This is a genomic window from Buttiauxella sp. WJP83 (genome assembly GCF_027594725.1).
GTDB classification, from domain to species: domain Bacteria; phylum Pseudomonadota; class Gammaproteobacteria; order Enterobacterales; family Enterobacteriaceae; genus Buttiauxella; species Buttiauxella selenatireducens.
Window position 1 is genome coordinate 1,728,528 of record NZ_CP110080.1, and the last position, 57,671, is coordinate 1,786,198.

Below are 57,671 nucleotides of genomic sequence, written 5' to 3' on the forward strand. Positions count from 1 at the left end.
CGGATTGATTATTTAAAGAACTTTGGCTTTGCCGATGAAACCGTTGTAATGGCGCCTGGTATCAATGCCAAAATGAATGAGGTACAGGCTTCATTCGGGATGCTGCAATTACAATATATTGATAAAGCTCTGAACGATCGCGCTGAGATCTATCGTTATTATGCAGAGCTGATTAAAACGGAATTACCCGAAGTAGAATTCTTGCAACCACCCGAAAACGTGGAATGGAATTATGCCTATTTCCCGGTCATGATTCGCCTTGGGCTTGCTGCAACCAGAGATGAAGTTTATCAAGCGCTGCGTAAGCAGAACATTTATACGCGTCGTTATTTCTTCCCGCTTATCAGTTCATTTTCGATGTATCGGCATTTGCCATCAGCTAAAGATGACAGTTTACAAGCGGCTGATGCTGTCTCGCAGGCGGTGCTGTGTTTGCCTATTTACCCAGGATTAAGCCGGGCAGATCAAGAACGGATTATCACGATTATGGCGGTCGCGTTACGCGAAAATGAGCTGGCTGAGTTACCCTGCGAACATCATCTGCTAAGTGCATAAAGGGATTCAGAGAAGAAGTTTGTCATTACGCCTTGGTTTTGTCATATCTCTTCGATAAAAGCGGCAGGCCTATTGAATCATCACCTGCCGCTTTTCAACTTACCGAACTTACCCACTCATTGTTTTTTACTCATGATATTTTTTTCTGGCAATCAAGCTGTAATGAATGGGCATTAAGAATCTGTCCGCATCTTCCAGAGCATTCAACTCCTGGATATCAAATTGAGCAAATAAGGCTCTCAATCCATCTTCTGTAAACCGCCAGCAATCAGGGCGGGGGCCATGAATTCTGAAGTTAAACGGTGTTGTGACAAAGGCTACGCCGCCAGGTTTAAGGATTCTTTTAATTTCCTGGACTGCTGCAAATGGGTTGAGCGTGTGTTCCAAAACTTCAGTACATATCACGACGTCAAATTCATTAGCAGGGATAATTTTAGAATTATCACCACAGATATCAGCAATGTAACTGGCACCTGATTTTGGATTTATATCCAGAGTTTTTATCGTGGCTCCAGGAAAGTGTGGGGCTGCACCTTCATGATCTTGTGGAGCAATATCCAATAAAATCAGACCTTCTTTATTTGTCTCTTTTCCGGCTCTTTTGATGAAGTTAAAAATGTTTTCGCGGACCATCTTGAAATGTATTTTGTCAATTTCTGCTATTTCACGCTCAATATTTTGCATATGACTCAATCTTCTCTTTATTAACGTTTGATAATATAAGCATGACCATTCAGGTTACAGATGAAAATTTTATCTGCATCGTTTTTTATTTCATTGACAAATTTATAAACACCAGAGCATGCTGTGACAAATCCGTAATCATCAAATGCTATTATACCGCCGGGAACCACGTTCTCCCATATAAAATCAAATGTTTCTTTAGCGGATCTGTATACATCAACATCTATATGGACAAAAGAAAATCTCTTGCCCTTAACTATATGCCCAGTATTCTCAGGAAATACTCCTTGAAGAATTTTATAGTTTGACACACCCAAATCTTGTTCAAGGAACTTAACAACAAGCTCTTTACTCGTGTCCGAGTGAGCCTTGTCTTTATAATGCTCCCACTCCGAGGATTTAACGACGCCTGCAAATGTATCAGCCAGATATACTGTTTTGTTTGGTGCAAGTTGTGTGAAAATCCCCGCTGTTCCGCCTCGCCATGTGCCGATTTCCAGAATGTCTCCGGGGAGTTTTGCTATTTGTTCCATCAATAAATAATGGGAATAACAACGTATTCTATCAACGAGAGTGTGTTCACGGATGCTGTCATAAATTTTGTTAAAAACTTCGTCTGTAAGCCAGGGGGCATCGTACGGATAGCTATGCAGCGGGTGTTGATCATATTGAATCACTGCGAAACCTTGATCTTTTAGTTCGGCTCTTAACCTGTAAATTTCTTTTGTCATTAGTATGTTACCTAAAATTTTTCCATTAAAGACTCAATCATATGTGAGTCAAAGACGGGGATCTGACAGTTATCATGGACCGCCTTGCGTTCAGCGAATGAGTCATCTATAAAAATAGCATCGTTCTGCTTGATATAGTTGTGCTTAGCATCGTCCTTGTTTAAGCAGATAATATTGTCGAATACGCTTTCAAGACGATATTTCTTCAGTGAGGCGTCTAAATTTCCCTGGTGCTTTGTGAGTAAGTGAATCTGTATGTTTTTATTAATACATTGATAAACAAACGCCATAATGACCGGATTGACTTTATTCTCGAAAATCACAAGATCATCGAAATCTAAATATACATGACGGTAATTAATATTGTGTTTGTACTTATTCTCCAGTGCCCGGTCAATTATTACCGTTTGGTTATTTTCAAAGATATCGATATCGTAGTCCATCGCATCAAAGAGACTAAGAAGCACCAGATTCACACCTTTACAACGTGCCAGCCCCATGGTTCCGGCAATTCTCGTTGCGATTTCCATGAGAACCAATTCGTTTTCGGCATTTTCTTTTACCTGAAAGAACCATGCTCCCCGTAGGCTGATCATACGGTTTATTGTTTTTGCCAGCTGAGCAAACCTGATGTCGTGTACTACTACGGAGCTAACACTGATGCCATTTGAAATTCTGACTCGCTCACGGGCTTCAGAGAAAAGCAGTGTACCATTTCTGTCAGTGAAGCAATCGATGGTGAACTCTTTCCCCGGCAGATATTCAATCACCATAAGAGTCGGGTCTTTATGGAGATAGAAATCAATATCCGCAAGACTGTTAGCGAGATGAGTCCCCTTTGACCCTTGGCCAATATCCGGTTTCAGAAAAACAGGTAACGCATAATGATCTGGCAGTTGGCCGACCTTATATACATGTGGTGTCGGTATCGAATCTTTGAAAAAATCGTACGTTTTCCGTTTAGAACGTGTAATTTCACAAGCACTTAGACTTGATGTAACGACTTTACATTGTAGTCTGCCAGCTGCACTTTCTTGGGAAAGTCTGAGCACCACGCTATCATGGGCAGGAATAATGAAATCTATCTTTTTCTCTTCAATAATTCTGTTCAGCTTTTCGATAAACCCCGGGTCGTCAACAAATGGTATGGTATCAATGTAATTTTTGTAAACGAATGCTCCGTGATCCGATACCGATGAGCCGCCAAACAGCATAAAGTGCGTGGAGAAATTTAAAGATTTGTGGATTTCCAATCCAACTTCCGAACCACAAGGAAAGACCAAAATGTTTTTTCTCATACTAGACTCTTGTAAAGCTCGATTTGAATAAATTCTGTGTGTTTGAAGAACGCAAAGTGATGATGATATTGAGGAATAATGTCGATTTATTTCTGTTTTTACTGACATTTGTTTAGATATTTTGTCGAGAATATTATGATAATCCGTTATTTTTCGGGTGGTTTTTCGCGTACAAAATCTCTTACTGCTTGTCACTTGTGGCTCATGTGAAATCTGTTCGACATAGACTTTGCTACGCAGAGTTTCCGCATAATAATCTCGTTGGGTAATACATTAAAAAAGATTAAAGCATAACTGTCGCCCATAATTTAATAATTATAACCCCCAAATAACCCCTCATTTCACCCACTATTCTTGCGATTAAAAACCCTCCAGAAACGGATAATCATGCCGATAACTCAACTAACGCAGGGCTGTTTATCGTGAATTCACTGTATACCGCTGAAGGTGTAATGGATAAACACTCGCTGTGGCAGCGTTATGTACCATTGGTGCGTCACGAAGCATTGCGCCTGCAGGTACGCCTGCCCGCGAGTGTGGAGCTTGACGACCTGCTACAGGCGGGCGGCATCGGGTTGTTGAACGCAGTGGACCGTTATGATGCCCTGCAAGGAACGGCATTTACTACCTACGCGGTGCAGCGCATCCGTGGGGCGATGCTTGATGAGTTGCGCAGCCGTGACTGGGTGCCGCGCAGCGTCAGGCGTAACGCCCGTGGTGTTGCGCAGGCAATTGGTCAACTGGAGCAAGAGCTGGGCCGTAATGCTACCGAAACAGAAGTGGCAGACCGGTTGGATATCCCGCTCAACGAATACCGCCAGATGTTGCTCGACACGAACAATAGCCAACTCTTCTCTTATGATGAGTGGCGTGAAGAGCATGGTGACAGTATCGAACTGATTACTGAAGAGCATCAGCAGGCGAACCCATTACAACAATTGTTGGAGGGGAATCTTCGCCAACGCGTGATGGATGCGATAGATGCGCTACCGGATCGTGAAAAGATGGTGCTGACTCTCTATTACCAGGAAGAGCTGAATCTCAAAGAGATTGGCGCGGTACTGGAAGTGGGGGAGTCGCGCGTCAGTCAGTTGCACAGCCAGGCGATTAAACGCTTACGCACAAAGCTCGGTAAGTTGTAGGGAGTGCCGCATATTATAAGACGACCGGGATAACATCATGACGGTACAGCAATCCAAAAAGCGTCCATTGAGCCGCTATTTAAAAGACTTTAAACACACGCAAACTCATTGTGCCCATTGCGCAAAAGTACTCGACAGGATCACGCTGACGCGTTGTGGTGAGATTGTCAGCAAAACCGCCATTGCACAGCTTGATTCGCTCATTGATGAAAACAGTTGGCAGACCGAGCGCCAGTCCTGGGCGGCGTTGTGCCGTTTCTGCGGCGATTTGTATTCCAAAGAGCAGCAGCACTATTTCGATATCATCGGCTTTAAAGAGTACCTGTTCGAACAAACTGAGATGAGCCATGGCACCATCCGTGAGTATGTGGTGCGCTTGCGTCGACTCGGTAACCATTTGTCTTCACAGAATATTCCTCTTCCTTCTTCCCCTGTCGCGTACCTCGACGATTCATTTGACGCGTGGTTGCCGCCAACCAGTACCAATAATTACCGTATTGCTCTGCGCAAGTACGGGCAATTTCAAACCCTGAATCAAAATATGGATGCCCATTTCCAGGAAAATAAATCAACTTCTGATATATATTAAAATGGCATAAGTTGTAACGCAGTGATTTTGATTGATTATATTAAGTCGTTACAATACAACCAAAATATAAACATTCGGGGTAACTATGAAATTAGCAATGGTGGGGCGTCAGGCGCTGATGGGCGTACTGGCTGTGGCATTGGTAGCGGGCGCGAGTGTTAAGACGTTTGCTGCGGAAGGTTTATTGGCGAAAGTAAAAGAGCGCGGTACGCTGCTGGTTGGGCTGGAAGGGACTTATCCTCCGTTTAGCTTCCAGGGTGATGACGGCAAACTGACCGGTTTTGAAGTGGAATTTGCAGAGCAGCTGGCGCAGCATTTAGGCGTAAAAGCGGAGCTCAAACCCACCAAATGGGATGGTATGCTGGCGTCGCTGGACTCTAAACGTATCGATGTGGTGATTAACCAGGTGACCATTTCTGATGAGCGTAAGAAGAAATACGATTTCTCCACTCCTTATACCGTTTCTGGTATCCAGGCGTTGGTGAAGAAAGGCAACGAAGGCAGCATTACCGGGCCGGACTCCCTGAAAGGCAAAAAAGTCGGTGTGGGTCTTGGGACTAACTACGAAGAGTGGTTACGTGCCAATGTGCAGGGCGTTGATATCCGCACTTATGACGATGACCCAACGAAGTATCAGGATCTGCGCGTAGGTCGTATTGATGCGATTCTGGTTGACCGTCTGGCGGCATTGGATCTGGTGAAGAAAACCAAAGATACCCTGGCGGTAGCCGGTAACGCATTCTCACGTCAGGAAGCGGGTGTAGCCGTTCGTAAAGGTAACGAAGACCTGGTTGAAGCGATTAACAAAGGCATCGCTGATATGCAGAAAGATGGCTCTCTGGCGAAGCTTTCTGAGAAGTGGTTTGGTGCTGACGTAACAAAATAGTTGCTCAAAACCTGAATAAAGGTGCTGATTCCAGCACCTTTTTTATTTGTATCTGCGGGCAAACCGCCAGGCTGGTGCATAATAAATAAATCTGGAATTTTTATTAGTGTAACGGAGTCGCTCATGTCACTACATAATCTGACGCGTTTTCCGCGTCTGGAATTCATCGGCGCACCGACGCCTCTCGAATATCTGCCGCGTTTTTCCGATTATCTCGGCCGCGAAATCTACATTAAACGTGATGACACCACGCCAATGGCGATGGGCGGTAATAAGCTGCGTAAGCTTGAGTTTCTGGCCGCTGATGCGTTGCGTGAAGGGGCTGATACGTTGGTGACGGCGGGGGCGATTCAGTCAAACCACGTGCGCCAGACCGCGGCGGTTGCCGCCAAACTCGGCCTGAAGTGCGTAGCTCTACTGGAAAATCCCATTGGTACGCAGGCTGAAAACTATCTCACCAACGGCAATCGTTTGATGCTCGACCTGTTCGATGCTGAAATCGAAATGTGTGACGCGCTGCATTCGCCTGACCAGCAACTGGAAGAGATTGCCGTTCGCCTCGAAGCGCAAGGTTTTCGCCCGTACGTGATCCCCGTTGGCGGTTCGAATGCACTGGGCGCGTTGGGTTATGTTGAGAGTGCATTGGAAATCGCCCAACAGTGTGAAGGTGCGGTCAGCGTTTCATCGGTAGTCGTTGCTTCGGGAAGCGCAGGAACGCATGCTGGGCTTGCGGTTGGTCTTGAGCAAGTGATGCCAGATGTCGATTTAATTGGCGTTACGGTTTCGCGCTCCATTGCGTTGCAATTGCCAAAAGTGCAGGCATTGCAGCAGGCGGTCGCACAATCATTAAGTGTCAGCGCATCAAACCCAATCCATTTATGGGATGATTATTTCGCACCGGGGTATGGTCAGCCTAACGAAGAGGGGCTTGAGGCCATTAAATTGTTAGCGCGTCTGGAAGGGATCTTGCTCGATCCGGTTTATACCGGCAAAGCGATGGCGGGATTAATTGATGGTGTGGCGCAGAAGCGTTTTAAAGACGACGGCCCAATTATCTTTATTCATACCGGTGGGGCGCCCGCACTTTTTGCGTATCATCCGCACATTTAAAACATAAGAAAAAACAGGGTAACTATGCAAGAAAGTATTCAACTGGTACTGGATTCGGCACCGTTTCTGCTTAAAGGTGCCGTCTTTACGCTGCAACTCAGCATCGGCGGTATGTTCTTTGGGCTGATACTCGGCTTTTTATTGGCGCTGATGCGTTTGTCCTCGTTTTTGCCGTTTCGCTGGATATCGCGTTTTTACGTGTCGATTTTTCGCGGGACACCGTTAATCGCTCAGCTCTTCATGATCTATTACGGCTTACCGCAGTTTGGCATTGAACTGGATCCTATTCCGGCGGCAATGATTGGTTTGTCGCTTAATACCGCCGCCTATGCATCCGAAACGTTACGTGCGGCGATTTCGTCTATCGAGAAAGGGCAGTGGGAAGCCGCAGCCAGTATCGGGATGACGCCGTGGCAAACGTTGCGTCGGGCGATTTTGCCGCAGGCCGCGCGTGTCGCGTTACCGCCGCTGAGCAACAGTTTTATCAGTCTGGTGAAAGACACGTCACTTGCGGCAACCATTCAGGTTCCGGAACTGTTTCGCCAGGCACAGCTTATTACCTCCCGTACTCTTGAGGTATTTACCATGTATCTCGCGGCGTCCTTGATTTACTGGGTAATGGCAACGGTGCTCTCGTCGTTGCAAAACTACTTTGAAAATCAGCTAAACCGCCAGGACAGGGATCCAAAATGAGCGCAATCGACGTAAAACAACTGGTCAAAAAATTCCACGGGCAGACCGTGCTGCATGGTATCGATCTGGAAGTGAAAGCGGGCGAAGTCGTGGCGATCATCGGGCCAAGTGGTTCCGGTAAAACCACCTTGCTGCGTTGCATTAATTTACTGGAAGAGCCTGAATCAGGGACCATCAAGGTCGGTGAAATTTCCATTGATGCGGCGGAGTCACTCAGTAAACAGAAAAATCGCGTGCGGGAATTGCGCCAGCACGTGGGATTCGTGTTTCAAAGCTTCAACCTTTTCCCCCATCGAACGGTGATTGAGAACATCATCGAAGGGCCGGTTATCGTGAAAGGTGAACCGAAGGACGAAGCTATTGCGCGGGCACGTGAATTGTTGGCAAAAGTCGGCCTGAGCGGTAAAGAAACCAGCTATCCGCGTCGTCTTTCCGGTGGCCAGCAACAACGTGTGGCAATTGCGCGTGCGTTGGCGATGCGACCAGAAGTGATTTTGTTTGATGAGCCAACGTCAGCACTCGATCCTGAGCTGGTGGGCGAAGTGTTGAGCACTATCCGCCAACTCGCGGAAGAAAAACGCACGATGGTCATCGTGACGCATGAAATGAGCTTTGCGCGTGATGTTGCTGACCGTGCCATTTTTATGGATCAAGGCCGCATTGTTGAGCAGGGGCCTGCACGTGAATTGTTTGCCAATCCTAAACAACCGCGCACGCAACAGTTCCTGGAAAAATTCCTCACCCAATGATCGGTATGGCCCCATTTGGGGCCATTAACCGTTGCGTGTGATGGATAAATCATAAGCTAAATTAATGAGGTAATGACCATTTAGCACGATTTTCCAATATTCTGCGCCAATGGCCGTTTTATCATATAAATAATACTGATAAATGTGATAGCGTTAGGCATTACATTTGTAAATGATTTCCGTGTCAGGAGAATCGCCAGACATAATGGACGATCGCAACTTTTTTATCTGGCGGCAGGATGCGCTGAATATCTTCCAGTCTGTGACTCAGGCTGACGAAATAACGAAAATACTTCATCAGCAAACGGCATTGCTGGAATTTGACTATTACTCCTTGTGCATTCGTCACCCGGTGCCCTTTACGCGCCCGAAGACGTCGTTAAAGTCGACATATCCCCAGCGTTGGCTCGACCATTATCATGCAGAAAATTATTTCGCTATTGATCCGGTTTTACGCCCTGAAAATTTCATGCGCGGGAATCTGCAATGGAATGACGAGCTTTTTAGTGACACGCAGGATTTCTGGGATGCGGCAAGAGATCACGGCCTACGGCGCGGCATAACCCAGTGCGTGATGGCACCTAATCGTGCGTTGGGCTTTTATTCGGTCTCGCGCACGGTGGGGAAAGGCAAAGTTTTGCCTGAGGATGAATTGCAAATGCGCCTGCAATATTTGGCCGAACTGAGCTTAATGACGTTAATGCGTCTTAATGACCCATCAATGGCAGCGATGGCATTAAAACTGAGCAAACGTGAGCGAGAAATATTGCAATGGACTGGCGAGGGGAAAACATCAGCTGAGATCGCAATTATTTTGTCGATTTCAGAAAATACAGTGAATTTTCACCAGAAAAATATGCAAAAGAAATTTAATGCACCTAATAAAACACAAATTGCCTGTTATGCAGCAGCGATAGGGATTATTTAATATTCCCGCCTACCTGCATCTTGAAATTCTGGGGCATATAAAGAAGTTCTTGTAGGGCTTGTGCAACGAAACGGCTGGAGAACCTGAGCTCATCCAGCCGTCGCGATTCGATTACTGACGGTAAGCCTGTTTAATTTGCTTAACAGTATTACCAAAAACGTCTGCGTGGGCCGAGTCTTCCATTTGAGCGATTTGCTTTTCCATTTTGATAATAACCTTGCCTGCATCGGCTTGGCCCATGGCTTTCAGCATCTGAGTTAGCATTGCCTTCAGACAGGTGACTTCAATAGCCAATTCACTACTGTTGTCTGCGGTGGAAAAATCAGGAGTGCTCATTCGTGTTCCTCGGTCTCGGTTGGTACACCGTTGTTTCGTGTAACGGTTTCGTAAGGCGGCGGAGTATAGCACAGTCGTAAACCATTTTATTAGTGGTTACGTGAAGGTGCCAGCGTGGTCACTGTACAATGCGAGTGATTGTTTTGAATTTGTTTATTTATAGTTAAAAAAACGTAACGGCGCGATCATTATTTAATATTTCTATTATAAGTGGATTTTGGTTTTTTTTAATATGAAAAGCATTTTTACTATTTATATCGATGAATCAATCTGTTTTCTGTCTCAGCCTCCCGTGTACATTTAAATTTCCAAACAGGTGTAAGTTCTGAAAATCTGTTTTTATATTTTAAAGTTGCCTGAAAACCCGTTAATATGGTTTAGTAATTTTCAGCAGCGTTATCCCTATTCTGGAGAGGTCCCCTTGATCAACGTACTTCTTGTTGATGACCACGAACTGGTGCGCGCAGGGATACGACGCATTCTTGAAGATATCAAAGGGATCAAGATATCAGGTGAAGCAAATTGCGGTGAGGATGCCGTAAAGTGGTGCCGTAGTCATCCGGTTGATGTTGTCCTGATGGACATGAACATGCCGGGAATTGGTGGCCTTGAAGCAACGCGCAAAATCGTGCGGTATTCAACCGATATCAAAGTGATTATGCTGACGATTCACACCGAGAATCCGTTGCCTGCGAAAGTTATGCAAGCGGGTGCCTCTGGTTATTTAAGTAAAGGTGCCGCGCCACAAGATGTGGTCAATGCGATTCGTTCGGTCAATGCGGGGCAGCGCTACATAGCGTCCGATATTGCCCAACAAATGGCATTAAGTCAGATTGAACCGGAAAAAACAGACACGCCGTTTGCGAGTTTGTCTGAGCGCGAATTACAGATTATGCTGATGATCACCAAAGGCCAGAAGGTCAATGAGATCTCAGAGCAGCTTAATCTCAGCCCGAAAACGGTCAACAGTTACCGTTACCGCATGTTTAGTAAACTGAATATCAGTGGCGATGTTGAGCTGACACACCTGGCCATTCGTCATGGTTTATTTAGTGCGGAGACGTTAATCAGTAGTGAGTGAAATCTTTGACCCGCAGGCTTTTCTTAAAACCGTAACCAGTAAACCTGGCGTCTATCGTATGTATGACGCCAGTGAAACGGTCATTTACGTTGGTAAAGCAAAAGACTTGAAGAAGCGTTTGTCGAGCTACTTCAGGAGTCATCTTGCGAGCCGTAAAACAGAAGCTCTGGTTGCCTTAATCCAGCATATTGACGTGACGGTCACTCACACCGAAACCGAAGCGTTGTTGCTGGAACACAACTACATCAAACTGTATCAGCCGCGTTACAACGTGCTGCTGCGTGATGACAAATCCTATCCCTTTATTTTCCTCAGTAGCGACACTCACCCGCGACTTGCAATGCATCGTGGGGCGAAACACGCGAAAGGGGAATATTTCGGGCCATTCCCGAATGGCTACGCAGTGCGCGAAACTCTGGCGTTATTGCAGAAAATTTTCCCGATTCGCCAGTGCGAAAATAATGTCTATCGCAATCGCTCACGCCCTTGTTTGCAATATCAAATTGGGCGGTGCCTGGGGCCATGCGTGGCGGGTTTAGTCAGTGAAGATGACTATGCTCAGCAAGTGGAATATGTCCGTTTGTTCCTGTCCGGTAAAGACGATCAGGTGCTGAATCAACTGATTGCCAGGATGGAAGAGGCGAGCAAAAATCTGGCGTTTGAAGAAGCCGCGAGAATTCGCGATCAAATTCAGGCGGTGCGTCGCGTAACTGAGAAACAGTTTGTTTCCAATACTGGCGATGATTTGGACGTGATCGGCGTGTCGTTTGATGCGGGTATGGCATGCGTGCATGTGCTTTTTATTCGTCAGGGCAAAGTACTAGGCAGCCGAAGTTATTTCCCCAAAGTGCCAAACGGCACCGAACTCTCAGAAGTGGTCGAAACATTTGTCGGTCAGTTCTATTTGCAAGGCAGTCAGATGCGCACCTTGCCTTCTGAAATCCTGCTTGATTTCAATCTGCCTGATAAAACCTTGCTGTCAGACTCTTTGACTGAGCTGGCTGGTCGGCGAATCAACGTGCAGACCAAGCCTCGCGGCGACCGTGCGCGTTACCTCAAACTGGCCCGAACCAATGCGGCAACGGCGCTAGTGACGCGTCTTGCGCAGCAATCAACCATCCATCAGCGATTGACCGCACTCGCCAACGTGCTTGAATTGCCTGAAATCAAACGAATGGAGTGCTTTGACATCAGCCACACCATGGGCGAGCAAACCGTGGCCTCCTGTGTCGTTTTTGATGCCAATGGCCCGCTTCGCGCTGAATATCGCCGCTACAACATCGAAGGCATTACGCCGGGTGATGATTATGCCGCGATGAATCAGGTGCTACGTCGTCGCTATGGTAAGGCGATAGATGAGAGCAAAGTGCCCGATGTGATTCTCATTGACGGCGGGAAAGGGCAACTCGGTCAGGCGAAAGCGGTATTTGCGGAGCTTGATGTTCCCTGGGACAAACATCATCCTCTGTTGCTGGGTGTGGCAAAAGGGGCTGACCGTAAAGCAGGGCTGGAGACATTGTTCTTCGAACCAGAAGGTGAGGGGTTCTCACTGCCGCCAGATTCCCCTGCGCTGCATGTTATTCAGCATATCCGTGATGAATCCCACGACCATGCGATATCTGGCCATCGCAAAAAACGTGCAAAAGTAAAAAATACCAGTGCGCTGGAGACAATCGAAGGCGTTGGGCCAAAACGTCGTCAGATGTTGTTGAAATATATGGGTGGATTGCAACCATTAAAGAATGCATCCGTAGAAGAAATCGCAAAAGTGCCGGGTATCTCGCAAGCGTTGGCAGAAAAGATCTTCTACTCGTTGAAACATTAAGGGCTCTGTAGCAACATAGAGACAATTTCCACTTACGACAGACAGTTAACCAGCACTATGCAATTTAATATCCCAACATTGCTTACTCTGTTTCGTATCATCCTTATCCCATTCTTTGTGCTGGCTTTTTATCTGCCGTTTAGTTGGGCGCCATTCCTATGCGCGTTTATCTTCTGGTTTGCCGCTATCACTGACTGGTTTGATGGTTATCTGGCGCGTCGCTGGAACCAAAGCACGCGTTTTGGCGCCTTCCTTGATCCTGTAGCGGATAAAGTTATGGTCGTCGTCGCACTGGTGCTGGTGGTTGAACACTATCACGCATGGTGGGTGACGTTACCTGCGGCCACCATGATTGCTCGTGAAATTATTATTTCTGCATTGCGCGAGTGGATGGCTGAGATCGGCAAACGCAGCAGTGTTGCTGTCTCCTGGATTGGTAAATCCAAGACCATGGCCCAGATGCTGGCGTTGATTGGTATGCTGTGGCGTCCCAATATGTGGGTTGAATATGCGGGGATTGGTCTGTTCTTTATCGCAGCGGTGTTAACGTTCTGGTCAATGTTCCAGTACCTGAAAGCGGCCAGCAAAGACCTGCTCGACAACTCCGGCGTTTAATCTTTCCCAGAAATCTGCCTCATTTCTTTACTACACGAGAGTTATCTATCCTGACGGTAACTCTCGTACTTCTCTTTAGCGCTTCCCAAAAAGCAAAAAGCCCGCTTAGTTTCCTAAGCAGGCTTCTTAAATTTGGCTCCTCTGACTGGACTCGAACCAGTGACATACGGATTAACAGTCCGCCGTTCTACCGACTGAACTACAGAGGAATCGGTTAACGGGGCGCATAGTAACGAGCACCCACTGGGTTGTCAAAGGCTGTTTATATGAAACGTGTTTGATTGCTGATTTAATCAACAAAAAGAAGAAAAGAGCCGCAAATGCGCGGCTCATAAAGGGTTTTATGCCCGTAGTGCCCTGACCGGTGCAGTCGCTTCAATCAACCACGGACGAGCATCACTTGAGACAAGTGGCGATAATGTTTCGCGCACTTGCTGGTGATAATCATCAAGCCAGGCAATGTCTTGTTCGCTAAGCAGGGATAAATCGACCGCGCTTAAATCGATCGGGATCAGCGTCAGCGAGGCAAATTTACAGAAACCAGGCCGTGAGGCGATAACTTCAACCTGGTTTTCAATGCGAATACCGTGACTTCCGGCGAGGTAATATCCTGGTTCGATGGTCAGAACATTGCCGGGTAACATCGGCCATGGATTCACTTTCTTCGCCATGCGATGCGGGTTTTCATGAATGAGCAAGCAGTGGCCGACACCGTGACCTGTGCCATGGTCATAATCCAGACCCAGTTCCCATAATGGACGACGAGCAAACGCATCGAGTTGATGCCCTTGTGTGCCCTGAGGGAATTGCAGTGAAATTAGTGACAAGAACCCTTTTAACACGGCGGTGTAATGCAGGCGACGTTGACCGTCAAGTTGCCCGAAGTTCAATGTTCGCGTGGCATCGGTGGTGCCGTTGTAATACTGGCCACCTGAATCATTCAGGTAAAACTCTTTACTGGTGATCGCAAAATTGGTTTCTGGTGCGCTGTGGTAGTGGCACATTGCCGCATTACTCGCAGCCGCGGAAATCGTACCAAAACTTTGTTCCCAGAAGTTTTCACACTGCTGGCGGAAAGTCAGCTGCTTTTCCTGGGCCTCGAGTTCTGTAATCGGGTTGCCTGCGGCTTCACGCAAGGGGACTTCATGGCTGAGCCAGGCGAGGAAATTCACCCATGCCGCGCCATCTTCCACGTGGCTTGAACGATACCCTTCCAGCTCAACGCTGTTTTTATTCGCTTTCATCAGCGTAACTGGGTCAGCCAACCATTCGATTTCACCCCCTCCTTGTTCAACGGCAAAGCGCACCGCAACCGGAGTATTATCACCATCAAGTAAGAAGCGTTTTCCCGCCGCAAGCTGCTTACAACGCGGCAGAAACGCATCTGCGCTGTGGATCGTCAGTGAGTCCAGCATTGCATGATCAAGCTGCTGCAGCTTGGCTTCATCGACAAACCACTCTACGGCTCCATCGTTTTTAATCAGGGCGAAAGAGAGTGGCACTGGGCTCATGGCGATATCTGAACCGCGAACATTCAACAGCCAGGCAATGTTGTCAGGCAAGGTGAGGGCAAGGTAGTCCACACCTTCACGCGTCAGGGCTTCCGCGACACGTGCGCATTTAGACTCGGTTGATTCACCGCTAATCTCAACGGGCATAGGATGAATCACACCGCGCGGTGCTGCCGGGCGCTCGGTCCAGATTTTATTAATAGGATCATCGTTGACGGCCACCAGGTCACAGCCGCTGGTGCGTAGTTGTTCATACTGGTTGTTAACGATAAGCATCGGTTCAAACGTGATACGTTTACCCGCAGGCAAGTTTTCGCGCATCCAGAGGTGGATTGGTTCATCGTGCAGGTGATGAATTTCAAACTCGCTGAGGTTAACTTGCTGGTGCGCCTGAACCTGGTAGCGACCGTCAACAAACAGCAGTGCGCGGTCGGCCAAAATCAGAGCCAGCCCCGCTGAGCCATCAAAACCACTGATAAATTCAAGCTTTGCGTCAAAGGGGGCACAGTACTCACTTTGATGCGCATCGGCACGAGGGATAAGCATGCCATCAAGTTCGCCCTCTTTAAGCAGGCTGCGTAACGCAGCCAGAGGTGATGTGTGTTGCATTTTTATTCTCTTATCGGAAAGGTGGCTCGTTAAAGGTACGTAGTTTGCGCGAGTGCAGGCGTTCACCTTCAGCTCGCAGGAGGTCAATGGCGCAAATACCGATTTGCAAATGCTCCGAAATCGCCCCTTCATAGAATCGATTTGCCTGACCTGGCAGTTTTATTTCCCCGTGCAGCGGCTTATCTGAAACGCACAGCAATGTGCCATAAGGGACGCGGAAGCGATAACCTTGCGCGGCGATGGTGGCACTCTCCATATCAATAGCAACCGCACGGCTCAAGTTGAAGCGCAGGGCTGAAGCGGAATAGCGTAGCTCCCAGTTACGATCGTCGGTGGTGACGACTGTGCCTGTACGTAAGCGCTGTTTAACTTCTTCGCCCGGCATTCCACTCACCAGTTTGGTGGCGTCATACAGTGCGCGTTGTACTTCAGCGATGCTTGGAATCGGAATGTCGGGTGGCAACACGGCATCGAGAACATGATCGTCGCGCAAATAGGCGTGAGCTAGCACATAATCGCCAATTGACTGGCTTTCACGCAGGCCGCCGCAGTGGCCAATCATCAGCCAGGCCGCTGGGCGCAATACCGCCAGATGGTCGCAAATATTTTTGGCATTCGATGGCCCAACGCCAATGTTAATCAGCGTGATACCTGTACCGTTGGCATCAATCAAATGCCATGCTGGCATTTGGTGTTTTTTCCAGGCGAGATCAGAAATTGCCTCTTCAGGTGCCTGGCTGTCGGCCGTTAACCACACGCCACCGGCGCATGAAAGCGCAACATATGGGCTTTCCGGATCAAGAATTTGCTGGCAACCCCATCGTACAAATTCATCAACATAGCGGGTGTAGTTGGTGAACAATACGAATGACTGGAAGTGCTCAACCGGTGTGCCGGTGTAGTGACGCAAACGAGCCAGCGAGAAATCGACTCGGCGTGCATCAAAATGCGAAAGCGGATAGTACTCAGTCGGATGGAACAGACCATCTGCCGTTTCATCACCAATTTGCGACAGTTCGGTCGTCGGAAAATGACGAGGCAAACCGGCGCTCATCGAACGGTCTAACGACAAACTTGAACCATCAATTACATACGGATACGGAATTTCGTGCAGCGATAAACCCACTTCAATCTGCGCACCATAATCTTCATACAGTAGGGTTAATTGTTCGGCGAGATAATGGCGAAACAGTGCAGGGCGGGTGACGGTGGTTGTGTAGCTGCCGGAATGGGTGAAGCGGGCATAAGCGCGTGTTTTGTTGGGATGGTGAATAGTGCCATCCCAGCTAACGCGTAATTCCGGGTAGACAAATAATCCTGCGGCACGTTTTTGTATTTCGGGTAAGGTGCCGTTTTCAACGTACTGGGCAATGGCCTCGCGCAATGCGTTGACCGAAGCATCGTACAGCTCCTCTAATTTATCGAGGGCCTGATTCGGGGTAAGGGCAGTGTCGGCTGTCTGATGCGTCATCTTATCTCCTTATCCTGCTGATTATACGCAGGGCTGTTTCGATAGTATGTCATCGACGGGAGGAAACGGAAGGGGGATAAGCCAGTAGTTATCGCGGAAATGTTAGTATTTTGTTATGCACTAACGAAAGGTCTGCGATGTAGGTTGAGATTATCAATAGCAGACAACAGTGAGGCTATGATGATCAACCGACGTAATTTCCTTCTCGGAGGAGGCAGTCTTTCCGAAAAATCGAGATGTGAATAAGTATTGAATACCGACAGTTAAATTTCTGTTGGATAACCATTCGCCGATAAGCAAAGTGGGTCGATAATCGATCTCAACCCACTTTGGGAACTTATCTGGATTGGCTTAGGCGTTGTTTACTTCACTATCAAAGCATTCTGAACAGCCTGCACACCTTTAACTGATTTTGTTACTGTAACGGCTTTATTTGCTTCTGCAGATGAAGAAACAAAACCACTCAATTGCACGCGGCCTTTAAAGGTTTCAACACTGATATCTGTAGATTTGATTGATTTTTCACTCAGCAAAGCAGATTTGACTTTGGTAGTGACAACCGTGTCATCAATATAACCGCCCGTGCTTTCTTTTTTTGCTGATCCCGCACATCCCATTAATGCAACAGTGGTTAAAGCGACAGTACAAAAAATAGAAACACGTTTTTTAATGTTCATCATTAATATCCTTCAAATGAGCCAATGTCACATGCAGCATATTATCTGAATGAAAAGAGAAAACCAGCCAGGCGAATCGATTATATCCGTTCAACTTTTGCCGGAAGCCCCTGCCTTACCGACGCCCCAGAGACCCAATCCAGCCAGGTGTTGGCTACCTTACGCGTAGGGTCGGCAAACCCCAGGTCGTTAAGGTTAATCCCTGCTTTTATCTGTGCATCAAACGGCATGGGTTCTCCGTCCAGATAGTGTTGAGCAGCACCCATCTCCCGGTGTCCATATCCATGCTCAATGGCAATGACACCAGGCATCACGCCGTTAAGCAAACTGATCTGCGCTTCAACCTGCCCACCCGGTGTGGTGATGCGAACGGTGTCGCCATGGGCCAGGCCGTAGCGCTTGCCGTCGTCGGGATTGAGCGCCACCAGGTTAGTGGGTTTGAGATGATGTAACCGTGGGATCACGGTAGAAGCGCTGGCCATGGTATTGGATTTAAAAGAAATTAGCTTCAGCGGCCACTGCTGCACCGGGAAAATCTCCTCCATAGCACGCCCGTCAGAAAGCCGTGAAGGATACCAGGCAGGACATCCACTATAACGTTCACCGGTTATCGCGTGACGATGTGCGGCGACGTCCGAATTCCAGATTTGCAGCGGTTTTTGCCAAATATTGCCGACACTGTTATCCACGCGCCCGCTGCTGTCCGGCGCAAAACGCCCACCTCGGGAATAGATAAAGGCGACGCGACTCACTTCATCCGGTTTTAGCGTCTGCTCAATCACCGGCAGAATACGCTGCACACCTGTCAGCGTTACATCCTCTTGCCCGGCTTGTGCGACGGGCGTTTTGCCCATATACGCGATGTTTGCCGCAATGCGCAGATAGTAATCTTCCGCACGATTGAGCGGGTAACCGTTGCCCTGCGCATCGGTAATCGCATTGTCACCGAAACCTGGCAGTTTCAGGCACTTTGCCACGGCGATGCAGAAGGCTTCCATTGATACTGGCTGTCCATCGGCGGTTTGGCTGGTTGCACTAGCAACGATAGGCCAACGGGCGGTAGTGGCTTTACTGGCGACACCCGCCCAGGGCGCGCTAAATCCCCAGCTTTCAAAATTATGCGTGTCTGGAACGATATAGTCCGCCAGAGCTGTGGTTTCATTCATGAATGCGTCAATGGCGATAAACAGCGGCAGACGTTTGGGATCTTTAAGCTTTTCTTCCGCCACGGCCCGTAACCCAGGAATGCCGTAGAACGGGTTGGTCATATTGGAGATCCACGCTTTTAGCGGGTAAGGATAGCCCTCCAGCGCGGAGGTGAGGAGTTCGGTCAACTGCCCTGCCACGAACGGATACCACGGTGCTTTGGCCGGGAACGGAGAAACCCCAGCAGCCAGTTTATCCTGATACTCTTCGGAGGATTCATAGGCCGTTTTGCTGCGCGCGATACTCAGCCCCTTCGGTTTTACCTTGCCGGGGAAGCTGTCCATGTTGTAGCGCGGGCCATCGGTCGCACCGTTGAATTTACCGCCCCCGACAAAGACACCGCCTTCCAGACTGAGATTACCAATCAGCGCGTTGAGCATCATAACGGCCCAGGCGTTGTAAAACCCGTTGCCAGCCATCATGCCACCATGGGTAATAACGGCCGCTTTACGTCCGTGACGCGTGAAGGCATCTGCCAGCGCCGCTATTTTCCCCTCTGACACGCCGCATTGTTGGCTGTATTGCGCCAGGGTGAGTTTATTGGCCGCCTCTTTGAGCAACTGAAATCCACTTTTTACGGTGACGATTTTGCCGTCAGTCAGCGTGACCTGTTGAGCAATAAACAACTGCGCGCGCGGGCAACGGCTGGCGGAAACTATCTCGTTGTCTTCGTTCAGCACCACAGGTTCGTTTGCGCCATCAGCCGACAGGTGAGCCAGAGTCAAATGCTGCCCGGCAAGTTGTGGGAGTTCATCGGTAATCACCAGATGCGTGGCGTTGGTCCAACTTTTTTCACCGGCCTGCTGCATGCCCGTTGCATCAGGAATGGTGAGGTAATCTGCGTTATAGCGTTGTTTTTCGATGATCCAGCGAATCATCCCCATTGCCAGCGCTGAATCCGTGCCGGGAATAACGGGCAGCCAGTGACCGCGGTCGTCAGCCAATACCGTGGTTAACGGTAAAGCCGGGGCGACGACAACATACTGAAAATTATCGCGTACACGGGCACTGGACAGTTGTCGCGCCTGGCGTTTAAAAGGGTTCCCAGACTGTGCCGGTGAGGTGCCCATAAACAGCGCAAATTCAACGTTGTCCCAGTCCGGTTTCACGTGCGGGTTTTTATCCAGATCCCCCATAAGTGCGCCAGAACCGGCCCGATAAGCCAGGCCGCAATAGGCACCGTGCGCACCGAAGTTTTTGCTGCCGAAACTATTGAGGGCAAAACGGCGAAGGAACGTATCGCGTCCGTCATCACTGGTATTGGTGACTAACAATTGGTTGGTTTTCGGGCCAAATCCAGGGTGTTTTGGGTCTATAGGCGTTGTTGGCGCATACAGAGCCCGTAAGCCTTCTACCGGCCCCTCACCAAACAGATCGCCGCCTTCCACCACCTCCTCAATCAACTGCTCAAAACTGATGCGCTGCCATTTACCTTCCCCACGTTTCCCGACGCGTTTCATCGGTTCCAGTATGCGCAGCGGGCTGTACAGGCCTTCCATCAATGTCGCACCGCGAGCGCAGGCAGTGGAGCGGGCGTCGAGGCCACTTTCTCCCGCAAGCTGTTCCATCGCTTCGGCAAACGGGACGGAGGAGTTAATGTGATGCTCATGGGATAACGGGTGATAAGGATTACCTGCAATGCGCAGTACTTTTCCTTTTTCGCAATCGACCCTGACCCTCACGCCGCACTGCGTCCAGCAGCCAAAGCATTGCGTCATGGAGATAACCTGTTGCGGATTTTGCTGCCACTGGGATTGTGCATGAGCCTCGGGGATCAGCGCATTAGCAAAGATGCGATCGCGAGTTATCTTGCCGGAGGTGCCGTTTCGCAAACCGTCAATGGCACGCTTTGCAACATCTCGATAGCTCAGCCCAAAGGTCACCATTCCGCCCAGAGCAAGGCCGACTTTAAGCCACTGACGACGGGTTAAATTAGCCATGTTGCATTCTCCTTGCGAGTCCGTTCACGGTTTCACGAATAATAATGAGTAGCGCAATCCACAAACCAAAAGTGCCGAGGATGGCGAGCCAGCCGTCGGTGCCCGCGGGCAGTGAATACGGATTAAATTGCGCGTTAAATTTCGGTACGGTCTGTACCTGAATCAGTAAGGTCCAACGCATCAGCCAGCACAACGCCATTGCACTCAATGCCTGCAAAATACGTAATGGCATCGATAACGGCTGGTACAAAGCCACGCAGCCAATCCCCAGTGATATCAACCAAAGTACGGCCCACGCGGCAGCGTAGTATCTGGCTGAGGACGACACGGCAAGCCAGTCGCGGATAGCATCCCCGGACAACGTATCGCCGGTAACCCAAATAGTGACGACAATGGCAAGGAGCCCCAACGTCCAGACCTGCGCCAGAGCCAGTTTTCGCTGTAACGCCCGTTCATCCCGGAGCGAAACGACGAGCAGGGCAAAAAAGGTCTGGAACGCACTGAGGAACATAACAAACGGAAACGCGTAGCTAAACCAGATGGGACGGGCATGCACAACCGAGACTTCACGCCCGGTATACGTTAGCAATCCTACTGCGAGTAAAGCGCTTGCCAGCGCCAGCCATTTCGTCACACGGTAGCTTTTTTGGGTAAAGCGCTTGAGTTGCTGTGCCATAAACCACAGGCCCAGAACCCCGGTGAAGAGTGGCAGAAACAGTGCGCCCCATGGCATCCACGACCAGGGCGTTGGATACGCGTAAAAATGCCAGAAACGGGCGGTTTGATGCAGATCCGCCGTGAGCGCCAGTGGCGCGGTGATGGAACACGTTAAGGCAATCAGCAGTGTCAGGTTTTCAAGCGTTGCCGACTCTTTTTTACGCCAGTGAAGCACGCAGGCAAACAGCGCGGCACAGGTGGCAATGCCGATAAAAAAGAAGTACTGCACCGCCCAGGGAAGCCAGCTTATCTCCTGCGGACGCGTCAGCACTTCCTCGATAATCAGAGAATGAGTCATTTAAACCTCCTGCCAGAGTGCGGATTGCGCGCGTCCCATCAATGGGGTGACGAAGGCCTCATCCAGCCCTAAATAGAAAACATGGGGTGAGGTGCCACTCTCCGGTTTCAACACCTTGATGGCGTCATGGTTTGCGTGAAGCATTTGCGAGATACGACTGTTGGGATCCTTCAGGTCACCGATAATTCGAGCGCCGCCGACGCAGGACTCCACACAGGCGGGGAGTAATCCGGCTTCCAGACGGTGAACGCAGAAAGTGCATTTATCGGCGGTTTGAGTTTCGTGATTGATAAAGCGTGCGTCATAGGGACAGGCCTGCACGCAATATGCGCAGCCGACACAACGCGTGTTGTCGACAACCACAATGCCGTCTTCCCGTTGAAACGTCGCCTGAACCGGGCAAACGGGCACGCAAGGCGGGTTATCACAATGATTGCACAGGCGGGGTAACAGCACGTTGGTGACACTTTGTTCACCTTCAAGCTGCACCTGATATTGATTCACATGGGTGCGAAACTCACCCTGCGGTGTCTGGTTTTCAATGGCGCAACTCACCGTACAGGCCTGACAACCAATACAGCGGCGCAAATCGATGAGCATGGCATAACGATGTTGTGCGGACCCTTCATGTCGCTCAGGAGAGAAGGGGAATTTCGCATGAGCCAGCGGCACCAAAGAGGCACCCGCACTCAGAATGCCCAATTGCTGGAGAAACTGCCGTTTACTGATGTCCATATTTTCCCCCGTCGTGATGCAACAACAAAACATTGGTCACGTCATTGACTGGTCAGTGATGTATAAAAAATGTCTATGATTTACAGTGTAAAAATCAGGGAGGGGCGGCTCTATTGTGGTTAACCACATTTACGGCTTGTTGTTGATCTAACTCAATACATCCCCGTCATACTTCAAGCTGCTTATGCGTTGCCTGCACCCGCGCACCCCAGTCACTGACTTGAGTCAGCTCCTGGGGATTTGCGGGCTTGCCGCCTTTAAGCAACTCGAATTATTTAGGGGCTGGTTAATAAGGGTATTTCGGTGAACGGCATACAGATGAGATGCCTGGCATTATTAATGTCAGCGATCATGATGAGCAGCGTGGCATGGGCGCAGACATGGAGTATTGGCATTCTGGCGATGCGTGGAGAGGTATTAACGCGCAGCCACTGGCAACCGTTAGAAATGCAGCTCAATCAACAGATACCCGGTGAGCAGTTTCAACTTCAGGCGCTGGATCTGCATCAAATGCAGGAAGCCGTTAACCGCAAAACGGTACAGTTCGTGGTGACCAATCCAGCACAGTTTGTGCAACTGAACAGCCATTCACCGCTGCGCTGGCTGGCTTCTTTGCGTTCTGGTCGCGGTGGCCAGGCTGCGAGCAATGTTATCGGCAGTGTTATCCTGACCCGACGCGACGGTGGGATCGAAAGCGTACACGATCTGATTGGCAAAACCGTCGGCGCGATTGATGCGCAGGCTTTTGGTGGCTATTTGCTGGGCTATAAGGCGCTCAGTGATAACGGCATCCGCCCGGAACGGGACTTGAATTTGCGTTTCACGGGTTTCCCGGCCGATGCGCTGCTCTATTTGTTACGCGAAAAAGCTGTTCAGGCGGTGATTGTACCGGTGTGCCTGCTAGAGAATATGGATGAAGAGGGGCTGGTGCATAAAGAGGATTTTGTCGCGGTGTTAAAACAGCCATCCTCCATTCCCTGCTTAACCAGTACGCCGCTATATCCCAACTGGTCATTTGCGGCACTGCCGAGTGTCAGTGATGAACTGGCAGATCGCGTTACGAAAGTATTATTTAATACACCGCAGGGTTCGCCTTTTCGTTGGGGGGCCCCGGCTTCTACAAGCCAGGTCGAAACGCTGTTACACGACGTGCGTCAGCATCCACAGCAGCGGCGTCTGTGGCTGGATATCAAAAGCTGGCTAATACAACATCAATGGGTGATGGGTGGAGTTGCGCTGGTTCTGCTCATGCTCACGCTAAATTATATCTGGGTCATGCTACTGGTACGGCGGCGCGGTCAGCAGATAGAGCGTAATAATGTTCAGCTTCGTCAACAGGAGCAGGCGTTGGAAACGGCAAGACAAATGAGCGTGTTGGGGGAGATGACCTCCGGTTTCGCTCACGAACTGAATCAACCGCTTTCTGCTATTCGCCATTATGCCGAGGGATGCCTGATCCGCCTTGAATCTCAGAATGAACACCACCCGCTACAGACGGCGCTGAAAGAAATTGCCAGTCAGGCCCAGCGAGGTGGGGACACGCTGCGAAATCTGCGCCACTGGGTCAGCCAGGCGCAAGGTAATCCGGTCATGACGGAAGAGTGGGGCACCGTCAACATTCGTGACGCTATTTTGCACGTCTGGCAATTATTGCGCATGGCGCAGCACTTTCCGGCGATCACGCTGGAGCTGGACGTGAATTCAAAGCAGACCCTGTATTTGCCGCCAGTTCTGCTTGAACAGGTGCTGGCGAACCTTATCCTGAATGCAGCGCAGGCAGGTGCAAAAAAGGTGTGGATAGCGGCGGAGAGTCAAGGCGAGGGGACGCGAATCACCTTACAGGATAATGCCGGAGGGATGGATGACGAGTTACTGCATCACGTTTTCCAACCCTTTATGACGACCCGCGATGACGGAATGGGACTAGGGTTGGTGATTTGTCAGCGTCTGGTCCGGTATGGCCATGGAGAGATGACTATCAAGAATCAAAGGGCCGCTGATGGCCAAATGGGCGTGGCGGCAGTGTTAGATTTTACGCGCAGGGAGGAGCAAAAACGCGATGGCGAGAATTCATTTACTGGATGATGATGTGGCGGTCACTCAGGCCTGTGCATTTCTGCTTGAAAGCCTGGAATACGACGTTTGTTGCTGGAATGAAGGGGCGAAGTTTCTCGCTCAGGCTGACCTGTACCAGACGGGGGTATTGTTGTTGGACATGCGTATGCCGGGTATGGATGGTCAGGCTGTGCATGAGGAAATGTTGCAACGCGGCAGCACCCTGGCGGTGGTGTTCCTTACCGGTCATGGTGATGTCCCAATGGCTGTGGATCAGATGAAACGCGGCGCGATAGATTTTCTGCAAAAGCCCGTTTCTGCAAAACCGCTTCAGGTTGCGCTGGAACGCGCGTTGCTCGTTTCTGCGCAGACGTTCGATAGGCAAAAGATTGTCGCTTGTTATCAGCAACTCACACCAAAAGAGCGAGAATTAGCGGGGCTGGTGGCAAATGGGTTGATCAACCGTGAGATTGCCAACGCAATGAACATTGCGGTACGAACGGTGGAGGTGCACCGCGCCAGAGTGATGGAAAAAATGCAGGCGGGAAGCCTCGCTGAACTGGTGAACCGACTTCAACAGGTACGGGAGTCACTTCTTTTGCTGAGTTGAATGACGATAAAACAGTTAAATCCGCGCAAACAAAAAAGCCCGCTTACGTTTCTTTAAGCGGGCTTTCGAATTTGGCTCCTCTGACTGGAATCGCCTTTGCCAGTGGCCTTTGCGTGATAGGTATCGGTTGTTGGGGCACTCACTAAAGCCTGTGACCCCTGCTTATTTTATACCCCAAGACGGTCGCGCAGGCTGTAGTAAGCCGCCCCCATAGCGGTAAACGGAATGCGGAAAGTGCGGCCCCCCGGGAACGGGTAATGCGGCAGATTCGCAAAGGCATTGAAGCGTTCTGCATCACCGCGCAGCAACTCGGCTATCAGTCGACCCGCCAGATGGGTATAGGTGACGCCATGCCCGCTGCAACCCTGACTGTAATAAATATTGTTATCCAGACGCCCAACCTGCGGCAGGCGCGATAGCGTCAGCAGGAAGTTGCCGGTCCAGCTGTAGTCGATTTTCACCCCTTTCAGCTGCGGGAAGGTCTTCAGCAGATTTGGCATCACCAGACGCTCAATGTCTGCCGGATCGCGTGCGCCGTACACCACACCGCCACCGTACAGCAGACGGTTATCTGCGGTCAGACGGTAGTAATCCAGCAGATAGTTACAGTCTTCCACGCAGTAGTTATTCGGGATAAGCGAACGCGCGACCTCTGCGTCCAGCGGCTCAGTGGTCAATACTTGCGTACCACATGGCATGCTGCGTTTCGCCAGTTCCGGCTCCACTTTATCGCCCAGATAGGCGTTCCCCGCCACAATCACATATTTTGCCGTCACTTTGCCTTTAGCGGTATTCACCACCGCCGGGCTGGTGTGCTGAATGTGGGTAACCGGTGATTGCTCAAACACCCGGCCACCGTTCAGACGGATGGCGTTCGCTTCGCCAATCGCCAGATTCAGCGGATGAATATGGCCGCCGCTGTGATCGAGCAGTGCGCCGACGTATCTGTCGCTGTTCACTTCACGCTTCAACTCGTTAGCATCCAGCAGCTCAAGTTGGGTGTTGCCGTAGCGCTCCCAGTTGGCTTTTTGCTCTTCCAGCTTTTCCAGTTGCTTATGGTTCATCGCCACAAACAGGCCGCCCGGGCGATAATCGCACTCTATCTGATAGCGTTTAATGCGTTCGCGGATGATCTGCCCGCCTTCGAACATCATGCTACCGAGCATTTTTGCCGCTTCAGGGCCGTAGGAGCGCTCAATGACATCGATATCGCGGCTATAAGAGTTAACTAACTGGCCGCCGTTGCGCCCGCTGGCACCGAAGCCGATGCGCGAGGCTTCGAGCAGCACCACGTCGTAACCCATTTCTGACAGATGCAGTGCCGAGGAAAGCCCAGTGTAACCGCCGCCGACCACACACACGTCACAGGTGAGGGACTCGTTCAGCTCAGGAAACGGTTCATACTGATTGGCGCTTGCGGCGTAATAGCTGGTGGTATGTTCAGTCATGATTAAGACTCCAGTGAAATCCAGATGGTTTTCAGTTCGCTAAATTTTTCCAGGGCGTGAAGAGATTTATCGCGCCCGTTGCCGCTTTGTTTGTAACCGCCAAACGGCACGGTCATATCGCCATCGTTATAGTTATTGACGAAAACGGAGCCTGCTTTCAGGCGGCGACTCATGCAGTGCGCACGCGAAAGGTCACGGGTCCATACGGCAGCACCGAGGCCATAATCGCTGTTGTTGGCGATTTCCAGCGCTTGTGCTTCCGAAGTGAAACGGGTGATGACCAGAACTGGCCCGAAGATTTCATCGCGGCTCACGCTGGAAGTTGGGTTGGTGTCGAGGAAAATCGTCGGCCCAATAGCGGCAGGATGCTGGCCGTCACGGCCATCCAGCGCCAGTTTCCCTTCCGTTTCGCCGTGACGAATAAAACCGTGTACGGTATCTGCGTGGGCGTTATCAATCAGCGTGCCCATCGTGGTATTCGGGTCGAGCGGGTTGCCTGGCTGCCAGTTTTTTGCCTGCTCTTTCAGGAGTTCGATAAATTCGTCGGCAATGCTGTCTTCCAGCAACAGGCGCGTTCCGGCGATACACACCTGGCCCTGGTTGTAGAAAATCCCCGCAGCTGCCGTGGCGGCGGCTTTTGCTAAATCCGGGCAGTCGGCAAACACGATATTGGCACTTTTACCCCCGGCTTCCAGCCAGACACGCTTCATGTTGCTATCGCCTGCGTCTTTCAGCAGTTGCTTGCCTGTGCGGGTAGAACCTGTAAAGGTGATAACGTCCACATCCGGATGCTGAGACAACGCCTGGCCTGCTTCGTGACCAAAGCCTGGAATGACGTTAAACACGCCGTCGGGTAAACCGGCTTCTTTCGCCAGTTGCGCCAGGCGAATGGCGGTTAAAGGGGATTTTTCGGAAGGTTTGAGGATAACGCTGTTACCCGTAGCCAGCGCTGGGCCGAGCTTCCAGCAGGCCAGCAGTAATGGGAAGTTCCAAGGCACAACGGCCGCAATTACACCCACTGGTTCACGCACGATCAGCGCCAAATCATTCACACCCGTGGTGGCAACTTCACCGTAAACTTTATCAATCGCTTCGGCGTACCAGCGGATGGCGCGGGCACTACCGGGAATATCATCACGCAGGCTATGGCGAATAGGCTTGCCGGTATCCAGTGTCTCCAGCAGCGCCAGTTCCTCGTGATGCTGTTCCATTAAATCTGCCAGCTTATTTAATACGGCTTTACGTTTGGCGGGTGAGGCCTGCGACCAGTCGCCGCGCTCGAAAACATCACGTGCCGCGCGAACGGCAATATCAACGTCGGCTTTTTTACCCCGCGCAACCTGTGCCAGAGTGCGTTGTGCTGCCGGATCGAGAATATCGAAGGTGCTATTATCCTGAGTCGCGCAATATTCACCGTTAATAAACAAACGGGTTTCTATCGCGATATTTTTCGCTTTTTCCTGCCAGTAGTTCAGATTCTGAAAGTCCATGCCAACTCCTTATAACTCAATAAGATAATCGGTTTTCCCAGGTTGCAGTCGTCATAATCTGGCTGCAAGATGCCCCAGGAAATAAATCCTGTAAAAAAGCATCGTATTAGGGTGGCCTGAGTAACTCAGGCCGATTTATTCAGCGTATGGAAATCAGAACGTGGTGGGGGTATGAGCACTGATAATGCGGCAGATGCCTGCCGAGGTGTTGCTGAAGCTGTGAGGTATGCCGGTATTGATGGCATAACTTTGCCCTGCAACGAGGTGATATGTCTGCCCGTTAACGGTCAGTATCACTTCACCTTCCAGTATCGTGCCGATTTCCTCACCCTGGTGTTTGATCCTCTCTCCGGTTGTTGTTCCCGGTGGGTAAGTCTCGAAGATCATGGCCAGTGTACGGTTCGGGTTTCCGTTATGTACTAACTTCATTGACACACCCTGACTGCCGATCTCAATCAGGTCATCCTGATTAATAATCACCTGCGGCTCATCAGGTTTTTCCGGTTCTGCGAAGAACTCGGAGAGCGACAGCCCATAAACTTTCAGCAGCTTTTGCAGCGAACTGATAGCAGGACTGACTTTGTCCTGTTCTATGGTGCTGATGGCGCTATGCGTTAATCCAGACAGTTCGGCGGCACGACGTTGTGAAAGCCCCAATTGTTGGCGGATCTCTGACAAACGTTTACCCGGCGCCAGGCCGTCATCGCTCATAGTTGCTTTTCCTTAACGGTAATGGTCAGAGCCGCTGCTTTTCAGCGAGGTGGTTCTGACAAGCGGTGATAAAACCTTCAAGCAACATACGCGACAGCGCGTATTCGCTACTGTTCCATTCAGGATGCCATTGCACACCCAGAGCGAACGGGTGATCGTGAATACTGGCCGCTTCAACCAGACCATCCTGTGAGCGTGCTTCCACGCGCAGCAATGGGCCCAGTGTTTTCGCGCCTTGTCCATGTAGCGAGTTCACCCAAAACGTGTTGCAACCCGGTATTAGCTTTGAAAGCAATCCTCCTTGCTGAACCTGGACTTCATGAGATGGAGCGTACTGTTGCTCCACCGAAAGCTCTGGATCTTCACGGTGTTCCAAAAACTCTGGTTGATCGCACAGGCGACGATACAGAGTCCCTCCCGTTGCAACAACAAGTTCCTGCAATCCACGACAGATGGCGAAAATGGGGATGCGCCTTTCCAGACCCGCGTTGATTAACGCCAGGCTCAGTTCGTCACGCCCGGGATCGGCGTCAGGCTCATCGCCGTTTTCACCATACAGGTGCGGCTGCACGTTACTGGGGCTGCCTGGCAGGAAGATGCCATCGAGTTTGGGCAGCAAAGCATTCAGGAGTTCCGGCTCCGCCAGCGCATGCGGCAGAGCAATCGGCAAACCGCCCGCATTTAATACGGCATTCAGGTACTTTTCTTGCAATGTTTGGGTCTGGTGACCCTTAAGCCTGTTCCTGCACATCACTACACCGATAACCGGCTTGTCAAATATATTGCCCATGATCGACCTCACATTCTGGACTAAATTATTGCCAAACTAACCCGTATTACTCTTTTTTGCTCAATATCGTTCAATATATTTTCAATCTAGCAGCGTGATAACCTATTTGCAAACTCACGTTAACATTTGACAAACATTTAAAATGGAGCCATTGTCGAAAAGTGGACATTATATTTAACGGTCGAAATCAGCGACTGGCATCCAAAGCAACGGCGGTGAATCATGGAAACCAATATCGTAGAAGTTGAGAGTTTTGTTCAGCATTCCGAAGAGAGACGAAGTAGCGCGTTCGCCCGTGAAGTAAAGACTTACCTCGAACGCTATCCCAATACCCAATATGTCGATGTTTTACTGACTGACCTGAACGGCTGCTTCCGTGGAAAACGCATTCCTGTATCCAGCCTGCGTAAAATAGAGAAGGGCTGCTACTTCCCGGCCTCTGTTTTTGCGATGGATATTCTTGGTAACGTGGTTGAAGAAGCAGGTCTGGGCCAGGAATTAGGTGAACCGGATCACAACTGTGTACCGGTGCTGGGCACCCTAACCCCGTCAGCGGCGGACCCGGAATTTATCGGTCAGGTGCAACTGACGATGCTGGATGAAGATGGCGCTCCCTTTGACGTTGAGCCGCGGAACGTGCTTAACCGACTCTGGCAGCAATTGCGCCAGCGCGGTCTGTTCCCCGTGGTAGCGGTAGAGCTGGAGTTCTATTTACTTGACCGTCAACGTGACACCGAAGGGTATTTGCAGCCGCCGTGTGCGCCGGGCACCAATGACCGTAACACTCAGAGCCAGGTTTACTCTGTTGATAACCTTAACCATTTCGCCGATGTATTGACCGATATCGACGATCTGGCGTGCCTGCAATTGATTCCGGCCGATGGTGCAGTAGCTGAAGCCTCTCCGGGTCAGTTCGAAATAAACCTGCATCACACCGATAACGTGCTTGATGCCTGCGACGATGCGCTGGCGTTAAAACGCCTGGTGCGCACGGTGGCGGAAAAACACAAAATGCACGCCACTTTTATGGCGAAACCGTATGAAGAGCACGCCGGCAGCGGGATGCACATTCATATCAGTATCCTGAATGCGAAAGGTGAGAACGTGCTGGCCGACGCCGATGGCGAAGATTCAGCTCTTCTCAAGAAAATTCTTGCAGGGATGATAGACCTGATGCCTGCATCTATGGCGTTGTTAGCACCAAACGTAAACTCCTACCGTCGTTTCCAGCCTGGTATGTACGTGCCCACTCAGGCTTCATGGGGGCATAACAATCGTACTGTTGCGCTGCGCATCCCTTGTGGCGATCGTGACAATCACCGTGTCGAGTACCGCGTTGCAGGTGCAGATGCCAACCCTTATCTGGTGATGGCATCCATCCTCGCGGGCATTCTGCATGGTCTTAATAACGATTTGCCGCTGCATGAAGAAGTGGAAGGCAATGGGCTTGAGCAGGAAGGGCTGCCGTTCCCGATTCGTCAGAGTGATGCACTGTGGGAGTTCATGCAGAACGATAGCCTGCGCGAACTGATGGGCGAGCGCTTTAGCCATGTTTTCCACGCCTGTAAGAACGACGAGTTGATTCAGTTTGAGCGTTTGATCACAGAAACTGAAATTGAGTGGATGCTGAAAAACGCTTGATACCCCGTTTCTCCGGAAGCTTAAGCTTCCGGGCATTCAGGAAAGAATAAGCGGCTTGAAGTATGAAGGGTATACAGTCTGAGCGGAGTCAGACTGGACATTTGCAGGGCAACCTGCCATTCCCCGTAGCCGCGAAATGGATAACAGGCGGTAACGGGTCTTCAGTTAAACGACAATTTGTATGACGAGGAAATGAGATGATGCAGATGTTCAAATACCCGCACGGCGAAGGCGAATGCCGCTGCCGCATTGATTATGACGGACCCGTTACTGGTCATTGCCCGACGTTATTACCCCGAGATTTATTTTCTACCCCCAGGCTAAGCAGGTTTGCAATCACAACGCTACTATCGCAAAACTGTACACGCATGGGGGGACGTCATCATGGCGACTAACTCACCTGTTGAAGTCTCATCACAAGCGGGTAAACCGCAACTGCGTAAATCTTTAAAACTCTGGCAAGTGGTGGTGATGGGCCTGGCCTATCTCACGCCGATGTCGGTGTTTGACACCTTCGGCATTGTCTCGGGTATCAGCAATGGGCATGTGCCGGCGTCTTATATTCTTGCCCTGGCAGGCGTGTTGTTTACCGCTGTGAGCTACGGCAAACTGGTGCGCCAGTTCCCGCAAGCAGGCTCCGCCTACACCTACGCGCAAAAATCCATTAGCCCACATGTGGGTTTTATGGTGGGTTGGTCGTCGCTACTGGATTATCTTTTCCTGCCGATGATCAATGTGCTACTGGCAAAAATTTACCTGTCCGCACTTTTCCCTGAGGTTCCACCGTGGATTTGGGTCATCGGCTTTGTGGTTATTCTCACGGTTGCAAACTTGAAAAGCGTGAACTTGGTGGCAAACTTCAACACCCTGTTTGTACTGGTTCAGGTCTGTATCATGGTGGTGTTTATCATCCTTGTGGTGCAAGGGCTTCATAAAGGGGAGGGCGTTGGAACCGTCTGGACGTTACAACCTTTTATCAGCCAGAACGCGCACTTGATTCCGATAATCACCGGGGCCACGATTGTCTGCTTCTCGTTCCTGGGTTTTGATGCGGTCACAACACTTTCGGAAGAGACTCCGGATGCGGCTCGCACCATTCCAAAAGCTATCTTCCTGACAGCCGTCTATGGCGGGATCATCTTTATTGCGGCTTCGTTCTTTATGCAGTTGTTCTTCCCGGATATCAGTCGCTTTAAGAATCCTGATGCGGCGCTACCGGAAATTGCATTGTACGTGGGTGGCAAGTTATTCCAGTCAATTTTCCTGTGTACCACCTTCGTCAATACGTTGGCTTCGGGGCTGGCGTCACACGCCAGTGTTTCGCGCCTGTTGTATGTGATGGGGCGTGACAACGTCTTCCCGGAAAAATACTTCGGTTACGTGCACCCGAAATGGCGCACGCCAGCGCTCAATGTGGTGATGGTGGGCATCGTGTCTCTTTCGGCGCTGTTCTTCGACCTGGTGACCGCTACAGCATTAATTAACTTTGGTGCGCTGGTGGCGTTCACGTTTGTAAATCTTTCAGTATTCAACCACTTCTGGCGTCGGGAAGGGCGTAACAAAACCTGGAAAGATAAGCTGAACTATCTGATTATGCCGCTGATTGGCGCGGCGACGGTTGCCGTACTGTGGATCAATCTTGAAGAGACGTCTTTGACGCTGGGTCTGGTCTGGGCGGCGGTCGGTCTTGTGTATCTGGCCTGGCTCACGGGGCGTTTTCGCAAGCCGCCACCGCAGTTTGACGGCGCGAAAGCGGAACGGGCATGGGAGTAATTTTTATCCGGCCAGAAGCTAAAATTTAAAGAGTATTCGCCACCTTTAACGAAGAGGGGTGTACTTAAAAAACAAAAAGCCTGCTCAGGAAACTCAGCAGGCTTTAATTTGATATCTGCTCGATTATTTTCTTCCCTTCACTTTCGTTACTCTCAAGCAGAGCCATAATGGCAACCTTTCTAAGACAGATTGAAAGAAATTTCTGATTCGTGTTCGTCATATAAAATGTATGAGCCGTGTCACATTTAGTTGTGAAGAATTAAATATTCCTATTAATAACTTTATTAATAATTAATTATTCCATCCAAAGGCGCAGCACCGAAACTTTAACGTTGCCATTTGGCACGAAAAAATAGCGAGACAATGATGAAAATCGATTTAACAACCCTGACTACCGAAGGTCGCAATACTCACAGTGAAAACATCGACATGCTGTCTACCGAAGAGATGCTGCGGGTAATCAACCAGGAAGACCAAAAAGTGGCGCTGGCCGTTGAAAAGGTGATCCCGGCTATCACTCAGGCAGTCGATGTTATCGTTGCAGCTTTCCAGGAAGGGGGTCGCTTAATTTACTGCGGTGCGGGCACTTCGGGTCGCCTTGGAATTCTGGATGCCAGCGAATGCCCTCCAACCTACGGCACGCCGCGCGAGCAGGTGGTGGCGCTGATTGCTGGTGGTCACCAGGCCATTCTTCAGGCCGTTGAAAATGCTGAAGATAGCCTGACGATGGGCGTGGACGATCTAAAAAACCTGCAATTCAGTCAAAAAGATGTACTGGTAGGAATTGCCGCAAGCGGTCGTACACCTTACGTCGTCGCAGCACTCAACTATGCCAACAGCCTGGGTGCAACCACCGTTGCGCTGACCTGCAATGCGGGCAGTGAAATCACTCAAATAGCAAAGATTGCCATCATGCCTGTGGTGGGCGCGGAAGTGGTTACCGGGTCTTCACGTATGAAAGCCGGTACGGCACAAAAGCTGGTACTGAACATGCTGACCACCGGAGCGATGATCCGCAGCGGCAAGGTCTACGGCAATCTGATGGTGGATGTAGAAGCGACCAACCAGAAGCTCGTTCAGCGTCAAATCAACATCGTTATGCAGGCTACGGATTGCGACCATCAGACGGCTTCGGATGCGCTGGCTGCCTGTGATGGCCACTGCAAAACCGCCATCGTTATGGTGCTGGGTAAGTTGACCGCCGCGCAAGCTAAACAACTGTTAAATGATAACAATGGCTTTATTCGCAAGGCGTTAGCCAACACGGAGATCTAGCAATGGCGAAGATTACGGAACAATTAATTGCCACGATCCTGCAGTTGGTCGGCAATAAAAATAATATTCAGACCTGTGGGCACTGCATGACTCGCCTGCGTTTGACACTCAATAACGACCAGTTGATTGAGCATGACAAACTCAAGGCGCTGGCTGGGGTGTTGGGAGTGGTTAACGGTGACGATCAGTTGCAAATCATCCTTGGGCCAGGTAAAGCGCAAACCGCTGCTGAAATGATGAACACGATGCTGGCTAACGGAGCGGAGGCAGCCTTTGAGCCGCCGAGTGTGGGTTCCGTTGCCAGTGACACCAAACAGAAGATGAAGGCAAAACAAAACAGCGTAGTGCATCAGTTCCTCGCTAAGTTTGCCACCATCTTTACGCCACTGATCCCGGGCTTTATCGCCGCGGGTATGCTGCTGGGTTTTGCGACGCTTCTCGAACAAAGCCTTCTGGCGGACGCCGCCGTGAAGAATGCAACCATCGTGCATATCGTGGGTTACATGAAGATCTTCGGCAAAGGTTTGTTTACCTTCCTGCCTATTCTGATTGGTTATAACGCACAGAAAGCCTTTGGTGGCTCGGGCGTAAATGGGGCGATTATCGCTTCTTTATTCCTGCTGGGTTACAACCCAGAAGCGACGGTGGGATATTTCTCCGGCATTGATAATTTTTTCGGCATGGGAATTGATCCGCGCGGCAACATTATTGGTGTACTGATCGCGTCTATTCTGGGCGCGTGGATCGAGCGTCAAATCCGTAAAGTTGTCCCTGATAACCTGGATATGATTGTCACTTCACTGCTGGCGCTGTTGATCACCGGAGCGTTGACCTTTACGCTGATTATGCCTTTTGGTGGCGAGCTGTTTAAAGGGATGTCCTGGCTGTTCCTGCACTTGAATGGTAACCCGTTTGGCTGTGCAATTCTTGCTGGGCTGTTCTTGATTGCGGTGGTGTTTGGCGTTCATCAGGGCTTTATTCCGGTCTACTTTGCGCTGATGGACGTGCAGGGCTTTAACTCGCTGTTCCCGATTCTGGCGATGGCTGGCGGTGGGCAGGTTGGTGCAGCACTTGCGCTTTACTATCGCTCAGCTAAGCATTCCATGACACGTACTCAGGTGAAAGGGGCGATCATTCCTGGCCTGCTGGGCGTGGGCGAACCGCTCATCTACGCCGTAACTTTGCCACGCGTTAAGCCATTCGTCACGGCCTGTCTCGGCGGCGCGTGCGGTGGTTTCTTCATCGGCCTGGTGGCATGGCTTGGTCTGCCGATTGGCCTGAACACCGTATTTGGCCCGTCGGGTCTGGTTTCTCTGCCGTTGATGACATCCGCCCAGGGCATCTATGCCGGTATGGGGGTTTACGCAGCGGGAGTGCTTATCTCCTACGCTAGCGGCTTCATCATTACGTGGTTCTTTGGCTACAAAGACGTTGATCTGACATAAGATCGAGGGCAGGTGGCATCCCCCAAAACTCACTTTGCCGCCTGCATCATTACTGGGTTACCCCTGGATGCACGCAAACAAAAAAGCCCGCTTAAGTTTCCTTAAGCGGGCTTTCGAATTTGGCTCCTCTGACTGGACTCGAACCAGTGACATACGGATTAACAGTCCGCCGTTCTACCGACTGAACTACAGAGGAATCGGTTAACGGGGCGCATATTAGCGAGGCGTTTCAGGCTTGTCAAAGCCTCTCATCACGCTGTTGGTTCGTTTGCTGATAAAACAAGCAAACAGCGTCATTTGACGCTACAGACATATCTTTACAGCGCATTAGTTGCCAAACGGAGGTGACGGGCTAAGATATGCGGTTCAAAAGGAGTGAAGAATTCATGTTAAAACAGCAGCAAATCGCAAAGTGGTTTTTGTTCCTGGCTTGTCTGGTGGTGCTCGTGTGCACCGCGCAGCGCATGGCCGGAATGCACGCTTTGCAAATGAAAGCTGCCCAAAGCGTGATGCTGACTCAAAACAGTGTTTCCGATGCTGATGAAGCATCAGCGGTGACACCTTGTGAATTGAGCGCTAAATCGCTCCTTGCCTCGCCGCCGGTGCTGTTTGAAGCTGCGCTGTTTATCTTCAGCCTGATCCTGACGCTGCTTGCGCCATTGTTGTCGAGATCTTCCTCCCTTGTCCCCGTACGAGAATTTTCCTCCCCCACGCTCAGAGTCCATCTAAGATTTTGCGTATTCCGTGAATGAAACCGGCTGTTTAACACAGTTCGATAATTCATTTATGGAGAAAAAATATGTTGAGTCTTTTCAGGCAGACATTGATCTGTCTATTGCTGCTATGGGTGCCAGTCAGTTGGGCTGCACAATCCGGTTGGCTTCATTCTGCCGATAATAATCATGCGAGCGTGCGCCTGCGCGCTGACACTTCACCACAAGGCGAAACGCAGGTTTTGCTGGATGTAAAACTTGAGGATGGCTGGAAAACATACTGGCGTTCACCTGGCGATGGTGGCGTTGCACCCACCATTACCTGGAATGAACCAGTAAAAGCAGCCCAATGGTTTTGGCCAGTACCGCAACGGTTCGATGTGGCGGGGATAACCACTCAGGGTTACCAACACCAGGTCAGTATCCCGATAAAACTGGCAGATAAGCTACCGACAAAAATAGCCGGTGTACTGACGCTTTCGACTTGCAAAGATGTCTGCCTGTTGACCGATTTCCCCTTTGAAATCACACCGACGCAAGGTGATGCGACCTTTGCCCATGACTATGCGCAAGCAATGGGCAAGGTGCCGCTCCCGAATGGGCTGACGGATGTTCTGAAAGCCGGGTATCACAATGCAGAGTTAGTCGTGCAAGCCACTCGCAGCGCAGGCTGGCAAAAGCCTGAGCTGTATCTGGATACGCCGGAAGATGCCAGTTTCGGCAAACCCAAAATCCGTGTAGACGGTGAAACCCTGTGGGCAACGATCCCGGTAAGCGATGGCTGGGACGGTGTTGGCCCCGACCTGCGCGGGCGTCATTTATCACTGGTTATCGCCGATAACGGTGTTGCTCAGCAAAGCAGCGTTACGATAGATGCTACGTCAACAATGCCTGATGCGGGCGATGATTTAGCACTTTGGCAGGTGTTGCTGCTTGCCCTGTTGGGCGGATTTATCCTCAACCTGATGCCGTGTGTTTTGCCGGTGCTGGGCATGAAATTAGGCTCGGTGCTGCTGGTGGAAAAACAAGATCAGCGGCAGATACGCCAGCAGTTCCTCGCCTCGTTTGCCGGGATCCTCACTTCGTTTATGGCGCTGGCATTGTTGATGACCGTACTGCGCTTAACCCATCAGGCGGTGGGGTGGGGTATCCAGTTCCAGAACGTCTGGTTTATCGGCTTTATGGTGTTGGTGATGATGATATTCAGCGCCAATCTGTTCGGATTATTTGAGATCCGTCTGTCATCGAAAGTGACGACGAAACTCGCCACGCAGGGTGGAAGTGGCTTGAGCGGGCATTTTTGGCAGGGTGCGCTGGCGACGCTTTTGGCGACTCCCTGTAGCGCACCGTTTCTTGGAACCGCGGTCGCCATTGCATTGGGTGCCTCATTGCCCACGTTGTGGGGAATTTTCTTCGCCTTAGGCGTGGGAATGAGCTTGCCGTGGCTGTTAATCGCCATGCGCCCGTCACTGGCACTACGCCTTCCGAAACCGGGGCGTTGGATGCTTTGGCTGCGCCGAATACTGGCGGTGATGATGCTGGGATCGGCTTTGTGGTTAGCCAGTCTGCTACCGGTGCATTTTAGCTCAGCATCCAACGGCCCTGCGGATGAGAAAATCGCCTGGCAACCGCTCAGTGAGCAAGCCATTCAGGATGCCCTTTCGCAAAATAAACGCGTGTTTATTGATGTCACTGCCGACTGGTGCATTACCTGCAAAATTAACAAGCTAAATGTCATTGCTCGTGATGATGTGCAGGCCGCATTGCAGGAGCCTGATGTGGTTGCATTGCGTGGCGACTGGACGCTTCCTTCGAAAGAAATCACTGAGTTTCTCAAGCAACGTGGCCAGGCTGGTGTGCCGTTCAATCAAGTCTATGGACCAAACTCTCCCGTTGGGAAGCCGCTCCCGACACTTTTAACGCGTGATGTTGTCCTGAATTCGCTCACTGAAGCAAAAGGAAATAATAATGAAAATGCTTATGACGCTTTTGCTGTTACTGGCGACGACTTTTGGCGCAACCGCTGCGACCCAATCCGAGGAAGATCAGTTACAGGAGATGATTTACCAGGCGTTGTACCACGATCCGGCCAGTCCACGGATTGGCGCGACAAATGCAAAACTCACCATTATTTCCTTTACGGATTACAACTGCCCGTACTGCAAACAGTTTGACCCGATGCTTGAAAAAGTGGTGCACAAATATCCTGATGTGGCGGTGGTATTCAAGCTGCTGCCTTTTCGTGGTGAATCTTCATCGCTTGCCTCTCGCGTGGCGCTCACCACCTGGCGGGAACATCCGCAGGAGTTTCTGGCGCTGCATCAAAGCCTGATGTCGAAAAAGGGCAATCATACCGCGGCCACCATTGATGCTGCGGTTACAAAAAGTGGCTCAACGCGCGTTGAGCCGGATGAACTGAGCAGGGAAACGCTGAGCCTCAATCTGCAACTGGCACGGATTGTCGGCGTGCAAGGAACACCGGCAACCCTGGTTGGCGATACGTTTTTGGCGGGTGCAGTGCCGTGGGAATCTCTCGACGAACTGGTACAAGAGAAACGGGAGCAGGCTAATGACAAGTAAGCTGCGACGTTGGGGGCGAGAAGTGCTGGTCATCGCGCTGATCGTTGTCACAATTGTGGTCCTGATGGATTGGTGGCGTGCGCCAAAAATGCCAGGTTCCTTCGACAGCACCCCGCTGCATACGCTCGATGGTCAAACCATTACTCTGAATGCACTGAGTGAAGAACGCCCGTTGCTACTCTATTTCTGGGCGAGTTGGTGTGGCGTGTGCCGCTATACCACGCCATCCATTGCGCGGCTGGTAGAAGAACAGTTCAACGTGATGTCTATCGCTTTGAGGTCGGGCGAACCGCAGGAAGTAGCGGGTTGGCTTGCGCAGAAGAAGATAACGATTCCGGTGGTCAATGACGCCACGGGCGAGTTATCCCGCAACTGGCAGATTGGCGTTACGCCTACGCTGGTGGTGCTTTATAAAGGAGAGGTTGTCTCCTCTACTACCGGCTGGACCAGCTATTGGGGGATGAAGTTGCGCCTGTGGTGGGCTGGCGTATAAATTAAGTCTGAATGTGCGCACTGTCATGGTGCGCGCATACCTCTTATGGGGCATAAGAGAACCCTCGTTTCAATCTTCATTCCCGCCGTTTAAATCACTTTCGCTTATTATCCAGCTTGTTAGCGCATCTGGTCGGATGTTTCTCAAAAGTGGCAAGTATATTGCAATTCTTAGCGTGACATCACTGCCGAAACTGGCGTTGGCATTCCGTGTAGGAGGCAAAATGAATTTAAGACGACTGAAGTACTTCGTAAAAATCGTCGATATTGGTAGCCTGACTCAGGCCGCAGAAGTGCTGCATATTGCGCAGCCAGCGCTGAGCCAGCAAGTTGCTACCCTTGAAGGTGAAATGGACCAGCAACTGTTAATTCGCACCAAACGCGGCGTAACGCCAACAGAAGCAGGAAAAATCCTTTATACCCATGCGCGAACGATTCTTCGCCAGTGCGAACAGGCACAGTTGGCGGTTTGCAATGTGGGCCAAACCATCGGCGGGCAGGTTTCTATAGGTCTTGCGCCCGGTACAGCGGCTTCATCTATTACCATGCCTTTATTGCAGGCAGTACGTGCGGAGTTACCCGACGTACTGGTCTATCTGCATGAGAACAGTAGTTCTGTCCTGAATGACAAGCTGTTAAGCGGCCAGCTTGACATGGCGGTCTTGTATGACCGTTCTCCAACGGCAGGCATCATTAGCCAACCGTTACTAAAAGAGGAGTTGTTTCTGGTCGGCACCCGCGACTGTCCAGGTCAGACAGTCGATCTCTGTGCGGTGGCCGAAATGAACCTATTCCTGCCGCGTGATTATAGTGCGGTTCGTAAACGTGTGGATGAAGCGTTCTCGTTGCGTCGCCTGACGGCAAAAATCACCGGTGAGATTGATTCTATCTCTACTCTGACGGCCGCAATTGCCAGCGGCATGGGCGTAACCGTGTTGCCAGAATCAGCGGCGCGATCGCTGATGAGTTCAGCAAATGGTTGGATGGCTCGCATTACGAGTCCATCACTGAATCTACCGCTCTCGGTAAATTTGTCGGCGCGTACGGCGTTGACACCACAAGCGCAGGCTGTAAAAGACATTTTAATGTCTTTAGTGGTTCGTCCTGTGCAAGAAAATCGCGAACTGCTGCTGGTGGGCTAAGCCTGTGGGTAAATAGCGCTTATTGCTAAATAGAATAAGTTGCTGGTTTTTATTATTTGGTATCTCGGGGCCGCCACTTTAACAATAGTGTAAAGAACGGTCATGCCCCGGGGGCAATGTGAACTTCCAGCAACTAAAAATTATTCGTGAGGCGGCTCGGCGGGACTACAATCTGACCGAAGTCGCCAACATGCTTTTTACCTCTCAATCTGGCGTCAGCCGTCATATCCGTGAACTGGAAGAAGAGCTCGGTATCGAGATCTTCATTCGCCGTGGAAAGCGATTATTAGGCATGACAGAACCGGGCAAAGCCTTGCTGGTCATTGCCGAACGTATCCTAAATGAAGCCAGTAACGTACGGCGCCTGGCCGATGTATTTACCAATGACGCCAGCGGCGTGCTGACGATTGCGACGACACATACTCAGGCGCGCTACAGTTTGCCATCCGTCATTAAATCCTTCCGTGCGTTGTTTCCTGAAGTCCGTCTTGAATTAATTCAGGGCACGCCTCAAGAAATAGAAACGTTATTGCACAACGGTACGGCGGATATTGGTATCGCCAGTGAACGATTGAGCACCGATCCGTTAGTGGTTGCCTATCCCTGGTTTCGTTGGTTCCACACCTTGCTGGTGCCGCACGGTCACCCATTGATCCATGCCAATCCCCTTACGCTCGACGATATCAGCCGCTGGCCGATTATTACTTATCGGCAGGGCATAACAGGGCGTGCGCGTATTGATGAAGCATTTTTACGTCGTGGGCTAACGCCTGATATTGTCCTGAGCGCGCAAGATTCTGATGTGGTGAAAACCTACGTTGAATTAGGGCTGGGTATTGGCCTGGTTGCGTTTCAGGCCAGCGGCGATGAAGAAGGGGAGTTGGTTCGGCTGGATACGCGTCATTTATTTGACGCCAACACGGTTTGGCTTGGACTCAAACGCGGGCAGCTCCAACGTAATTACGTCTGGCGCTTTATCGAATTATGTAACCCGGAACTCTCTGTCGCGGATATTAAGCGATTAGCACTTGAGCCTGAAGAAACCGTACTGGATTATCAAATTTGATCCTTTTATCCATCTGGTGTGCTAATTTTTAGCCGTTTTGAGGCGCTAATTGCGTGAAGCGTGATCGGTGCGGTGCAAAATTCAGCAAACGAAGCGCGGTGACCGAAAATTTCATTGACTCACCGCGTCAGGTAAGTAGAATGCAACGCATCGAACGGCAGCACAGCTTGCCAGAAGATAGTAAAATCAAATGATTAGCTTTAAGCTTCATTAAAATGATTTTGCGGGAATAGCTCAGTTGGTAGAGCACGACCTTGCCAAGGTCGGGGTCGCGAGTTCGAGTCTCGTTTCCCGCTCCAAATTTATGTAGCAGAATTTCTGTTACAGCCTGCAAAGGTGAAAGGTTTTGGCGCGTTAGCAAAGCGGTTATGTAGCGGATTGCAAATCCGTCTAGTCCGGTTCGACTCCGGAACGCGCCTCCACTTTCTTCCCGAGCCCGGGTGGTGAAATCGGTAGACACAAGGGATTTAAAATCCCTCGGCGTACGCGCTGTGCGGGTTCAAGTCCCGCCCCGGGCACCATGGGAAACATCAGAATAATCAAAGCAATAAGCAGTGTCGTGAAACCACCTACGGGTGGTTTTTTTATGCCTGAAATTCACGTTCTGTGCATATCCTGTGCTCACAGGGTGCAATGAAGTGCAACGTTCTGCCTGCTGATGCAAAAAACCGTTGCGTATTTCCTCTATACCCAGGGGAAAGATTTCCAGTTTTTCCGGTCCTAATCCGGTAAGAGCAGGGTACACCGCTGCTGACCACCGGCTTCCTCGGCTGTAGAGGTTGCCGGAACTCCTGTCCTCATGGGTGCCTTCAAATCAATCCACACCTGGATTGAACTGCATGAAAGGTTGGACATAAAGGTATGCGGATTTTCTGACCAATACCGGATCATCAACATACCAGTAGGGGCATGTTGAATCTGGATGGTCATAGCCGTCACATTCCCTGCCGAAGATAAGCTCAAACTCTTTTTGCCGTGCTTCCAGCGTTATGCCGCTGAGAGCTATTTTGTATTGACCATGTTTTGTTGCTGGTTCAATGTATAGCCGCTGTTTATTCCTGCCCGATTGTGGGTCCACAAAAAGACTCATATTGCCTTTATTGACAGCCTGTTGATGAAACATCACCCGGAATCCCGTTGATTTGAGATGTTCGTTTAATTCAGCAGCAAGTGACTGAGCCACTTTTCTGACTGTTTCTATGTTTGCCATTAGCCACTTCCTTAATTTGTGTTGCGAAAGTAACGATACCGAGAGCCCTAAATTCAACCTTGTAACTCGATAAACCCTTTTTCGATGTCGTATTTCAGATGTTTGGTTAAAGAGAATTGTGGATCATCTTCATGGAATCGCTGTTTGATCATTTGCTGATACTCACGAACCGTCATGCCATCAAAGATATACTTATTGATGTTGAAGCCGGAGCAGTTTTCTTTGCCACCAAAGAGCTGGTTACTTCCACATCGATTAGATGGTCCGGTCAGTCGGAGAACAAAATTTAGGCAATGAAGCAGGTCAGATACATTTACATTGGCTGAGTCAATTTTCATCGTTATATCCAGTATTCAAGGGGGCAGAGATAAGCCAGCTCAGATGTAAGAAGCCACGCGAGGTAGTCAGAAAATCATTGATCAAAGCGTGTTGTCCAGAAAGAATCTTTCCCACAGGTAGTGTCATGGTTATTTATGTCGGTAATGCAGAGCTATCAGTCCGTGAAACAGAACCATCATTGCCGGGAGTCGAACCGAATGAATCGGTAAGGTAGGTTGTGGTCTTTCCATCATGGTCAATAACGCGTGTGGCGCCAAAACTGTCCGTTCGGTAAGTCGTGGCCAGAGCACTCAGGCTGGTCAGAAGGAAAACAGCTAAAAGAGGCATGCTTTCATCATCATGATTTACCGGGTAACAGAACAAAGGCCTTACTACAGTACCCATACGAGCCTTCTGAATCAAAACTCCCTCCTCATTCTCCAGCATTCCCATTGTGATGACATGTGACAACACTCATTTTTGGCATATTAATTAATCACTGTAGTTGTTTGTGGGTAAGATCAATACCATTCTCTCAAACCCGCCAGATAATATGGCAAGATGCTGAATGTAAATTAATTAAAGAATCTTTCAAAAGGGTTACAGTGAAAAATTACAAAGTCATAACCCCGTTGTTTCCGACTTACGCTCAGGCAAGAGCGATGATAAAAGCAGTGAAAGGTTATCCTGTAAAATCAGTACGTAATATGATTACCGCCATCCATGAGCAGACCGGAACACCTCAAAACCCGGTAGACTGGTCTGAACCGCATATCTGGATTGCTGAGAGGCTGACAGGGCTGGATGCTGAAATTGCTCAACAGATTTGGGAAAGTGATGACCATGTACTGAACCCGAGACATAGCTATGGCAGCTATATGTTTATCAATAACTTTGGATTGATGGGCTGTAACGATGAAGGTGACTGGGAGCCTACTGCCAAAGGACAGGGTTTTCTCAATGATGATGATCTCATTATACGAGAGCTGGACGACCAGGAAGGGTTAATACAGCTACTTGAACTCCTCGCCAGGCGTGAACAAGCCAAACGCGGTGAACTTCTTCCTGAATGGCAGGCTTTTTTGCACCAGTATTCGAAGTTTGCGTCCATGAGCTCTGTGAAAACCACGCTCCATGCCAGACTCTATAACCTCGTGGAGCGTGGGCTAGTATCACGAGAAGGTGTCAGTTATCAAATTACTGATGCCGGACGCAAATGGCTGGGAATGGCGCTTCCCGAATGCAAAACCGATCCACGTAAGGAGTTATTGGAGGCGGTGAAACGCTATAATCAGCAACAAAAAGAGCTCTTGCGTGAACAAATTGTCAGTATGAACCCTTATAAGTTTGAGCATTTGATTGCACAGCTACTGGAAGCTATGGGTTATGAACAGGTGGAAGTCACCAAAGCCTCGGGTGATAAAGGCGTGGATGTGGTGGGTAAGGTACAGGTTGGCATCACGACCATTACCGAGGTTGTTCAGGTTAAACGGATGCAAAATAACATTACACGTCCATACATTGATCAGTTACGTGGTGCGCTCCCTTACCATAAAGCTATTCGCGGTACATTAATCACCACCAGTAAATTTGCAGCGAAATGCGCTGAAGCTGCAATGTTTCCCGGCGCTGCACCTATTACATTGATTGATGGCGAGCGTTTGCTGGAGTTACTTATTGAGAACAACGTTGGTATTCGCCGTAGTAATGCGGTGGAGTTACTGGATGTGGATCTGCAACTTTTTGATGAGCTGGAGATGGAGTAAATACATTTCGGTTGGACACAAGGGAATGAATATTAATGACAACCGAAAAACCATAGTGTAATAAAAGATCAATTCATTTACATGTTATTTTCATGATATCAGTAAGATACATGAGGATAACGATGCAAAAACTCTTCCGTTTCACCAACGCCACTATTAAAACCCTTCCCGTCAATACCGATACCCGTTCAACCGAGCTTGAAGTGTCCGATACCGAGGTCATCGAGCTTAAATGCCTCTCAGGAGGCACCGGCAACAAACGCCTCCTGCTGCGCCACACCTTCCATGGCACCAAAAAAAGTATTGGCATCGGTCGCTTCCCCGAGGTCGATGTGGGAACGGCCCGCCAGATAGTGCGTCGGCATAAAGAAGTCATTGCGCTGAGGCAAGATCTGAAAACTGAGCGTGATAACTACCGGTCTGAATCCACTATCAGTGAGTTTTGCCATCCCATCACACTGATATAGAAATGGTTTGTATTATAGGAAGTCATCGTCTATCCAATAGTGGCGTGGTGGTACCGGAAGATCTCCAAAAGGGAATGGTTCGGATTACCGGGATACTGACATCATTATGTTAAAACAGTTGATGTATCAAGACACAAGGAGAATGTGAGTGGGTCGTGTGCTGTAAACTGCCTCCCTAATTTGTTTGTAAAGAGATGTCTGTTTGATAACATGCCAGCGAAAGAAAAAACACGGTCGGCATTTTCGTTAAGGATACTTATGAATAATGAAAACAATGAAAAATGTACCCTCTATGATGAACGAGGTGTACCAGTTGTTTTTGCAACTACCTGCGACACTTTCCCTGAGGACACTCTGTACTCGATTACTAATTCCAATGATCTGAAAAAAGTAAGTTCGTTGGTTGCTCAGACATGCCAAGGGGCTATTAGTACACATGGTCGTACAGTTGAGTTGGTGTTTAAGCCTGAGATTCAGCAGGGTCTCAAAGATGGCTCACTCACCATGATGAAAACAAAGGCAGGTGAAACTCTTGCTGATGCAGTGCATGAAAGTGGCAAGATAGCGGGTAAAGGCCGGATTGTTGAAGCGGGTAAGCTGAAACAGTTAGCTACTGGCTCGTTCCAGTTAATAAGCCTAATGGTTGCTCAAGCTCACCTGGCGGACATAAATAAAAATCTGGCTGACATTAAATCTTCTGTAGATCTACTTCATAAAAAGCTGGAAGCTAATCAATTAGCTAAAATTGAAGGTCGAATCCTATACCTTGAAGGAATTGTAGAAAAGCTTCGAGCTGGTGATTTCGATTATGAGATTTCATTGCAAATCAAAAACAAAATTGAGGACACTGTTGCTGATGCGTATGAATGGCAATCTATTTTGTTTTCTGAACTAAAAATACTCATTATAAATGCAGATGAGTTACAAGACTCTGACCGATTTGGAACTGGTGACACCTATAGTAAACTTAAATCTATTGTAGAGAATACAACTCCATTGATTCAGAGACGAAACTTATTACTGAAAGTTGCATCTCTACTTGCATATATACAAGCGTGTATTGATCCAACAAAAAAAGAATTTAGCATTTTCGATCTTCAGGCGTCGAAGTGGGAAAATCAGCTCACTGAACTAGTTAAAATTGTAAATGTAAAAACAAGTTCATTTCTAACAAACGCCAGATTCAATAGCCAAGAAATTCTCGATCATAGAAAATACTATATAACCAATACTCTTGGAACGATAAAAGGCATATCTGATCTAAATCAGCAATGCTTCGAAAGCAGCCACCTTAAGTTAAGAGATAATCAGCGTAAAATACTATCCTCTAATGGAAAATTACGACTCGCAGTTACTCTGGATGGGCAAGGTAATGCACAGCAGGCCGCTGTTATCGATTGATTTACCAAACTGTAGGTAGTTTCGAGCATTGTCTACAGATTTAACTGGCTTAAAGATGAGGCATATAGAGGCTCAGACGGTGATTTTGTCCGTCTGTGCTCAACGCTATCCCCGACCATATGCTTTCTGCAAACTACTGCAAAGAGGGATAGTCTGCATTAGCAAAGCACTGCTATGAGTTGCTATGTAACACACAGTATCCGCGTAGAATTTAAAATCCCTCGGCGTACGCGCTGTGCGGGTTCAATTCCCGCCCCGGGCACCATGGGAAACATCAGAATAATCAAAGCAATAAGCAGTGTCGTGAAACCACCTACGGGTGGTTTTTTTATGCCTGAAATTCACGCCCTGTGCATATCCTGTGCTCACAGGGTGCAATGAAGTGCTAACTTGAGCCATTCAATGCAAAACTCCCTTCTTTATCTCCAGTATCCCCTGGTAACGTTTTGACGGTTCTCCCGTCTGTGTACGGTATCTTCCGTAACATTTTTCAAAGGTACATTTGAAAATCTGTGCTGATTATTTATCACGCTGTCTTTCAGCACCGACAATAATCATGCGGATGCTATGTTCAAAAACTTCATCCGGGTTCATCTCCTGAAGTAGACGACATCCTTTAACCATCAACGGATAGTGATTTTCATCCGCTTCCGGTTGCGTATCTGGTTCTTCAGTTTGTTGTTCTTCCAGTACCCACCCCACAACAAATCTTCCCAGCATCATCAGCAAAGCGACGGCATCCTGAGGGGAAAAACCTGCATTGCACAGCAGTGTGACCTGGGCCTCAATCGCGCCAAAATGCCCCTGACGTGGACGGGTTCCTGCATGCAGGCGTGCGCCATCACGATAGGCCAGAAGAGCGCGGCGAAAGCTGACCGAGTTTGCGAGTAACCAGTCCTGCCACGGCATTCCATCCACGGGAAGTGAATTCGGATGGCACTCAAACATGATGGTTTCTGCCATCGCCGCCATCAGCTCAGCCTTACTTTTGAAATGCCAGTACAGGGTCGGAGACTGAACACCCAGTTTTTCAGCAAGACGACGAGTGCTAAGGCCGTCAATACCTGCTTCATTCAACATGTCCAACGCACCACGCAACACCGTTTCACGGGTCAGACGGGGGGGCGTCACGGCTTTCTTAGTCATAAATCTATCACCGATAGAGAAGGTGTGAGAGAATCCCATTCTATCACTGATAGAGAGAAGTTATTTTGAATAAATCGTTGAGTGTGATTTTAACGACAGTATTTCTGGATGCGGTCGGAATTGGTCTGGTTATGCCCGTGCTGCCTGAATTATTACGGTCACTGGCCGGAGAGAACGTGGGGAGTATTCACTATGGTGCTCTGCTGGCCACTTACGCCCTGATGCAGTTCCTGTTCGCCCCAATGCTGGGGGCTCTGAGCGACCGCTTCGGGCGTCGGCCTGTATTAATCGTTTCACTTGCCTGCGCGGTGGCAGACTACCTTTTAATGGCTGCCGCTCCATCACTATTGTGGCTGTATATCGGGCGCATTATTGCTGGGGTAACGGGGGCGAACATGGCCGTTGCAACCGCTTATGTCACTGGCATTACCCCAGCTTCGGACCGTGCTAAAAGGTTTGGCCTGCTTGGTGCGGTTTTCGGTGTGGGGTTTATCGCGGGGCCTGTGCTGGGTGGTTTGCTGGGTGAGTGGCACCTGTACGCTCCTTTCCTGGGGGCGGCTGCGATGAACGGGATCAACCTGATAATGGCTGTCATCCTGTTGCAAGAGTCAAAACATCCCGGCAAAACGGCTGAGTCATCTACAGGTCAGCCGATGTTTACTCGATTATCTAATCTAAGCACTCAGCCTGGCATGGCTCCGTTACTTGGGGTGTTTCTGATTGTCACTCTGGTTTCACAGGTTCCGGCCACGCTGTGGGTTCTATACGGACAGGGGCGTTATGGCTGGAGTTTGTTTATTGCAGGTCTGTCTCTGGCTGGCTACGGAGTATGCCATGCGCTCGCACAGGCCTTTGCCATCGCCCCCATGGTGAAATGGCTAGGAGAGCGAAATACCTTGCTGTGCGGGCTGGCTTGCGATGCCCTTGGTTTACTTCTTTTGTCCATCGCAGCGGAGGGATGGATGCCATTTGCTCTGTTGCCACTGTTTGCTCTGGGAGGGGTGGCAGTTCCTGCCCTGCAAGCAATGATGGCCCGGTGTGTAAGCGATGAAAGGCAGGGTGAACTGCAAGGGGTACTTAGTAGCATTAATAGTCTGGGAGCTATAGCGGGGCCGTTATTGGTTACCCGGCTGTACGATATGACTCAGTTAACGGCCCCCGGTAAGGTGTGGGCATTAGCCGCAATGCTTTATGTGTTAGTTCTGCCAATGTTGTTCATACGACGCAAAAGCGGACTATAAATGGCTAGAGGTAATCAAGGCCTTGTTGTAAGCACCAGAACCGGGTAGCTCTCACTACCCGGTTAATGATTACATCGCTGAGGCTTTTTCCTGTAACAGCTCATAGCAGGTTGCATAATGTTTGAGAAACAACGTTTTGCAACTTTCATCCATATTTCCTGTGATTGCATCCGGACAAAGGTATCGACCCTGAGAGCGCATCCGGGCAAAACTTAATGCAATAAAATCTAGATCTTTGGAAGACACAATAGACTTGTTATTTACTAGCTGCATGCATTTCTCCTGTATTGGCCTATGTTGGGCAAACCAGAAAATGAATATGAAGCTGTAGTAAGTATGGTTCAAAAAACACTGAACGATATTATTTCACTCTCAGACAGAGAACCGAAATATCAAAGTGTTGTATCAATAGCCAGGAAGTGGCATCCAAGTCTGGCAGCCAGTGAGGCGGTAGCGACACCTCGTTGTCAATCATTCCGTGCTGAGTTCTACATTATGGATGAATACTATTTGTAGAGGACTGCAGTTCCGTATGTCTGGTCACCAAAGTTACTCTCAGAGATTATTTTATAACCTGTCGCACCTTTATGAGTGGCTTCTCTACCAATGGAAGCCTCTACATCATCAGAGGAATCTCCCCAGGCAGAGATCGTACCGATCTGTTGCTGATGAGTGGTTCCAGGTGCTAACTCTTTGGCTGGCGTAGATGTGGCTGCAGCCATGGTCACTATCGGTAGTGCCATAAGAGCCACTACTACAGAGAAACACAGTAGTCTTTTCATCATTACTTCCTCGTAAGCCTCAAGCTGCTGAGAGCTCAGAATCAATTAGCACTTTAAAGTGTAGATGCTTAGAGGGGATAGTGAAAAAACTATGGAATTGTGCTCACTTTTATACCCATCAGTACCCAGTCGGTGATTTCAAATGTCTTTGCCGTTTCTGTGCTCAATGCAGTAAGCAGTGTCGTGAAACCACCTATGGGTGGTTTTTTTATGCCTGAAATTCACGGTTTCATCAGACGTTGAATCGCTGTCGCGCGGTTACACTCTGCATTTTCCTTTCGCCTTAATCAAAGACTCTAACTCGTAAATTAATCACTAGATGTTCATATTCCCCCGCAGCATCAGGGGCATTACGTGTTTAAGAATCATTAAATCATTTATGGAAACTTATCATTAATAATCGGGCCGTTGTTTCACGCGAGAATAATGTCAAACACTAAATACGTTTTTTGGGAGTTGAGAATAAATTTGTCAGTCATAAATAAACAAATGACGCCTTCGTATTGTTTTTCCGACGACTTATCATAAATCCCTGCACATATCACAACCATAAATATTATGGCATCCACCGTCTGTCTATTTGGCTTGCCATTAAGCCGTTTAATCCTTTTTGTTAAATGAATAACAACCCGTTCATGCAAAAAAATAACGAACTCCAGAAAAGGTTCAATTATGAATAAGTTTCTTTATCGACTGATTTTTAATAAAGCTCGCGGGATGCTGATGGCCGTACCTGAGTATGCGTCCTCCTGCTCATGTCGATCAGACCAAATGACCACTGAAGCCGTTGCGTCGAAAAATGTTCCCGGTACAACATCCTCGCGTTCCCTGAAAAAAACGCTCATTGCCCAGGCTATTGCTGTTGGGTTGCTGGTTCCTTTGCCTACTTACGCGAGCACCTCAGTGTCATTGCTTCCGCTGGCGATTGACCTGGCAGAGGATAACAATCTGGTGGTGGCGCAGGGTGTCACGAAGGACATGAATGATGGCAGCACGCAAACCTACGGTGAAGTGACGGTCGATGGAACTCTCAACATCACCGAGGGTAGCGATTTGGTCAGTGGGGTTGTGGATGGTGCCAAAACATACAACGCCATTATCGGCGATGCGGCAGGAACTTCGGGCACAGTAAACGTCAGCGGCGATGGCTCATCCTGGATACACAATGAAGATTTCATCACCGTCGGGAGCTACGGTTCTGGGCAGTTGAATGTATCAAATGGTGGTTATGTTGAAAGCGGGTATCTCTCTATCGGTAACTACGATGGCTCATCCGGCACGGTAAACGTGAGTGGCAGCGGCTCGGAACTTAAGGTCCTCGACAATATTTATCTGGGAAGGCGCGGTGGTGCCAGCAATAACGGTGAAGGAGGGGAAGGGGTTCTCAATATCACTGAGGGCGCAATCGTTACCGCTGGAGGGACTTATGTTGGGTACGAAGGTACCGGTACGGTCAATATCTCGGGTGGTAGTACCCTCACCAATGGGGATGGGGCTATTGGGCATCAATCCGGTTCATCCGGTACCGTCAACGTTACTGATGGCTCGACCTGGAATAACACGGGTTATCTTCTTATTGGCCACGAAGGCCAGGACGAAACTGCAGGTCTTGACGCTGCGGAAGGTGTGCTCAATGTATCAGGCGGCAGTACGGTTTCCTCTACAAGCCTCTATGTTGGGGATGGGGGAACAGGCGTCGTCAATCTCTCGGATGGCAGCCAACTAATCACGACTAATACTGATCCTAATGGCTTTAGTTCACTGGGTTGGAATGACAGTAATTACACCCAATCAGACGGCTCAGGGACAGTCAATGTTGACGATTCGACCTGGACGAATCAGGGCAACCTTATTGTTGGGCAATCAGGCTACGGGGAGCTCAATATTACCAATAGCGGCCAGGTTTCCGCTGTAAAACTGTCTGTCGGGCACGGGTCCACCAGTACTGGGGTGATTAATATCTCGGGTGGCAGCCAGTTAACGACGGACAGCGCGCAATTGGGGCTTGATCAGGGGGCATCCGGCACCGTAACAGTGAGCGGTGCGGATTCAAGCTGGAATAATGCGAATGAACTCATGATCGGCCGTAATGGGCAGGGAATGCTCAACATCCTTGATGGAGGGGCAGTCACGACAGGCAGTGCCACGGTCGGTAGCAATGGCACGCTGACTATCGACTCTGATTCCTCTCTGGTTGTCGATAACGCCTTCACCATGAATGAGGGGGCGACACTCAACGTCATGCTGGACGCCAACGCCAGCGGGCCGCTTATCACGGCAGATTCAGCAACGCTTGATGGCAACCTGGTGTTTGAAGGTTTTGCCGCAGGTGACACCATCATGACGTCCTCTTCGGCGACAACGCATGAATTTGTGCTGATCGACACCGATAACACCATCAACGGTGATTTCGATAATCAATCGACACCGACGGATGACGGCATTGATTACCTGGTCTCCAAAGGCTATCTCTCTGAAGACGGAACCGACTACAACCTTGGCTTTAAACTGGCCTGGACTGACGGCGGTGCGCAACAGGGCACAGGCACCTTTACCCTGGCAGAAGGTACGGCTTTCGATGTGGATGTGGTACTGGCAGATCAGGATAAGTCTGTCACTTACGCAAGCGGCTGGGATGGCAAGAGCCTGACCAAAGAAGGTGATGGATTACTGGTTCTGTCAGCGGCGAATACTTATACCGGCGGCACGACGGTTAATGGTGGCACGCTGCAATTGAGCGGCGAAGGGACGTTGGGTGATATCAATAACACCACGACTGTCACCAACGGGACGTTGGACCTGGGGGGCACGACTCAAACTCAGGCTACGCTGAACCAGTCCGGCGGCACGGTGCAGAGTGGCACGATGAATGTCGGCACTTATCAGCTTACCGGCGGTACGCTGGCGACAGACGCCACGGTATATGCCAGCACTTACGATTTCCAGTCTGGGACCGTGAACGGGCAGATACAGGGCGGTGATGTAACCAAAACGACCGACGGCACTGTGACGCTCGCCGGATCCGGTTCATCTGTGGATAGCGTGGACGTGCAACAGGGAACGCTGGTGTTCGTGCAAAATGAAAGCGCGGATGCCTCGCAGATCGCCACATTCAGCACGACCGGCAATTACACCACCCAAAGTGGAGCCACTACGGATGTCGGGCAAGGCGGTTCGACTCTGAATGTGGGGGGCGATCTTGTGCAGGAGGAGGGGTCGACCCTGGCCGTTACGTTGAATGACGACGCCCCTGTCGTGAATGTCACGGGTACGGCAACGCTTGATGGTGAAATCGCTATCTCAGGTTTTGCTGTGGAACAGGATGGCGAACTGGTCAGTTCCAGCGAGCTGACCGGTAAGTCATACGGGATAATTCATGCAGATGGGGGCATCACCCCTGGCGCTGAAATTTCGGGTGTTCCGGATTATTTGATAGGGTCCACCGCTTTATCATCGGATAACAAAGATTACAGTGTCAGCTTTGACCTGGCCTGGGACTCCGGCAGCAGTGGCTCGTTCACCGTTGAGGAAGGTACCGGATTTGAAGTCGATACGGTTCTTGCCGATCAGTCCGGCGAGACTTCCGAGAGTTGGGATGGCAAAAGCTTGACCAAGTCGGGGGAGGGAATTTTGGTCCTCTCAGCCGAAAACACTTACACGGGGGCGACCACTGTCACCGGTGGGGTATTGCGTACTGATGTGGAAAACGCGTTTTCCAGCAGCAGCGAAGTCTCTGTGACGGGCGGCGTGCTTGACCTGAATGGTTATGACCAGCAGGTGAATGATATGTCTGTCGCGCAGGATGGCCAGGTGCAGTTGAACGGTGCTGACTTAACGGCAGACACTTTGACGCTGGCGGGTGATATCTCCTTCGGGGCACCTGTCGGGCCTGCTGTGATGACGGATAGTACATTGACGGAAGGGCGCACAATAACCGTCAACAACTGGGTCGGCGAAGGTGGTTCGGTTGAGCTCTACACCGTTTTTGGTGGCGATGATTCAGTGTCCGACAAAATAGTGATTGATGGCGGTACGGCTACCGGGGATACCGGGCTGGTTATTCGTCATGGCGGGGGAGAAGGCGCGCAGACGGACCAGGGGATCCTGGTTGTCGATGCCATTAATGGGGCGACGACGGACGATGCGTTCTATCTGTCCTCGGAATCTGACGGTTATCGTTCAGGTTACGATTCGATTGCTGCCGGAGCCTATGATTATCAACTGGTTCAAGGGGGTAATGGTGGCGAAGCAGATGACTGGTATCTTACCTCATCAGGTTCTGATTCAGGCGATATGACCCATTATCGCCCGGAAGTGGGCGCGTACCTGAATAACAAACATATTGTCTCGAAACTGCAGACCCACACGATGCATGACCGTCAAACCCCAGGCATTGCAGTGGACGCCCCTGAATCAGAAGGCGTATGGGTGCGTATTGCCGGAGGTGGCACTGAGCGTACCGGTGCAGGCGGCCAGGAGCTGTCTGAGTCGTATTCTCTTATTCACGGCGGTGGCGATTTCCTGAGTATCAGCGACGGAGGGGATGGCGTCTTCCGTGCGGGGGCGATGGGGCAGTATGCTTCGTCCCGTAACGACTCGAAAAACCAGGAAGGCATCACGGCAGACGGTGAAGTCAGTGGCTACAGCGTGGGTCTGTATGGTACCTGGTACGGGCAGGCCGATGGCCGGACCGGGCCGTATGTCGACACCTGGCTGATGTATGGTCAGTTCGATAACGAAGTGAAAGGGCAAGGCCTGGACAGTGAGAATTACGACTCGGAAGACCTGTCGGTTTCACTGGAAGCCGGTTACGCATTCCAGGTTGGCGAGCAGACGTTCCTTGAGCCGCAAGCGCAGATTATTCACTCAAATTATCAGTCGGATACTTACACCGAGCATACCGGTACCGTGGTATCGGATATGTCGGATAAAACGACGACGACCCGACTGGGGGTACGTCTAAGTCATGATTTGACGGAAGGTAATATGCAGTTGAAATTGTACAGCGAAGCAAACTGGTGGCATGGCCCTGGTTCGCAAAGCATGACATTCGATGGCGTCACGGTACAAGACGATCTTCCGGATGATCGTTTCGAAGCGAAGTTCGGTGTACAAGGGCAGATTAACAAATCGGTCAGCGTATGGGGGACTGTGGGCTTAGAAGCCGGTTCTGAGGATTACCGTGCGGGCACGGCGTTGGTCGGCGTTCGTTACACCTGGTAAGAGTCGGTACAAAGGGGCGGCAATGCCCCTTAACAGAAAAGAGGATGCGTATTCAGGAATAAAATTGCAGGGCAAAATCTTCCATCGGTACAGGCTTACCGTATAAATATCCTTGCAGAAAGGTGACGTTACGCGCTTTCAGATAGGATGCCTGTTGTTCATTTTCCACCCCTTCCGCTACCGTCTGTAGATGCAAGCGGGCAGCCAAATCGAGAATGTTATCGATAATATGAACGGAGTGTGTATCAACGCCAATTTTACTGACAAAGCTCTTGTCGATCTTGAGGGCATCAACGTTGATATGTTGCAAATACTTCAGGCTGGAATTGCCGGTCCCAAAATCATCGATGGCAATCATAACCCCCAGTTTATGTAGTTCTTTAACTAATCGTTCAGTCACTTCATCAATCACCAGCAGCTCTCGTTCCGTTAATTCCAACACCAGCTTGATAGGGTTTTCACTGAAGGCGTTGATAAAGACCCGACAATCTTCCACCAGATTGAAGTCCCTGAAATGACTGGCGGTAATGTTGAAAGCGAAATGATAGCCCTGCGGTAACAGCGGTGCCATGGGGGAAAATTGCTTGCGGACCTGTGTCATCAACGCCTGAGTCATGGGGATGATGAGATTACAGTTTTCAGCCATCGGGATGAAACTATCCGGGGGGATAATACCCATCGTGGGGTGCTCCCAGCGCATCAACACTTCGCATCCCGTTTCGTTCATCAGTTGTCCCGATACCACCGGTTGGATATAGGGAATGAACTCCTGATTTTCCAGCGCCTGACGTAACTCATACTCGGGCGAGATGGCGCGTCCTGACCAACGAAAAACCGCAAAACCCAGGATGACACTCAGTAATACCCAGGCGAATAAACTGAATCTGGAGAAATACCAGATATAGCTCAGATAATTGGCTGGGGAAATGGCCGCGACAATCTTGAAAGGGTAGTGGGGCGATGGCAGTTCCATATAGCCTGGCATGTCGGGGGAGATGAGCTGGGTAGAGGGCGTCTGTTGGTGCTGCCATTGCTGTTGGCCTACGATCAGGCCCAGGGGTAAATCAATACTCAACACACTGAGTTCAGAGAGAATATGGTCACCGTATAACCTCACCACAATACTGTCTTTACCGACAACCTTCCGGTAGATAATGAGCTTCTGGTCCTTCTTCACCCTGTTGTCGTTCACGAGAAAAAGCGTGCCATCGGTATAGCTATCGAAGTTAATTTCCTCTGCATAATGTCCATAGAGGGATGAACAATAGATTTGATTACCCCGAACCAGATTGACGCTGCGGACAGTCTGGTAATAAGCCACTTGCATTCTGAGTTGCAACAACACAGAGGAGATGCACTCTTTACCCAGGTCTTCTATGACCGCAGTGGCTGCTTGATTGGCGCTGTCCAAAGCGCCTTCTGCCAGACGTTGGGCATGGGCCATGCGCATCATGGTAGTCCGCTTCAGGTTCGATGTCGTCTGCCCGATAGTACTGATAGCCCCTAGCAGAATGCAAAGCGAGCCAACAAGAATGGCGCGAACCAGCCGGTGTTTAAATTGACGCTTTTTTAACATACCAAACGGCATGAAATTCCCTCTACATCACAGTTTGAACGTTCAACACGGGTTGTAACACCACAGATCCCCCAATAGATCTTATGAATTGATTTCGTTATGAAACTATTCACATTTGCCACAGTAACCCATACAAAAAGACATGTCATATTGAAATGGTAAACGGGTAAAAATTGTATAAAAAAGGCGCGTAATGCTTACCCGTCCCGCTTATTTTTAGAATGTGAGTTACTTCTCATTATTCACATTTTGCACGCCAGGGTGATTCTCAACATTATAATGTTACCCGTATCATGTGTATGGGCACTTAATCACAATTATAACTACCGACTAAACTGAAAAGTTTCGAAGGTGACCAGTATTGGTGCTGTTAATACGAAAAATTCCCAATTGGGAAAAATTAAACTGTCATTCAAAAATGACGTTACCCATAACAAATACAGGTCAGGTTATTCATGCCATTAGTCATTGTTGCTATCGGTGTTATCTTGTTGCTGCTCTTGATGATCCGCTTCAAATTGAACGGATTTATCGCATTGGTGCTGGTGGCGCTTGCGGTCGGTTTAATGCAAGGCATGCCGTTAATTAAAGTTATCGCTTCCATCAAAGCGGGTGTGGGTGGAACCCTGGGCAGCCTGGCGCTGATCATGGGCTTCGGTGCCATGCTCGGCAAAATGTTGGCAGACTGCGGCGGCGCGCAACGTATCGCGACCACGCTGATTGCCAAATTTGGTAAACAACACATTCAGTGGGCGGTGGTTTTAACCGGTTTTACCGTCGGTTTCGCGCTGTTCTATGAAGTCGGCTTCGTGCTGATGCTGCCGCTGGTCTTCACCATCGCTGCAGCGGCAAACATCCCGCTGCTGTTCGTCGGTGTGCCGATGGCCGCTGCGCTGTCCGTGACCCATGGCTTCCTGCCGCCAC

General features: G+C 49.9%; 49 protein-coding genes, 5 tRNA genes and 1 pseudogene (2 of these 55 cut by a window edge). 32 read left to right on the plus strand and 23 right to left on the minus strand.

Annotation, left to right across the window (positions count from 1 at the left end):
• Nucleotides 1–555, plus strand: partial view of a DegT/DnrJ/EryC1/StrS family aminotransferase gene (locus OH773_RS08030; RefSeq protein WP_270144645.1) — the 3' end only. The gene continues 609 nt to the left of window position 1, outside the view; 555 of the gene's 1,164 nt are visible here — the last part of the coding sequence; its start codon lies off the left edge, out of view; the stop codon is at nucleotides 553–555.
• A 126-nt stretch (nucleotides 556–681) separates the two neighbouring features.
• On the opposite strand, the gene OH773_RS08035 is transcribed toward OH773_RS08030, so the two are convergent.
• The 3 genes from OH773_RS08035 to OH773_RS08045 are packed head-to-tail and all read right to left on the minus strand — an operon-like array spanning nucleotide 682 to nucleotide 3,268.
• Complete coding sequence (locus OH773_RS08035; RefSeq protein WP_270144648.1) at nucleotides 682–1,239, minus strand: class I SAM-dependent methyltransferase; 558 nt, start codon at nucleotides 1,237–1,239, stop codon at nucleotides 682–684.
• Nucleotides 1,240–1,259: 20 nt separating this feature from the next.
• The gene (locus OH773_RS08040; protein WP_270144650.1) at nucleotides 1,260–1,970 is read right to left on the minus strand and encodes a TylF/MycF/NovP-related O-methyltransferase; all 711 of its coding nucleotides are present in this window, start codon (nucleotides 1,968–1,970) and stop codon (nucleotides 1,260–1,262) included.
• An 11-nt stretch (nucleotides 1,971–1,981) separates the two neighbouring features.
• Nucleotides 1,982–3,268 carry an ATP-grasp domain-containing protein gene (locus tag OH773_RS08045; protein WP_270144652.1) on the minus strand — a complete coding sequence of 429 codons (1,287 nt, stop codon included), beginning with the start codon at nucleotides 3,266–3,268 and terminating at the stop codon, nucleotides 1,982–1,984.
• Nucleotides 3,269–3,690: 422 nt separating this feature from the next.
• Between OH773_RS08045 and OH773_RS08050 the strand changes: the two genes are divergently transcribed.
• From OH773_RS08050 to sdiA, 7 genes are all read left to right on the plus strand, one after another.
• Nucleotides 3,691–4,410 carry an RNA polymerase sigma factor FliA gene (locus OH773_RS08050; protein ID WP_183269735.1) on the plus strand — a complete coding sequence of 240 codons (720 nt, stop codon included), beginning with the start codon at nucleotides 3,691–3,693 and terminating at the stop codon, nucleotides 4,408–4,410.
• A gap of 37 nt (nucleotides 4,411–4,447) precedes the next feature.
• Nucleotides 4,448–4,999 carry a flagella biosynthesis regulatory protein FliZ gene (gene fliZ, locus OH773_RS08055; RefSeq protein WP_270144656.1) on the plus strand — a complete coding sequence of 184 codons (552 nt, stop codon included), beginning with the start codon at nucleotides 4,448–4,450 and terminating at the stop codon, nucleotides 4,997–4,999.
• 85 nt (nucleotides 5,000–5,084) lie between these two features.
• Nucleotides 5,085–5,885, plus strand: coding sequence for a cystine ABC transporter substrate-binding protein (tcyJ, locus tag OH773_RS08060; RefSeq protein ID WP_270144658.1), 801 nt, complete (start codon nucleotides 5,085–5,087; stop codon nucleotides 5,883–5,885).
• 123 nt (nucleotides 5,886–6,008) lie between these two features.
• Nucleotides 6,009–6,995 carry a D-cysteine desulfhydrase gene (dcyD, locus tag OH773_RS08065; RefSeq protein WP_270144660.1) on the plus strand — a complete coding sequence of 329 codons (987 nt, stop codon included), beginning with the start codon at nucleotides 6,009–6,011 and terminating at the stop codon, nucleotides 6,993–6,995.
• Nucleotides 6,996–7,019: 24 nt separating this feature from the next.
• Nucleotides 7,020–7,688 (plus strand): cystine ABC transporter permease, encoded by a 669-nt coding sequence (tcyL, locus tag OH773_RS08070; RefSeq protein WP_270144662.1) that lies wholly within the window; start codon nucleotides 7,020–7,022, stop codon nucleotides 7,686–7,688.
• Entirely contained in the window at nucleotides 7,685–8,437 is a 753-nt protein-coding gene (gene tcyN, locus OH773_RS08075) for an L-cystine ABC transporter ATP-binding protein TcyN (RefSeq protein ID WP_270144664.1), read from the plus strand. Before tcyL ends, tcyN begins: the two co-directional genes overlap by 4 nt.
• A gap of 205 nt (nucleotides 8,438–8,642) precedes the next feature.
• A complete protein-coding gene (gene sdiA, locus OH773_RS08080; protein ID WP_270144667.1) occupies nucleotides 8,643–9,365 on the plus strand; it encodes a transcriptional regulator SdiA in 723 nt (240 codons plus the stop codon).
• 111 nt (nucleotides 9,366–9,476) lie between these two features.
• Here the strand turns inward: sdiA and OH773_RS08085 are convergent, their stop codons facing one another.
• Nucleotides 9,477–9,701: a DUF2594 family protein gene (locus tag OH773_RS08085; RefSeq protein ID WP_183269728.1), complete on the minus strand. Its 225-nt coding sequence runs from the start codon at nucleotides 9,699–9,701 to the stop codon at nucleotides 9,477–9,479.
• A gap of 421 nt (nucleotides 9,702–10,122) precedes the next feature.
• Between OH773_RS08085 and uvrY the strand changes: the two genes are divergently transcribed.
• Genes uvrY through pgsA form a run of 3 tightly spaced genes read left to right on the plus strand, consistent with a single transcriptional unit; the run spans nucleotide 10,123 to nucleotide 13,222 of the window.
• The gene (gene uvrY, locus OH773_RS08090) at nucleotides 10,123–10,782 is read left to right on the plus strand and encodes a UvrY/SirA/GacA family response regulator transcription factor (RefSeq protein ID WP_270144669.1); all 660 of its coding nucleotides are present in this window, start codon (nucleotides 10,123–10,125) and stop codon (nucleotides 10,780–10,782) included.
• Complete coding sequence (gene uvrC, locus OH773_RS08095) at nucleotides 10,775–12,607, plus strand: excinuclease ABC subunit UvrC (RefSeq protein ID WP_270144671.1); 1,833 nt, start codon at nucleotides 10,775–10,777, stop codon at nucleotides 12,605–12,607. Before uvrY ends, uvrC begins: the two co-directional genes overlap by 8 nt.
• A 57-nt stretch (nucleotides 12,608–12,664) precedes the next feature.
• Nucleotides 12,665–13,222: a CDP-diacylglycerol--glycerol-3-phosphate 3-phosphatidyltransferase gene (gene pgsA / locus OH773_RS08100; RefSeq protein ID WP_183269725.1), complete on the plus strand. Its 558-nt coding sequence runs from the start codon at nucleotides 12,665–12,667 to the stop codon at nucleotides 13,220–13,222.
• 133 nt (nucleotides 13,223–13,355) lie between these two features.
• Here the strand turns inward: pgsA and OH773_RS08105 are convergent.
• The 7 genes from OH773_RS08105 to ttrB form a co-directional block, all read right to left on the minus strand.
• Nucleotides 13,356–13,431: transfer RNA gene (locus OH773_RS08105), tRNA-Asn, on the minus strand.
• A gap of 132 nt (nucleotides 13,432–13,563) precedes the next feature.
• On the minus strand, nucleotides 13,564–15,342 hold the full coding sequence (locus tag OH773_RS08110) for an aminopeptidase P family protein (RefSeq protein ID WP_270144674.1): 1,779 nt from the start codon (nucleotides 15,340–15,342) through the stop codon (nucleotides 13,564–13,566).
• 10 nt (nucleotides 15,343–15,352) lie between these two features.
• Nucleotides 15,353–16,813 carry an AMP nucleosidase gene (locus OH773_RS08115; RefSeq protein WP_183269683.1) on the minus strand — a complete coding sequence of 487 codons (1,461 nt, stop codon included), beginning with the start codon at nucleotides 16,811–16,813 and terminating at the stop codon, nucleotides 15,353–15,355.
• A 362-nt stretch (nucleotides 16,814–17,175) separates the two neighbouring features.
• Nucleotides 17,176–17,490 carry a BON domain-containing protein gene (locus OH773_RS08120; protein ID WP_270145749.1) on the minus strand — a complete coding sequence of 105 codons (315 nt, stop codon included), beginning with the start codon at nucleotides 17,488–17,490 and terminating at the stop codon, nucleotides 17,176–17,178.
• A gap of 80 nt (nucleotides 17,491–17,570) precedes the next feature.
• Nucleotides 17,571–20,636 carry a tetrathionate reductase subunit TtrA gene (gene ttrA / locus OH773_RS08125; RefSeq protein ID WP_270144677.1) on the minus strand — a complete coding sequence of 1,022 codons (3,066 nt, stop codon included), beginning with the start codon at nucleotides 20,634–20,636 and terminating at the stop codon, nucleotides 17,571–17,573.
• Nucleotides 20,629–21,651 (minus strand): tetrathionate reductase subunit TtrC, encoded by a 1,023-nt coding sequence (gene ttrC, locus OH773_RS08130; RefSeq protein WP_270144679.1) that lies wholly within the window; start codon nucleotides 21,649–21,651, stop codon nucleotides 20,629–20,631. Before ttrC ends, ttrA begins: the two co-directional genes overlap by 8 nt.
• Nucleotides 21,652–22,386 (minus strand): tetrathionate reductase subunit TtrB, encoded by a 735-nt coding sequence (gene ttrB, locus OH773_RS08135; RefSeq protein ID WP_333482177.1) that lies wholly within the window; start codon nucleotides 22,384–22,386, stop codon nucleotides 21,652–21,654.
• A gap of 318 nt (nucleotides 22,387–22,704) precedes the next feature.
• On the opposite strand from ttrB, the gene ttrS reads away from it, so the two are divergent.
• On the plus strand, nucleotides 22,705–24,471 hold the full coding sequence (gene ttrS / locus OH773_RS08140; RefSeq protein WP_442865658.1) for a tetrathionate respiration histidine kinase TtrS: 1,767 nt from the start codon (nucleotides 22,705–22,707) through the stop codon (nucleotides 24,469–24,471).
• Nucleotides 24,446–25,051: a tetrathionate respiration response regulator TtrR gene (ttrR, locus tag OH773_RS08145; RefSeq protein WP_270144683.1), complete on the plus strand. Its 606-nt coding sequence runs from the start codon at nucleotides 24,446–24,448 to the stop codon at nucleotides 25,049–25,051. Before ttrS ends, ttrR begins: the two co-directional genes overlap by 26 nt.
• Before the next feature lie 167 nt (nucleotides 25,052–25,218).
• Here ttrR and OH773_RS08150 read toward each other — a convergent pair whose 3' ends face one another.
• The 4 genes from OH773_RS08150 to puuD all read right to left on the minus strand — a co-directional run bounded on the left by OH773_RS08150 (nucleotide 25,219) and on the right by puuD (nucleotide 29,490).
• Complete coding sequence (locus OH773_RS08150; RefSeq protein ID WP_270144685.1) at nucleotides 25,219–26,499, minus strand: NAD(P)/FAD-dependent oxidoreductase; 1,281 nt, start codon at nucleotides 26,497–26,499, stop codon at nucleotides 25,219–25,221.
• Between the two features lie 2 nt (nucleotides 26,500–26,501).
• Entirely contained in the window at nucleotides 26,502–27,989 is a 1,488-nt protein-coding gene (gene puuC / locus OH773_RS08155) for an aldehyde dehydrogenase PuuC (protein ID WP_270144686.1), read from the minus strand.
• Nucleotides 27,990–28,142: 153 nt separating this feature from the next.
• Entirely contained in the window at nucleotides 28,143–28,700 is a 558-nt protein-coding gene (puuR, locus tag OH773_RS08160; protein ID WP_270144688.1) for an HTH-type transcriptional regulator PuuR, read from the minus strand.
• Nucleotides 28,701–28,725: 25 nt separating this feature from the next.
• Nucleotides 28,726–29,490 carry a gamma-glutamyl-gamma-aminobutyrate hydrolase gene (gene puuD, locus OH773_RS08165; protein ID WP_183269675.1) on the minus strand — a complete coding sequence of 255 codons (765 nt, stop codon included), beginning with the start codon at nucleotides 29,488–29,490 and terminating at the stop codon, nucleotides 28,726–28,728.
• A gap of 222 nt (nucleotides 29,491–29,712) precedes the next feature.
• Here puuD and OH773_RS08170 point away from each other — a divergent pair, with 222 nt between their 5' ends.
• From OH773_RS08170 to murP, 4 genes are all read left to right on the plus strand, one after another.
• Complete coding sequence (locus OH773_RS08170) at nucleotides 29,713–31,131, plus strand: glutamine synthetase family protein (protein ID WP_270144690.1); 1,419 nt, start codon at nucleotides 29,713–29,715, stop codon at nucleotides 31,129–31,131.
• A 384-nt stretch (nucleotides 31,132–31,515) separates the two neighbouring features.
• Entirely contained in the window at nucleotides 31,516–32,904 is a 1,389-nt protein-coding gene (locus tag OH773_RS08175; protein ID WP_270144692.1) for an APC family permease, read from the plus strand.
• A gap of 366 nt (nucleotides 32,905–33,270) precedes the next feature.
• On the plus strand, nucleotides 33,271–34,179 hold the full coding sequence (murQ, locus tag OH773_RS08180) for an N-acetylmuramic acid 6-phosphate etherase (protein WP_270145753.1): 909 nt from the start codon (nucleotides 33,271–33,273) through the stop codon (nucleotides 34,177–34,179).
• Nucleotides 34,180–34,181: 2 nt separating this feature from the next.
• Entirely contained in the window at nucleotides 34,182–35,624 is a 1,443-nt protein-coding gene (gene murP / locus OH773_RS08185; protein ID WP_270144695.1) for a PTS N-acetylmuramic acid transporter subunit IIBC, read from the plus strand.
• Between the two features lie 120 nt (nucleotides 35,625–35,744).
• On the opposite strand, the gene OH773_RS08190 is transcribed toward murP, so the two are convergent.
• A tRNA-Asn gene (locus tag OH773_RS08190) sits at nucleotides 35,745–35,820 on the minus strand.
• A 190-nt stretch (nucleotides 35,821–36,010) separates the two neighbouring features.
• Between OH773_RS08190 and OH773_RS08195 the strand changes: the two genes are divergently transcribed.
• The 9 genes and pseudogenes from OH773_RS08195 (at nucleotide 36,011) to OH773_RS08235 (ending at nucleotide 42,138) form a co-directional block, all read left to right on the plus strand.
• Nucleotides 36,011–36,376 carry a copper resistance protein gene (locus OH773_RS08195; protein ID WP_270144697.1) on the plus strand — a complete coding sequence of 122 codons (366 nt, stop codon included), beginning with the start codon at nucleotides 36,011–36,013 and terminating at the stop codon, nucleotides 36,374–36,376.
• Between the two features lie 47 nt (nucleotides 36,377–36,423).
• Nucleotides 36,424–38,298 (plus strand): annotated as a pseudogene (locus OH773_RS08200) (protein-disulfide reductase DsbD family protein); the annotation flags it as partial.
• Nucleotides 38,299–38,305: 7 nt separating this feature from the next.
• Nucleotides 38,306–38,917, plus strand: coding sequence for a DsbA family protein (locus OH773_RS08205; RefSeq protein WP_270144699.1), 612 nt, complete (start codon nucleotides 38,306–38,308; stop codon nucleotides 38,915–38,917).
• Entirely contained in the window at nucleotides 38,907–39,410 is a 504-nt protein-coding gene (locus OH773_RS08210; RefSeq protein WP_270144701.1) for a protein disulfide oxidoreductase, read from the plus strand. Before OH773_RS08205 ends, OH773_RS08210 begins: the two co-directional genes overlap by 11 nt.
• A 223-nt stretch (nucleotides 39,411–39,633) precedes the next feature.
• The gene (gene nac, locus OH773_RS08215; RefSeq protein WP_270144703.1) at nucleotides 39,634–40,551 is read left to right on the plus strand and encodes a nitrogen assimilation transcriptional regulator NAC; all 918 of its coding nucleotides are present in this window, start codon (nucleotides 39,634–39,636) and stop codon (nucleotides 40,549–40,551) included.
• Nucleotides 40,552–40,669: 118 nt separating this feature from the next.
• A complete protein-coding gene (gene cbl / locus OH773_RS08220; protein ID WP_270144706.1) occupies nucleotides 40,670–41,617 on the plus strand; it encodes an HTH-type transcriptional regulator Cbl in 948 nt (315 codons plus the stop codon).
• Between the two features lie 223 nt (nucleotides 41,618–41,840).
• Nucleotides 41,841–41,916, plus strand: a tRNA-Gly gene (locus tag OH773_RS08225).
• Nucleotides 41,917–41,965: 49 nt separating this feature from the next.
• Nucleotides 41,966–42,039, plus strand: a tRNA-Cys gene (locus OH773_RS08230).
• Nucleotides 42,040–42,051: 12 nt separating this feature from the next.
• Nucleotides 42,052–42,138 (plus strand) — tRNA-Leu (locus tag OH773_RS08235).
• Between the two features lie 293 nt (nucleotides 42,139–42,431).
• Here the strand turns inward: OH773_RS08235 and OH773_RS08240 are convergent.
• The 3 genes from OH773_RS08240 to OH773_RS08250 form a co-directional block, all read right to left on the minus strand.
• Nucleotides 42,432–42,827, minus strand: a complete 396-nt coding sequence (locus tag OH773_RS08240; protein WP_270144709.1) for a hypothetical protein — start codon at nucleotides 42,825–42,827, stop codon at nucleotides 42,432–42,434.
• Between the two features lie 53 nt (nucleotides 42,828–42,880).
• The gene (locus OH773_RS08245) at nucleotides 42,881–43,165 is read right to left on the minus strand and encodes a hypothetical protein (RefSeq protein ID WP_270144711.1); all 285 of its coding nucleotides are present in this window, start codon (nucleotides 43,163–43,165) and stop codon (nucleotides 42,881–42,883) included.
• Between the two features lie 133 nt (nucleotides 43,166–43,298).
• Nucleotides 43,299–43,493, minus strand: coding sequence for a hypothetical protein (locus OH773_RS08250; RefSeq protein ID WP_270144713.1), 195 nt, complete (start codon nucleotides 43,491–43,493; stop codon nucleotides 43,299–43,301).
• A gap of 257 nt (nucleotides 43,494–43,750) precedes the next feature.
• On the opposite strand from OH773_RS08250, the gene OH773_RS08255 reads away from it, so the two are divergent.
• From OH773_RS08255 to OH773_RS08265, 3 genes are all read left to right on the plus strand, one after another.
• Nucleotides 43,751–44,911: a restriction endonuclease gene (locus tag OH773_RS08255; RefSeq protein WP_270144715.1), complete on the plus strand. Its 1,161-nt coding sequence runs from the start codon at nucleotides 43,751–43,753 to the stop codon at nucleotides 44,909–44,911.
• A 122-nt stretch (nucleotides 44,912–45,033) separates the two neighbouring features.
• Nucleotides 45,034–45,378: an Arm DNA-binding domain-containing protein gene (locus tag OH773_RS08260; protein ID WP_270144717.1), complete on the plus strand. Its 345-nt coding sequence runs from the start codon at nucleotides 45,034–45,036 to the stop codon at nucleotides 45,376–45,378.
• 258 nt (nucleotides 45,379–45,636) lie between these two features.
• A complete protein-coding gene (locus OH773_RS08265; protein WP_270144719.1) occupies nucleotides 45,637–46,779 on the plus strand; it encodes a hypothetical protein in 1,143 nt (380 codons plus the stop codon).
• A gap of 519 nt (nucleotides 46,780–47,298) precedes the next feature.
• Here OH773_RS08265 and tetR read toward each other — a convergent pair.
• Nucleotides 47,299–47,925 (minus strand): tetracycline resistance transcriptional repressor TetR, encoded by a 627-nt coding sequence (tetR, locus tag OH773_RS08270; protein WP_270144721.1) that lies wholly within the window; start codon nucleotides 47,923–47,925, stop codon nucleotides 47,299–47,301.
• A gap of 65 nt (nucleotides 47,926–47,990) precedes the next feature.
• On the opposite strand from tetR, the gene tet reads away from it, so the two are divergent.
• Entirely contained in the window at nucleotides 47,991–49,166 is a 1,176-nt protein-coding gene (tet, locus tag OH773_RS08275; protein ID WP_270144723.1) for a Tet(A)/Tet(B)/Tet(C) family tetracycline efflux MFS transporter, read from the plus strand.
• 69 nt (nucleotides 49,167–49,235) lie between these two features.
• On the opposite strand, the gene OH773_RS08280 is transcribed toward tet, so the two are convergent.
• The gene (locus OH773_RS08280; protein ID WP_270144725.1) at nucleotides 49,236–49,439 is read right to left on the minus strand and encodes a hypothetical protein; all 204 of its coding nucleotides are present in this window, start codon (nucleotides 49,437–49,439) and stop codon (nucleotides 49,236–49,238) included.
• 233 nt (nucleotides 49,440–49,672) lie between these two features.
• On the minus strand, nucleotides 49,673–49,948 hold the full coding sequence (locus tag OH773_RS08285; RefSeq protein WP_270144727.1) for a DUF1471 domain-containing protein: 276 nt from the start codon (nucleotides 49,946–49,948) through the stop codon (nucleotides 49,673–49,675).
• Between the two features lie 672 nt (nucleotides 49,949–50,620).
• On the opposite strand from OH773_RS08285, the gene OH773_RS08290 reads away from it, so the two are divergent.
• Nucleotides 50,621–55,171, plus strand: coding sequence for an autotransporter outer membrane beta-barrel domain-containing protein (locus OH773_RS08290; protein ID WP_270144729.1), 4,551 nt, complete (start codon nucleotides 50,621–50,623; stop codon nucleotides 55,169–55,171).
• A 52-nt stretch (nucleotides 55,172–55,223) separates the two neighbouring features.
• Here OH773_RS08290 and OH773_RS08295 read toward each other — a convergent pair whose 3' ends face one another.
• Nucleotides 55,224–56,759 (minus strand): EAL domain-containing protein, encoded by a 1,536-nt coding sequence (locus OH773_RS08295; protein ID WP_270144731.1) that lies wholly within the window; start codon nucleotides 56,757–56,759, stop codon nucleotides 55,224–55,226.
• 443 nt (nucleotides 56,760–57,202) lie between these two features.
• Here OH773_RS08295 and gntT point away from each other — a divergent pair, with 443 nt between their 5' ends.
• Nucleotides 57,203–57,671, plus strand: the 5' portion of a protein-coding gene (gene gntT, locus OH773_RS08300) for a gluconate transporter (protein ID WP_270144733.1). The gene runs 848 nt beyond the window's last position; 469 of the gene's 1,317 nt are visible here — the first part of the coding sequence; its start codon is at nucleotides 57,203–57,205; its stop codon lies beyond the right edge, outside the window.

What these genes read in the sequence shown, in the direction of transcription:
- OH773_RS08045 (WP_270144652.1), bottom strand. Translation starts at nt 3,268, where the DNA reads ATGAGAAAAAACATTTTGGTCTTTCCTTGTGGTTCGGAAGTTGGATTG.
- puuC (WP_270144686.1), bottom strand. Translation starts at nt 27,989, where the DNA reads ATGGACTTTCAGAATCTGAACTACTGGCAGGAAAAAGCGAAAAATATC.
- OH773_RS08035 (WP_270144648.1), bottom strand. Translation starts at nt 1,239, where the DNA reads ATGCAAAATATTGAGCGTGAAATAGCAGAAATTGACAAAATACATTTC.
- sdiA (WP_270144667.1), top strand. Translation starts at nt 8,643, where the DNA reads ATGGACGATCGCAACTTTTTTATCTGGCGGCAGGATGCGCTGAATATC.
- tetR (WP_270144721.1), bottom strand. Translation starts at nt 47,925, where the DNA reads ATGACTAAGAAAGCCGTGACGCCCCCCCGTCTGACCCGTGAAACGGTG.
- OH773_RS08285 (WP_270144727.1), bottom strand. Translation starts at nt 49,948, where the DNA reads ATGAAAAGACTACTGTGTTTCTCTGTAGTAGTGGCTCTTATGGCACTA.
- ttrS (WP_442865658.1), top strand. Translation starts at nt 22,705, where the DNA reads ATGAGATGCCTGGCATTATTAATGTCAGCGATCATGATGAGCAGCGTG.
- ttrB (WP_333482177.1), bottom strand. Translation starts at nt 22,386, where the DNA reads ATGGACATCAGTAAACGGCAGTTTCTCCAGCAATTGGGCATTCTGAGT.
- OH773_RS08210 (WP_270144701.1), top strand. Translation starts at nt 38,907, where the DNA reads ATGACAAGTAAGCTGCGACGTTGGGGGCGAGAAGTGCTGGTCATCGCG.
- ttrA (WP_270144677.1), bottom strand. Translation starts at nt 20,636, where the DNA reads ATGGCTAATTTAACCCGTCGTCAGTGGCTTAAAGTCGGCCTTGCTCTG.
- OH773_RS08240 (WP_270144709.1), bottom strand. Translation starts at nt 42,827, where the DNA reads ATGGCAAACATAGAAACAGTCAGAAAAGTGGCTCAGTCACTTGCTGCT.
- fliZ (WP_270144656.1), top strand. Translation starts at nt 4,448, where the DNA reads ATGACGGTACAGCAATCCAAAAAGCGTCCATTGAGCCGCTATTTAAAA.
- OH773_RS08295 (WP_270144731.1), bottom strand. Translation starts at nt 56,759, where the DNA reads ATGCCGTTTGGTATGTTAAAAAAGCGTCAATTTAAACACCGGCTGGTT.
- tcyL (WP_270144662.1), top strand. Translation starts at nt 7,020, where the DNA reads ATGCAAGAAAGTATTCAACTGGTACTGGATTCGGCACCGTTTCTGCTT.
- OH773_RS08245 (WP_270144711.1), bottom strand. Translation starts at nt 43,165, where the DNA reads ATGAAAATTGACTCAGCCAATGTAAATGTATCTGACCTGCTTCATTGC.
- OH773_RS08170 (WP_270144690.1), top strand. Translation starts at nt 29,713, where the DNA reads ATGGAAACCAATATCGTAGAAGTTGAGAGTTTTGTTCAGCATTCCGAA.
- OH773_RS08265 (WP_270144719.1), top strand. Translation starts at nt 45,637, where the DNA reads ATGAATAATGAAAACAATGAAAAATGTACCCTCTATGATGAACGAGGT.
- pgsA (WP_183269725.1), top strand. Translation starts at nt 12,665, where the DNA reads ATGCAATTTAATATCCCAACATTGCTTACTCTGTTTCGTATCATCCTT.
- ttrR (WP_270144683.1), top strand. Translation starts at nt 24,446, where the DNA reads ATGGCGAGAATTCATTTACTGGATGATGATGTGGCGGTCACTCAGGCC.
- puuR (WP_270144688.1), bottom strand. Translation starts at nt 28,700, where the DNA reads ATGAGCGATGACGGCCTGGCGCCGGGTAAACGTTTGTCAGAGATCCGC.
- puuD (WP_183269675.1), bottom strand. Translation starts at nt 29,490, where the DNA reads ATGGGCAATATATTTGACAAGCCGGTTATCGGTGTAGTGATGTGCAGG.
- OH773_RS08280 (WP_270144725.1), bottom strand. Translation starts at nt 49,439, where the DNA reads ATGCAGCTAGTAAATAACAAGTCTATTGTGTCTTCCAAAGATCTAGAT.
- tcyJ (WP_270144658.1), top strand. Translation starts at nt 5,085, where the DNA reads ATGAAATTAGCAATGGTGGGGCGTCAGGCGCTGATGGGCGTACTGGCT.
- ttrC (WP_270144679.1), bottom strand. Translation starts at nt 21,651, where the DNA reads ATGACTCATTCTCTGATTATCGAGGAAGTGCTGACGCGTCCGCAGGAG.
- OH773_RS08120 (WP_270145749.1), bottom strand. Translation starts at nt 17,490, where the DNA reads ATGAACATTAAAAAACGTGTTTCTATTTTTTGTACTGTCGCTTTAACC.
- OH773_RS08195 (WP_270144697.1), top strand. Translation starts at nt 36,011, where the DNA reads ATGTTAAAACAGCAGCAAATCGCAAAGTGGTTTTTGTTCCTGGCTTGT.
- OH773_RS08260 (WP_270144717.1), top strand. Translation starts at nt 45,034, where the DNA reads ATGCAAAAACTCTTCCGTTTCACCAACGCCACTATTAAAACCCTTCCC.
- OH773_RS08250 (WP_270144713.1), bottom strand. Translation starts at nt 43,493, where the DNA reads ATGCCTCTTTTAGCTGTTTTCCTTCTGACCAGCCTGAGTGCTCTGGCC.
- OH773_RS08040 (WP_270144650.1), bottom strand. Translation starts at nt 1,970, where the DNA reads ATGACAAAAGAAATTTACAGGTTAAGAGCCGAACTAAAAGATCAAGGT.
- dcyD (WP_270144660.1), top strand. Translation starts at nt 6,009, where the DNA reads ATGTCACTACATAATCTGACGCGTTTTCCGCGTCTGGAATTCATCGGC.
- OH773_RS08085 (WP_183269728.1), bottom strand. Translation starts at nt 9,701, where the DNA reads ATGAGCACTCCTGATTTTTCCACCGCAGACAACAGTAGTGAATTGGCT.
- tcyN (WP_270144664.1), top strand. Translation starts at nt 7,685, where the DNA reads ATGAGCGCAATCGACGTAAAACAACTGGTCAAAAAATTCCACGGGCAG.
- OH773_RS08150 (WP_270144685.1), bottom strand. Translation starts at nt 26,499, where the DNA reads ATGACTGAACATACCACCAGCTATTACGCCGCAAGCGCCAATCAGTAT.
- OH773_RS08290 (WP_270144729.1), top strand. Translation starts at nt 50,621, where the DNA reads ATGAATAAGTTTCTTTATCGACTGATTTTTAATAAAGCTCGCGGGATG.
- OH773_RS08115 (WP_183269683.1), bottom strand. Translation starts at nt 16,813, where the DNA reads ATGACGCATCAGACAGCCGACACTGCCCTTACCCCGAATCAGGCCCTC.
- nac (WP_270144703.1), top strand. Translation starts at nt 39,634, where the DNA reads ATGAATTTAAGACGACTGAAGTACTTCGTAAAAATCGTCGATATTGGT.
- OH773_RS08205 (WP_270144699.1), top strand. Translation starts at nt 38,306, where the DNA reads ATGAAAATGCTTATGACGCTTTTGCTGTTACTGGCGACGACTTTTGGC.
- OH773_RS08110 (WP_270144674.1), bottom strand. Translation starts at nt 15,342, where the DNA reads ATGCAACACACATCACCTCTGGCTGCGTTACGCAGCCTGCTTAAAGAG.
- murQ (WP_270145753.1), top strand. Translation starts at nt 33,271, where the DNA reads ATGAAAATCGATTTAACAACCCTGACTACCGAAGGTCGCAATACTCAC.
- OH773_RS08175 (WP_270144692.1), top strand. Translation starts at nt 31,516, where the DNA reads ATGGCGACTAACTCACCTGTTGAAGTCTCATCACAAGCGGGTAAACCG.
- murP (WP_270144695.1), top strand. Translation starts at nt 34,182, where the DNA reads ATGGCGAAGATTACGGAACAATTAATTGCCACGATCCTGCAGTTGGTC.